This is a genomic window from Peribacillus simplex (assembly GCF_001542915.1).
GTDB classification, from domain to species: Bacteria; Bacillota; Bacilli; order Bacillales; family DSM-1321; genus Peribacillus; species Peribacillus simplex_B.
Genome location: NZ_LNNH01000011.1, coordinates 1 through 56,674 on the forward strand (window position 1 = coordinate 1; position 56,674 = coordinate 56,674).

General features: G+C 43.0%; 70 protein-coding genes, 1 rRNA gene and 2 other annotated features (1 of these 73 cut by a window edge). All 71 genes read left to right on the forward strand.

What is annotated here, in order from left to right:
• The first annotated feature begins 116 nt into the window (after window positions 1–116).
• Window positions 117–232: ribosomal RNA gene (gene rrf / locus AS888_RS04810) — 5S ribosomal RNA — on the forward strand.
• A gap of 303 nt (window positions 233–535) precedes the next feature.
• On the forward strand, window positions 536–997 hold the full coding sequence (locus AS888_RS04815) for a CtsR family transcriptional regulator (RefSeq protein WP_061141076.1): 462 nt from the start codon (window positions 536–538) through the stop codon (window positions 995–997).
• A gap of 21 nt (window positions 998–1,018) precedes the next feature.
• On the forward strand, window positions 1,019–1,570 hold the full coding sequence (locus AS888_RS04820; RefSeq protein WP_061141077.1) for a UvrB/UvrC motif-containing protein: 552 nt from the start codon (window positions 1,019–1,021) through the stop codon (window positions 1,568–1,570).
• Window positions 1,567–2,643: a protein arginine kinase gene (locus AS888_RS04825; RefSeq protein WP_061141078.1), complete on the forward strand. Its 1,077-nt coding sequence runs from the start codon at window positions 1,567–1,569 to the stop codon at window positions 2,641–2,643. Before AS888_RS04820 ends, AS888_RS04825 begins: the two co-directional genes overlap by 4 nt.
• Before the next feature lie 128 nt (window positions 2,644–2,771).
• Window positions 2,772–5,213, forward strand: coding sequence for an ATP-dependent protease ATP-binding subunit ClpC (gene clpC / locus AS888_RS04830; protein WP_061141079.1), 2,442 nt, complete (start codon window positions 2,772–2,774; stop codon window positions 5,211–5,213).
• Window positions 5,214–5,409: 196 nt separating this feature from the next.
• On the forward strand, window positions 5,410–6,798 hold the full coding sequence (radA, locus tag AS888_RS04835; RefSeq protein ID WP_061141080.1) for a DNA repair protein RadA: 1,389 nt from the start codon (window positions 5,410–5,412) through the stop codon (window positions 6,796–6,798).
• A gap of 2 nt (window positions 6,799–6,800) precedes the next feature.
• Window positions 6,801–7,874 (forward strand): DNA integrity scanning diadenylate cyclase DisA, encoded by a 1,074-nt coding sequence (disA, locus tag AS888_RS04840; RefSeq protein WP_061141081.1) that lies wholly within the window; start codon window positions 6,801–6,803, stop codon window positions 7,872–7,874.
• Between the two features lie 220 nt (window positions 7,875–8,094).
• On the forward strand, window positions 8,095–9,189 hold the full coding sequence (locus AS888_RS04845) for a PIN/TRAM domain-containing protein (protein ID WP_061141082.1): 1,095 nt from the start codon (window positions 8,095–8,097) through the stop codon (window positions 9,187–9,189).
• 20 nt (window positions 9,190–9,209) lie between these two features.
• Window positions 9,210–9,893 carry a 2-C-methyl-D-erythritol 4-phosphate cytidylyltransferase gene (gene ispD / locus AS888_RS04850; protein WP_061141083.1) on the forward strand — a complete coding sequence of 228 codons (684 nt, stop codon included), beginning with the start codon at window positions 9,210–9,212 and terminating at the stop codon, window positions 9,891–9,893.
• Window positions 9,894–9,907: 14 nt separating this feature from the next.
• A complete protein-coding gene (gene ispF / locus AS888_RS04855; RefSeq protein ID WP_061141084.1) occupies window positions 9,908–10,387 on the forward strand; it encodes a 2-C-methyl-D-erythritol 2,4-cyclodiphosphate synthase in 480 nt (159 codons plus the stop codon).
• A 90-nt stretch (window positions 10,388–10,477) separates the two neighbouring features.
• Window positions 10,478–11,935 (forward strand): glutamate--tRNA ligase, encoded by a 1,458-nt coding sequence (gltX, locus tag AS888_RS04860; RefSeq protein ID WP_061141085.1) that lies wholly within the window; start codon window positions 10,478–10,480, stop codon window positions 11,933–11,935.
• Window positions 11,936–11,977: 42 nt separating this feature from the next.
• Window positions 11,978–12,226 (forward strand) — a binding site (T-box leader).
• A gap of 82 nt (window positions 12,227–12,308) precedes the next feature.
• A complete protein-coding gene (gene cysE, locus AS888_RS04865) occupies window positions 12,309–12,959 on the forward strand; it encodes a serine O-acetyltransferase (protein ID WP_061141086.1) in 651 nt (216 codons plus the stop codon).
• 1 nt (window position 12,960) lies between these two features.
• The gene (gene cysS / locus AS888_RS04870) at window positions 12,961–14,358 is read left to right on the forward strand and encodes a cysteine--tRNA ligase (protein ID WP_061141087.1); all 1,398 of its coding nucleotides are present in this window, start codon (window positions 12,961–12,963) and stop codon (window positions 14,356–14,358) included.
• 3 nt (window positions 14,359–14,361) lie between these two features.
• On the forward strand, window positions 14,362–14,784 hold the full coding sequence (locus AS888_RS04875; RefSeq protein ID WP_061141088.1) for a Mini-ribonuclease 3: 423 nt from the start codon (window positions 14,362–14,364) through the stop codon (window positions 14,782–14,784).
• Window positions 14,781–15,524, forward strand: a complete 744-nt coding sequence (gene rlmB / locus AS888_RS04880) for a 23S rRNA (guanosine(2251)-2'-O)-methyltransferase RlmB (protein WP_061141089.1) — start codon at window positions 14,781–14,783, stop codon at window positions 15,522–15,524. The genes AS888_RS04875 and rlmB overlap by 4 nt, the downstream gene beginning before the upstream one ends.
• A 4-nt stretch (window positions 15,525–15,528) precedes the next feature.
• Window positions 15,529–16,038, forward strand: coding sequence for an NYN domain-containing protein (locus AS888_RS04885; RefSeq protein ID WP_061141090.1), 510 nt, complete (start codon window positions 15,529–15,531; stop codon window positions 16,036–16,038).
• An 85-nt stretch (window positions 16,039–16,123) separates the two neighbouring features.
• Complete coding sequence (gene sigH / locus AS888_RS04890) at window positions 16,124–16,756, forward strand: RNA polymerase sporulation sigma factor SigH (RefSeq protein WP_100531088.1); 633 nt, start codon at window positions 16,124–16,126, stop codon at window positions 16,754–16,756.
• Between the two features lie 203 nt (window positions 16,757–16,959).
• A complete protein-coding gene (rpmG, locus tag AS888_RS04895; protein ID WP_057915203.1) occupies window positions 16,960–17,109 on the forward strand; it encodes a 50S ribosomal protein L33 in 150 nt (49 codons plus the stop codon).
• A gap of 52 nt (window positions 17,110–17,161) precedes the next feature.
• Complete coding sequence (secE, locus tag AS888_RS04900; protein WP_061141092.1) at window positions 17,162–17,344, forward strand: preprotein translocase subunit SecE; 183 nt, start codon at window positions 17,162–17,164, stop codon at window positions 17,342–17,344.
• Between the two features lie 251 nt (window positions 17,345–17,595).
• The gene (nusG, locus tag AS888_RS04905) at window positions 17,596–18,129 is read left to right on the forward strand and encodes a transcription termination/antitermination protein NusG (RefSeq protein ID WP_061141093.1); all 534 of its coding nucleotides are present in this window, start codon (window positions 17,596–17,598) and stop codon (window positions 18,127–18,129) included.
• Between the two features lie 174 nt (window positions 18,130–18,303).
• Window positions 18,304–18,729, forward strand: a complete 426-nt coding sequence (rplK, locus tag AS888_RS04910) for a 50S ribosomal protein L11 (protein WP_061141094.1) — start codon at window positions 18,304–18,306, stop codon at window positions 18,727–18,729.
• A gap of 104 nt (window positions 18,730–18,833) precedes the next feature.
• Window positions 18,834–19,529: a 50S ribosomal protein L1 gene (gene rplA / locus AS888_RS04915; protein WP_061141095.1), complete on the forward strand. Its 696-nt coding sequence runs from the start codon at window positions 18,834–18,836 to the stop codon at window positions 19,527–19,529.
• A 46-nt stretch (window positions 19,530–19,575) separates the two neighbouring features.
• Window positions 19,576–19,727 (forward strand) — a sequence feature (ribosomal protein L10 leader region).
• 39 nt (window positions 19,728–19,766) lie between these two features.
• A complete protein-coding gene (rplJ, locus tag AS888_RS04920) occupies window positions 19,767–20,267 on the forward strand; it encodes a 50S ribosomal protein L10 (RefSeq protein WP_061141096.1) in 501 nt (166 codons plus the stop codon).
• A gap of 62 nt (window positions 20,268–20,329) precedes the next feature.
• A complete protein-coding gene (gene rplL / locus AS888_RS04925) occupies window positions 20,330–20,689 on the forward strand; it encodes a 50S ribosomal protein L7/L12 (RefSeq protein ID WP_061141097.1) in 360 nt (119 codons plus the stop codon).
• 192 nt (window positions 20,690–20,881) lie between these two features.
• Entirely contained in the window at window positions 20,882–21,487 is a 606-nt protein-coding gene (locus AS888_RS04930; RefSeq protein ID WP_061141123.1) for a class I SAM-dependent methyltransferase, read from the forward strand.
• A 238-nt stretch (window positions 21,488–21,725) separates the two neighbouring features.
• Window positions 21,726–25,295, forward strand: coding sequence for a DNA-directed RNA polymerase subunit beta (rpoB, locus tag AS888_RS04935; protein WP_061141098.1), 3,570 nt, complete (start codon window positions 21,726–21,728; stop codon window positions 25,293–25,295).
• A gap of 181 nt (window positions 25,296–25,476) precedes the next feature.
• Window positions 25,477–29,076 carry a DNA-directed RNA polymerase subunit beta' gene (rpoC, locus tag AS888_RS04940; RefSeq protein ID WP_061141099.1) on the forward strand — a complete coding sequence of 1,200 codons (3,600 nt, stop codon included), beginning with the start codon at window positions 25,477–25,479 and terminating at the stop codon, window positions 29,074–29,076.
• A gap of 294 nt (window positions 29,077–29,370) precedes the next feature.
• Window positions 29,371–29,619, forward strand: coding sequence for a 50S ribosomal protein L7ae-like protein (locus AS888_RS04945; protein WP_061141100.1), 249 nt, complete (start codon window positions 29,371–29,373; stop codon window positions 29,617–29,619).
• Window positions 29,620–29,723: 104 nt separating this feature from the next.
• Window positions 29,724–30,146, forward strand: a complete 423-nt coding sequence (gene rpsL, locus AS888_RS04950) for a 30S ribosomal protein S12 (protein WP_034305038.1) — start codon at window positions 29,724–29,726, stop codon at window positions 30,144–30,146.
• A gap of 41 nt (window positions 30,147–30,187) precedes the next feature.
• The gene (gene rpsG / locus AS888_RS04955; protein WP_048677878.1) at window positions 30,188–30,658 is read left to right on the forward strand and encodes a 30S ribosomal protein S7; all 471 of its coding nucleotides are present in this window, start codon (window positions 30,188–30,190) and stop codon (window positions 30,656–30,658) included.
• Between the two features lie 44 nt (window positions 30,659–30,702).
• A complete protein-coding gene (gene fusA / locus AS888_RS04960; RefSeq protein ID WP_061141101.1) occupies window positions 30,703–32,781 on the forward strand; it encodes an elongation factor G in 2,079 nt (692 codons plus the stop codon).
• A gap of 121 nt (window positions 32,782–32,902) precedes the next feature.
• Window positions 32,903–34,090 carry an elongation factor Tu gene (tuf, locus tag AS888_RS04965; RefSeq protein ID WP_061141102.1) on the forward strand — a complete coding sequence of 396 codons (1,188 nt, stop codon included), beginning with the start codon at window positions 32,903–32,905 and terminating at the stop codon, window positions 34,088–34,090.
• Window positions 34,091–34,503: 413 nt separating this feature from the next.
• Window positions 34,504–34,812, forward strand: coding sequence for a 30S ribosomal protein S10 (gene rpsJ, locus AS888_RS04970; RefSeq protein ID WP_019244375.1), 309 nt, complete (start codon window positions 34,504–34,506; stop codon window positions 34,810–34,812).
• A gap of 40 nt (window positions 34,813–34,852) precedes the next feature.
• A complete protein-coding gene (gene rplC / locus AS888_RS04975) occupies window positions 34,853–35,482 on the forward strand; it encodes a 50S ribosomal protein L3 (RefSeq protein ID WP_061141103.1) in 630 nt (209 codons plus the stop codon).
• 25 nt (window positions 35,483–35,507) lie between these two features.
• Entirely contained in the window at window positions 35,508–36,131 is a 624-nt protein-coding gene (gene rplD, locus AS888_RS04980) for a 50S ribosomal protein L4 (RefSeq protein ID WP_061141104.1), read from the forward strand.
• The gene (gene rplW, locus AS888_RS04985) at window positions 36,131–36,415 is read left to right on the forward strand and encodes a 50S ribosomal protein L23 (protein ID WP_057915217.1); all 285 of its coding nucleotides are present in this window, start codon (window positions 36,131–36,133) and stop codon (window positions 36,413–36,415) included. Before rplD ends, rplW begins: the two co-directional genes overlap by 1 nt.
• Window positions 36,416–36,441: 26 nt before the next feature.
• On the forward strand, window positions 36,442–37,272 hold the full coding sequence (gene rplB, locus AS888_RS04990; protein WP_057915218.1) for a 50S ribosomal protein L2: 831 nt from the start codon (window positions 36,442–36,444) through the stop codon (window positions 37,270–37,272).
• 60 nt (window positions 37,273–37,332) lie between these two features.
• Window positions 37,333–37,611, forward strand: a complete 279-nt coding sequence (rpsS, locus tag AS888_RS04995) for a 30S ribosomal protein S19 (RefSeq protein WP_034305018.1) — start codon at window positions 37,333–37,335, stop codon at window positions 37,609–37,611.
• Window positions 37,612–37,628: 17 nt separating this feature from the next.
• Entirely contained in the window at window positions 37,629–37,970 is a 342-nt protein-coding gene (gene rplV, locus AS888_RS05000) for a 50S ribosomal protein L22 (RefSeq protein WP_034305017.1), read from the forward strand.
• A 3-nt stretch (window positions 37,971–37,973) separates the two neighbouring features.
• A complete protein-coding gene (rpsC, locus tag AS888_RS05005) occupies window positions 37,974–38,630 on the forward strand; it encodes a 30S ribosomal protein S3 (protein ID WP_034305014.1) in 657 nt (218 codons plus the stop codon).
• A 1-nt stretch (window position 38,631) separates the two neighbouring features.
• Window positions 38,632–39,066: a 50S ribosomal protein L16 gene (gene rplP, locus AS888_RS05010; protein ID WP_053349061.1), complete on the forward strand. Its 435-nt coding sequence runs from the start codon at window positions 38,632–38,634 to the stop codon at window positions 39,064–39,066.
• Window positions 39,056–39,259 (forward strand): 50S ribosomal protein L29, encoded by a 204-nt coding sequence (gene rpmC / locus AS888_RS05015; RefSeq protein ID WP_034305010.1) that lies wholly within the window; start codon window positions 39,056–39,058, stop codon window positions 39,257–39,259. The genes rplP and rpmC overlap by 11 nt, the downstream gene beginning before the upstream one ends.
• A gap of 18 nt (window positions 39,260–39,277) precedes the next feature.
• Complete coding sequence (rpsQ, locus tag AS888_RS05020; RefSeq protein WP_034305007.1) at window positions 39,278–39,541, forward strand: 30S ribosomal protein S17; 264 nt, start codon at window positions 39,278–39,280, stop codon at window positions 39,539–39,541.
• A 41-nt stretch (window positions 39,542–39,582) separates the two neighbouring features.
• Window positions 39,583–39,951, forward strand: a complete 369-nt coding sequence (gene rplN, locus AS888_RS05025; protein ID WP_034305005.1) for a 50S ribosomal protein L14 — start codon at window positions 39,583–39,585, stop codon at window positions 39,949–39,951.
• A gap of 43 nt (window positions 39,952–39,994) precedes the next feature.
• The gene (rplX, locus tag AS888_RS05030) at window positions 39,995–40,306 is read left to right on the forward strand and encodes a 50S ribosomal protein L24 (protein ID WP_061141105.1); all 312 of its coding nucleotides are present in this window, start codon (window positions 39,995–39,997) and stop codon (window positions 40,304–40,306) included.
• A gap of 29 nt (window positions 40,307–40,335) precedes the next feature.
• Entirely contained in the window at window positions 40,336–40,875 is a 540-nt protein-coding gene (gene rplE / locus AS888_RS05035; RefSeq protein ID WP_053349058.1) for a 50S ribosomal protein L5, read from the forward strand.
• 30 nt (window positions 40,876–40,905) lie between these two features.
• Window positions 40,906–41,091, forward strand: coding sequence for a type Z 30S ribosomal protein S14 (locus AS888_RS05040; RefSeq protein ID WP_034304998.1), 186 nt, complete (start codon window positions 40,906–40,908; stop codon window positions 41,089–41,091).
• 30 nt (window positions 41,092–41,121) lie between these two features.
• Window positions 41,122–41,520, forward strand: a complete 399-nt coding sequence (rpsH, locus tag AS888_RS05045) for a 30S ribosomal protein S8 (RefSeq protein ID WP_061141106.1) — start codon at window positions 41,122–41,124, stop codon at window positions 41,518–41,520.
• A 30-nt stretch (window positions 41,521–41,550) separates the two neighbouring features.
• Window positions 41,551–42,087, forward strand: a complete 537-nt coding sequence (gene rplF, locus AS888_RS05050) for a 50S ribosomal protein L6 (RefSeq protein ID WP_061141107.1) — start codon at window positions 41,551–41,553, stop codon at window positions 42,085–42,087.
• Window positions 42,088–42,119: 32 nt separating this feature from the next.
• Window positions 42,120–42,482 (forward strand): 50S ribosomal protein L18, encoded by a 363-nt coding sequence (gene rplR / locus AS888_RS05055; RefSeq protein ID WP_053349055.1) that lies wholly within the window; start codon window positions 42,120–42,122, stop codon window positions 42,480–42,482.
• 22 nt (window positions 42,483–42,504) lie between these two features.
• On the forward strand, window positions 42,505–43,005 hold the full coding sequence (gene rpsE, locus AS888_RS05060; RefSeq protein ID WP_034304987.1) for a 30S ribosomal protein S5: 501 nt from the start codon (window positions 42,505–42,507) through the stop codon (window positions 43,003–43,005).
• A 16-nt stretch (window positions 43,006–43,021) separates the two neighbouring features.
• The gene (gene rpmD, locus AS888_RS05065) at window positions 43,022–43,204 is read left to right on the forward strand and encodes a 50S ribosomal protein L30 (protein WP_057915223.1); all 183 of its coding nucleotides are present in this window, start codon (window positions 43,022–43,024) and stop codon (window positions 43,202–43,204) included.
• 32 nt (window positions 43,205–43,236) lie between these two features.
• Window positions 43,237–43,677, forward strand: coding sequence for a 50S ribosomal protein L15 (gene rplO, locus AS888_RS05070; protein WP_061141108.1), 441 nt, complete (start codon window positions 43,237–43,239; stop codon window positions 43,675–43,677).
• Window positions 43,677–44,972 carry a preprotein translocase subunit SecY gene (gene secY, locus AS888_RS05075; protein WP_061141109.1) on the forward strand — a complete coding sequence of 432 codons (1,296 nt, stop codon included), beginning with the start codon at window positions 43,677–43,679 and terminating at the stop codon, window positions 44,970–44,972. Before rplO ends, secY begins: the two co-directional genes overlap by 1 nt.
• 60 nt (window positions 44,973–45,032) lie before the next feature.
• Window positions 45,033–45,686 (forward strand): adenylate kinase, encoded by a 654-nt coding sequence (locus AS888_RS05080; RefSeq protein ID WP_061141110.1) that lies wholly within the window; start codon window positions 45,033–45,035, stop codon window positions 45,684–45,686.
• A 564-nt stretch (window positions 45,687–46,250) separates the two neighbouring features.
• On the forward strand, window positions 46,251–46,469 hold the full coding sequence (gene infA / locus AS888_RS05085; protein WP_028390440.1) for a translation initiation factor IF-1: 219 nt from the start codon (window positions 46,251–46,253) through the stop codon (window positions 46,467–46,469).
• A gap of 41 nt (window positions 46,470–46,510) precedes the next feature.
• The gene (rpmJ, locus tag AS888_RS05090) at window positions 46,511–46,624 is read left to right on the forward strand and encodes a 50S ribosomal protein L36 (protein ID WP_003156543.1); all 114 of its coding nucleotides are present in this window, start codon (window positions 46,511–46,513) and stop codon (window positions 46,622–46,624) included.
• A 22-nt stretch (window positions 46,625–46,646) separates the two neighbouring features.
• Window positions 46,647–47,012, forward strand: coding sequence for a 30S ribosomal protein S13 (gene rpsM / locus AS888_RS05095; protein ID WP_057915228.1), 366 nt, complete (start codon window positions 46,647–46,649; stop codon window positions 47,010–47,012).
• Window positions 47,013–47,034: 22 nt separating this feature from the next.
• The gene (gene rpsK, locus AS888_RS05100; protein ID WP_028390438.1) at window positions 47,035–47,424 is read left to right on the forward strand and encodes a 30S ribosomal protein S11; all 390 of its coding nucleotides are present in this window, start codon (window positions 47,035–47,037) and stop codon (window positions 47,422–47,424) included.
• Window positions 47,425–47,601: 177 nt separating this feature from the next.
• Window positions 47,602–48,546 (forward strand): DNA-directed RNA polymerase subunit alpha, encoded by a 945-nt coding sequence (locus tag AS888_RS05105; protein WP_053349049.1) that lies wholly within the window; start codon window positions 47,602–47,604, stop codon window positions 48,544–48,546.
• A gap of 82 nt (window positions 48,547–48,628) precedes the next feature.
• Window positions 48,629–48,991, forward strand: a complete 363-nt coding sequence (rplQ, locus tag AS888_RS05110) for a 50S ribosomal protein L17 (RefSeq protein WP_057915229.1) — start codon at window positions 48,629–48,631, stop codon at window positions 48,989–48,991.
• A gap of 376 nt (window positions 48,992–49,367) precedes the next feature.
• The gene (locus tag AS888_RS05115; protein ID WP_061141111.1) at window positions 49,368–50,207 is read left to right on the forward strand and encodes an energy-coupling factor ABC transporter ATP-binding protein; all 840 of its coding nucleotides are present in this window, start codon (window positions 49,368–49,370) and stop codon (window positions 50,205–50,207) included.
• Entirely contained in the window at window positions 50,183–51,049 is an 867-nt protein-coding gene (locus AS888_RS05120) for an energy-coupling factor ABC transporter ATP-binding protein (RefSeq protein ID WP_061141112.1), read from the forward strand. Before AS888_RS05115 ends, AS888_RS05120 begins: the two co-directional genes overlap by 25 nt.
• A complete protein-coding gene (locus AS888_RS05125) occupies window positions 51,049–51,846 on the forward strand; it encodes an energy-coupling factor transporter transmembrane component T family protein (protein WP_061141113.1) in 798 nt (265 codons plus the stop codon). Before AS888_RS05120 ends, AS888_RS05125 begins: the two co-directional genes overlap by 1 nt.
• A gap of 14 nt (window positions 51,847–51,860) precedes the next feature.
• Entirely contained in the window at window positions 51,861–52,601 is a 741-nt protein-coding gene (gene truA / locus AS888_RS05130; RefSeq protein WP_061141114.1) for a tRNA pseudouridine(38-40) synthase TruA, read from the forward strand.
• A 267-nt stretch (window positions 52,602–52,868) separates the two neighbouring features.
• Window positions 52,869–53,306 carry a 50S ribosomal protein L13 gene (gene rplM, locus AS888_RS05135; RefSeq protein ID WP_034304960.1) on the forward strand — a complete coding sequence of 146 codons (438 nt, stop codon included), beginning with the start codon at window positions 52,869–52,871 and terminating at the stop codon, window positions 53,304–53,306.
• 20 nt (window positions 53,307–53,326) lie between these two features.
• The gene (gene rpsI / locus AS888_RS05140; protein ID WP_057915234.1) at window positions 53,327–53,719 is read left to right on the forward strand and encodes a 30S ribosomal protein S9; all 393 of its coding nucleotides are present in this window, start codon (window positions 53,327–53,329) and stop codon (window positions 53,717–53,719) included.
• Window positions 53,720–54,105: 386 nt separating this feature from the next.
• Window positions 54,106–54,636: an ECF transporter S component gene (locus tag AS888_RS05145; RefSeq protein ID WP_061141115.1), complete on the forward strand. Its 531-nt coding sequence runs from the start codon at window positions 54,106–54,108 to the stop codon at window positions 54,634–54,636.
• Between the two features lie 480 nt (window positions 54,637–55,116).
• Window positions 55,117–55,239: a hypothetical protein gene (locus tag AS888_RS26675; protein WP_260320121.1), complete on the forward strand. Its 123-nt coding sequence runs from the start codon at window positions 55,117–55,119 to the stop codon at window positions 55,237–55,239.
• A 251-nt stretch (window positions 55,240–55,490) separates the two neighbouring features.
• Window positions 55,491–55,916 (forward strand): DUF2521 family protein, encoded by a 426-nt coding sequence (locus AS888_RS05150; RefSeq protein WP_061141116.1) that lies wholly within the window; start codon window positions 55,491–55,493, stop codon window positions 55,914–55,916.
• A 64-nt stretch (window positions 55,917–55,980) separates the two neighbouring features.
• Window positions 55,981–56,674 carry the 5' portion of an N-acetylmuramoyl-L-alanine amidase CwlD gene (gene cwlD, locus AS888_RS05155; RefSeq protein WP_061141117.1) on the forward strand. Its footprint extends 23 nt past the window's final position, so only the first 694 of its 717 coding nucleotides appear in the window; the start codon lies at window positions 55,981–55,983; its stop codon lies beyond the right edge, outside the window.

The window sequence follows — 56,674 nt, forward strand, 5'->3', positions numbered from 1 at the left end:
AAGCGTGGCGACATGTGGAGCTGACTGATACTAATAGATCGAGGACTTAACCAACGCTTTAAAAAATGAAAGGCCTTCTTATTATCTAGTTTTGAAGGAACAACGTTCCTGATATGTTTGGTGGCGATAGCGAAGAGGTCACACCCGTTCCCATTCCGAACACGGCAGTTAAGCTCTTCAGCGCCGATGGTAGTTGGGGGTCTCCCCCTGTGAGAGTAGGACGCCGCCAAGCCATTAGAAAAAAGATCAGCCACCTCGGCTGGTCTTTTTTCGTTTTGATTTGAATATTTCGGGTAGATATTTCCCATTTCTAGCAGATGAAACGATAAAAGAGATGAAAATTTGAGGTTTTTGATTTGAAGGATTAGGGTAAGCATGTAAGATATTTAATTTTTCGTGTCCAACGGAGTATGCAATTACATATAATTTGGAGAAAATGGATAGTAGAGAAAGAAAGTGCGTTTAAGTTGCAAAATGCATTTTTCGTTGTATAATAATAGTCAAATATAGTCAAAGTCAGATTGGAGGAGGCTGAGTGAGAAACATATCTGATGTTATCGAAACTTATTTAAAGCAAGTACTGGAAATAAGTCAAAAAGATATCTTGGAAATTAAAAGAAGTGAAATAGCGGATAAATTTCAGTGTGTTCCTTCTCAAATCAATTACGTAATCAATACCAGGTTCACGATCGAAAGAGGTTATGTTGTAGAGAGTAAGCGTGGAGGCGGCGGTTATATCCGGATCATGAAAGTGGAGTCACAAGATTACGTGCAGCTTATCAACCAATTATTATCACTTATAGGTCCCAGGGTCACTCAATCCATGGCCGAAGGAGTAATAGCCCGGCTGATGAATGAGGAAGTCATTAATGAAAGGGAAGCAAAGATCATGATGAGCGTGATTGATAGATCGGTGATTTATATCGACCTTCCTGACCGTGATGAACTTCGGGCAAGAATTATAACGGCGATGCTTACGACTTTAAAATATAAATGAAAATGGCAGAGGTGATGAAGGATGATTTGCCAAGAATGTCATCAAAGGCCTGCTACCCTACACTTCACCAAAATCATCAATGGAAAAAAGACTGAAATCATGATTTGCGAGAAATGTGCTCAGGAAAAAGGTGAGATGGTCGTGGATGCAGGAGGCCATGGTTTTTCAATAAATAATTTATTAGCAGGATTGTTGAATATCGAGTCGAATATTCAACAGACAAAGGCAAATGCATTTTCTAAAACGGAAGAGAGGCGTTGCCCGCATTGTCATCGATCCTATAAGGAATTTGTCCATATCGGAAAGTTCGGCTGTGCTGAATGTTACCAAACATTCAATGAACAGTTAAACCCCATTTTAAAGAGGGTGCACAGCGGCAATACAGCCCACATAGGAAAAATCCCAAAACGGGTTGGTGGCACCATATATCTGCGAAAGCAAATTCTCGATCTGAAAGACGTATTAAAGGGTCACATCGACCAAGAGGAGTTCGAAAAGGCGGCAGAGGTCAGGGATAAAATTCGCTCCCTTGAAAAAAGGTATGAAGCACAAGAGGGAGGCGAGGAAATATGAGCTTGGAAAAGTTTGTAGAAAATGCCTTGAGCTCCTGGATGAGTGCAGAAGGACCTGAAATCGATATTGTATTGAGTTCAAGGATTCGATTGGCCCGAAATTTCAAAGACTTTACCTTCCCAACCTCCTTTTCTAATGAAGAAGCTAAAAAAATCATTGAATTGGTGAAAAAAAGAATTGAAGAGGAAGTCACTCCTGAGATTGGCAAGTTGGAGCTTCTGGAAATTGACCAGCTGCAGCCACTGGAAAAGCGTGTACTGGTCGAAAAACATCTAATCAGTCCCAATTTAGTTGAAGGATCAGCCAAAAGTGCTTGTCTTCTTTCGGAAAATGAAGAAATAAGCATCATGATAAACGAAGAGGATCATCTTCGCATCCAGTGCTTAAAGTCGGGCTTGCAGCTGAAGGAAACATTAAAGATTGCAAATCTTCTTGACGATTGGATTGAAGAATCCATAGACTATGCATATGATGAAGAAAGGGGATACCTAACGAGTTGCCCAACCAATGTGGGTACAGGGTTAAGGGCTTCGGTCATGATGCATTTGCCGGGCCTTGTGCTAACGCAGCAAATGAATCATATCATACCGGCGATCAACCAACTGGGATTGGTGGTCCGGGGGATATATGGGGAGGGCAGCCAGGCATTAGGGAATATCTTTCAAATTTCCAACCAAATTACCCTTGGGAAGTCCGAAAGGGATATCGTTGAAGATCTAACCAGTGTCGTCCAACAAATCATTGCCCAGGAACGGTCTGCAAGGGATGCATTAGCGAGGACGTCTCACATACAATTAGAAGATCGGGTCTTTCGCTCCTATGGGATATTATCCAATGCTCGCATCATAGAAACGAAGGAAGCTGCTACCTGTATCTCGGATGTTAGGCTAGGTATAGATTTAGGGTATATAAAAAATATTTCCAAAAGCATACTAAATGAGTTGATGATTTTGACACAGCCAGGATTTTTACAAAAGTACGCGGGTGGATCTTTAAAATCCCACGAAAGGGATATCCGTAGGGCAGCACTCATTCGAGAACGCTTGAATTTCACGGAAACTTCCTCCTCTTGAGGTCCTTGACCTAGAGTGAGTACCTATATTCCTGTAATGGATGCGGGGGAAGCAGCAGCCCCTGCCATTACTTAGAGGATTGTCAGCAATTTAATTCAAAACGAAAAATTCTTAAGGAGGAATTCCCTATGATGTTTGGTCGTTTTACTGAAAGAGCCCAGAAAGTATTAGCATTGGCGCAAGAAGAGGCAATCCGCTTAGGACATAATAATATCGGCACGGAACATATTTTGCTTGGCTTGGTACGAGAAGGCGATGGCATTGCCGCCAAAGCGTTATATGCGCTCGGTCTGGGGCCGGAAAAAATTCAAAAAGAAGTGGAAAATTTGATAGGCCGCGGACAGGATGCGGCGCAAACGATCCATTACACTCCAAGAGCCAAGAAGGTCATTGAGCTTTCCATGGATGAAGCTAGAAAGTTAGGTCATTCATACGTGGGGACAGAGCATGTACTGCTTGGTCTGATAAGAGAAGGCGAAGGTGTGGCAGCCCGAGTATTGAATAATCTCGGAGTGAGCCTGAATAAAGCCCGTCAACAAGTTCTCCAGCTTTTGGGCAGCAACGAATCCGGCGGTCATCAAGGTTCAGCGGCTTCCAATGCAAGCACGCCGACACTGGATGGCCTCGCTCGCGACTTAACGGCGATTGCACGGGAAGGAAGCCTGGATCCGGTGATTGGCCGAAGCAAGGAAATTCAGCGTGTCATAGAAGTATTGAGCCGTCGTACAAAAAACAACCCTGTCTTGATCGGTGAACCAGGGGTGGGTAAAACGGCCATCGCCGAAGGTCTTGCCCAACAGATCATCAATAATGAAGTACCGGAAATCCTGCGTGATAAACGCGTTATGACACTCGATATGGGTACCGTTGTCGCTGGTACGAAATACCGCGGTGAATTCGAAGATAGATTGAAGAAAGTAATGGATGAAATCCGCCAGGCTGGCAATATCATTTTATTCATCGATGAATTGCATACACTGATTGGTGCCGGCGGGGCAGAGGGTGCCATCGATGCTTCCAATATCCTTAAACCATCCTTGGCCCGCGGTGAATTGCAATGTATCGGGGCGACAACTTTGGATGAATACCGTAAGTATATCGAAAAGGATGCAGCGCTTGAACGCCGCTTCCAGCCGATCCAAGTTGATGAACCGACGATGGAAGAATCGATTCAGATCCTCAAGGGGCTGCGTGACCGTTATGAAGCCCATCACCGCGTATCGATTACTGATGAAGCGATCGATGCAGCAGTCAAGTTATCAGACCGTTACATTTCGGATCGGTTTTTACCGGATAAAGCGATTGACTTGATTGATGAAGCCGGATCCAAGGTTCGGCTGCGCTCATACACAACGCCGCCAAACTTAAAGGAACTTGAAGTGAAGCTGGATGATGTCCGGAAGGAAAAGGATGCTTCCGTTCAGAGCCAGGAATTCGAAAAAGCTGCTTCGCTTCGCGATACGGAACAACGCTTAAGAGAACAATTGGAAGAAACGAAAAAGACTTGGAAAGAAAAACAAGGGCAAGAGAACAGTGAAGTGACCGTGGATGATATTGCCCACGTCGTATCCAGCTGGACCGGTGTTCCTGTTACGAGACTGGCCCAAACGGAGTCCGATAAACTGCTTAACATGGAATCGATCCTCCACGATCGCGTGATTGGTCAAGAAGAGGCCGTCATTGCCGTTTCTAAAGCAGTACGTCGTGCAAGAGCAGGCTTGAAGGATCCTAAACGCCCAATTGGTTCGTTCATCTTCCTTGGGCCTACAGGGGTCGGTAAAACCGAACTTGCCCGTGCTTTAGCTGAATCCATCTTTGGGGATGAAGATGCCATGATCCGCATTGATATGTCCGAATATATGGAGAAACATTCGACTTCGCGCCTGGTTGGATCGCCTCCAGGATATGTTGGATACGAAGAGGGCGGACAATTAACCGAAAAAGTGCGAAGGAAACCATACTCCGTGGTTCTGCTTGATGAAATAGAAAAGGCACATCCCGATGTCTTCAATATCCTTCTGCAAGTACTGGAGGACGGGAGGCTGACAGATTCGAAGGGACGCACTGTCGATTTCAGGAATACGATTCTGATCATGACATCGAATGTAGGGGCGTCTGCACTAAAAACCGATAAGTATGTCGGGTTCAACATCCAGGATACTGGCCAGGATTACAAAAATATGAAGGGCAAAGTGATAGAGGAGCTTAAACGAGCATTCCGTCCTGAATTCCTGAATCGTATCGATGAAACCATCGTTTTCCACTCACTGGAGAAGGATCATTTAAAACAAATCGTGACCTTAATGTCCAATCAACTGACGAACCGCTTGAAAGAGCAGGAAATCTTCTTGGAGCTGACGGATGCGGCCAGGGAAAAAATTGCGACGGAAGGCTTCGATCCAGAATATGGGGCACGGCCAATCCGCAGGGCGCTTCAAAAGCATGTAGAGGATTACCTTTCCGAAGAGCTGCTTAAAGGGAACGTGAAAAAAGGGCAAACGGTCGTGATGGACGTTGTGAATAATGAATTTGCCATCAGGCAAGGCGAGCCTGTCAACGTAAGTGAATAACCATATTCCTAACTTCGAGGTACACGCAGATATTTTTGCCGTGTACCTCTGTTTTTTATCCATAGGTAGAAATGAGCATAGAAGAACAGGGCACATAGGGTGTTTTTTTAAAAAACTTAACGTTAAGAAGGATTAAATAAAACAAAGATATAATATCCTTACTATAGGCATTTTTCAAAAAGGAAGAGGAGTTATTATGGCAGTGAAGAAGAAAACCAAATTCATGTGTCAGTCTTGCGGATATGAATCTGCGAAATGGATGGGGAAATGCCCAGGCTGCGGTGAGTGGAACAAGATGATCGAGGAAACTGAAATCGTGAAACCGGCGAGGAAAGGCGCCTTCACCCATTCGGAGGTTAGAACCTCTGGGGAACGTGAAAAGGCTGCGCCAATAACGACCATTCAGTCTGAAAAAGAACCGCGGATCAAGACGGATTTAATGGAACTGAATCGTGCCCTTGGCGGCGGGATCGTCCAGGGGTCGCTTGTTTTAATTGGAGGTGATCCGGGTATCGGGAAATCGACACTCCTTCTGCAGGTATCTTCCCAATTGGCACATAAGCAGAAAAAAGTGCTGTATATATCTGGTGAAGAATCAGTCAAGCAGACCAAATTGAGGGCCGACCGGCTGGGGAGCATGTCGGAAAACCTGTACGTTTATGCGGAAACGGATATGGACTATATCCAACAGGCGATTTCAGAGGTGAAACCGGATTTGGTGATAATTGATTCCATCCAAACGGTGTACCATTCGGAGGTTACATCTGCGCCGGGAAGTGTATCGCAAGTGCGCGAATGCACAGCTTCACTGATGCGCATCGCTAAAACGAATGGAGTGGCTATTTTCATCGTCGGGCACGTAACGAAGGAAGGGGCGATTGCAGGCCCGCGTCTGCTTGAGCATATGGTGGACACCGTATTATATTTCGAAGGCGAAAGGCACCATACATATCGAATTATCCGGGCGGTCAAAAACCGTTTTGGTTCGACGAATGAGATGGGGATCTTTGAAATGAAAGAACATGGTTTGGAGGAAGTGGCCAATCCATCGGAAATATTCCTTGAAGAACGGTCCCAAGGAGCGTCAGGTTCCACCGTCGTTGCCTCGATGGAAGGAACCAGGCCGGTGCTGGTAGAAATTCAGGCGTTGATTTCACCTACGAGCTTTGGAAATCCAAGGAGAATGGCGACAGGAATCGACCATAATCGTGTTTCGCTTCTCATGGCAGTCCTGGAAAAAAGGGTGGGCTTGCTGCTGCAAAACCAGGATGCGTACTTAAAGGTGGCTGGCGGCGTTAAGCTCGATGAGCCGGCAATCGACCTGGCTGTCGCGATCAGCATCGCTTCGAGCTTCCGTGATAAACCAACGAACCCAACCGATTGCATCATTGGGGAAGTGGGGCTCACAGGGGAAGTGAGAAGGGTTTCGCGAATAGAGCAAAGAGTGCAGGAAGCGGCAAAGCTTGGATTTAACCGGGTGATAATTCCCGCTAATAATATCGGGGGATGGACCGCGCCGAAAGGTATCAAGATCGTCGGGGTTTCATCGGTTTCGGAGGCTCTTCAACATTCGTTAGGGGGTTAAGTATGACAGATAAAAAAGGGTATGAAAAAACAAAGCTGGAGATTCTGCAAATCGTGGCTCCAGGCACCCCGCTCCGGGAGGGCATTGAAAATGTACTGAGAGCAAACACGGGCGGCTTGATCGTCGTGGGATATAACGAGAAGGTGCGAATGATCGTGGATGGCGGCTTCCAAATCAACTGTTCCTGTACGCCGAGCACATTGTATGAGCTGGCGAAAATGGACGGGGCCATCATTTTGAATGAGAAAGCCGATACGATCATCTTTGCCAATGCCCAATTGGTGCCGGATAATAGTACACCCTCGACTGAAACGGGGATGCGGCACCGGACGGCGGAACGCGTCGCAAGGGAAACCAAGTCGTTGGTCATTGCGATCTCCCAACGGCGCAATGTCATCACGTTATATCAGGGGAATTTCCGGTATGCCCTCAAAGATATAGGAGTCATACTGGCCAAGGCCAATCTAGCCATTCAAACCTTGGAAAAATACAAGGTGGTCCTCCAGCAGAGCATCTCGGTATTGGGAGCGCTCGAATTTGAGGAAATCGTGACCTATGCCGATCTTTTGCAGGTATTTCACCGCTATGTAATGGTTCTCAGGATCAAGGCGGAGCTGCTTACCTACCTGAATGAGCTTGGTACCGAAGGAAGGCTGATCCGTCTGCAAATGAATGAAATCCTGGCAGATATAGAAACGGAGGGAAAATGGCTCATCAAGGATTATACCTCCAGAAATGACGAAAAACCTGAAGAAATCATTTATCGGCTTCAAGAACTGGCCATGCAGGAAAAACTGGATGAAAGCATCCTCCTTAAGGTTTTGGGCTATCATGGATATATACACCTTGATGAAGCCGTGCATCCCCGCGGTTATCGCATCCTCCATAAAATCCCGCGGCTGCCGGTATTGATCATCGAAAATTTAGTGAATCAGTTCGAAAGCTTTAGCGAAGTCAACAAAGCTTCGGTTGAAGACCTTGATGATGTTGAAGGCATTGGGGAAGTCCGTGCCAATAAAATTAAAGAGGGTCTTCGCATTTTAAAAAACCAGCTGGTCACAAATAGAAGGATGTAAAGCTTAACTTCAAAAAATTCCTATATTAGCTTGAAATTGATTGGCGCTTATTTTTGACACCCAAAACCCAGGGTGCTAGGCTAATATTACGAAAAAGAGAAGAGTCATATTTGTAAATCCACTAAATCCTTAAGTGAATTTCACGTATATAATGAAAACGAATTTTCGAAGGTTTCATTTTATTTTATTGGTCAATAATGAGTAGAGGGAGGTGAAAGGGATGTTAAAACGCATTATACAAGCATGCTTCTTAATAGTCGGCGGAACTCTTGGTATGATACTCATTCCTGAATTATTAGTTGTTTTACATGCAGATGATATTGCTTTATTAAACAATCCTTATGTAAGTGTACTGTTGGGTGCCATTATCTTTTATCTTATTACTTTTTGGGCAGTAGATCATGTGATCTATTTTATGAAGTGGCTGGAGGAACAGCTCGTTAAGATACCGATTACGGACATCATTTTTGGCAGTGTCGGTCTTTTGGTCGGACTGCTCGCGGCGTTTTTGGTTGGCTACGCGTTCAGTGCCATCGGTGTTCCCATTTTAAATACGGTCGTTCCGATCATCCTTACGCTTTTGTTCGGATATCTCGGGTTCCAGGTCGGCTTTAAAAAACGCGATGAGCTATTGAATTTATTCACGAAAAGTAATAAGAAAAAGAATGCCGATGGTGAGGCAGGTGAGGATGAGGAAGGGTATAGCAAGCGGCTGAAGATTCTCGATACAAGCGTCATCATCGACGGCAGGATTGCGGATATCTGTCAAACGGGCTTTCTGGAGGGCACGATCGTCATCCCTCAATTCGTTTTGAATGAACTGCAGCATATTGCAGATTCATCGGATGCCTTGAAAAGGAATCGCGGCAGACGAGGCTTGGATATCCTGAACAGGATTCAGAAAGACCTTCCGATTAAGGTGGAAATGTACGAAGGTGACTTTGAAGACATTCAGGAAGTGGACAGCAAACTTGTGAAGCTTGCCAAAATATCAGGCGGAATGGTCGTTACAAACGATTTCAATTTAAATAAAGTATGCGAGTTTCAAAATGTGGCAGTCCTTAATATCAATGACCTGGCCAATGCGGTTAAACCTGTTGTACTTCCTGGCGAAGAGATGAATGTACAAGTCATTAAGGATGGTAAAGAGCAGAACCAAGGCATTGCCTATTTAGATGATGGTACGATGATCGTGGTCGAGGGCGGACGTGACCATATCGGAAAACGCATTGATGTCCTTGTCACAAGTGTGCTGCAAACATCTGCAGGCCGAATGATATTCGCTAAACCGAAACTATTAGAAAAAGCATTATAAGAAGAGTAGGAGAAACCGTTATGTTTTATGATGTAGTGATACCTGCAGCTGGACAAGGGAAACGAATGAAGGCTGGCAAGAATAAATTGTTTATTGAACTATCGGGCATCCCGATTATTGTCTATACGCTCCGTGTCTTTGAAGATGATCCCAACTGCCGAAAAATCATCCTTTCGATAAACCCGGCTGAAAAGGATCATTTCAACCAGTTGATGGCCGCTTACGGGATTAAGAAGGTCAAGGAACTCGTCAAAGGCGGCGGGGAGCGCCAGCAAAGCGTTTATAATGGGCTGCAACATGCAGGAGAAGAAATCGTCCTTGTGCATGACGGGGCCCGTCCTTTTATCAATCAAGGGCAGATCAGTGATTTATGTGAGGCGGCTTCCCTTCATGGCGGAGCAGTCATTGCTGTCCCCGTTAAGGATACGATTAAAAGGGCGACGGATAATAAGGTATTGGAAACGGTGGAACGATCAAGCTTGTGGGCGGTACAAACTCCACAAGCTTTTCGTGCATCCATCTTGAAGCGGGCGCATGAACAGGCGGAGGCAGAAGCCTTTTTAGGGACGGACGATGCAAGTTTGCTAGAACGGATCGATGAACAGGTAGTTATTATTGAGGGCAATTATGATAATATTAAAATTACGACTCAGGAAGATCTTTATTTTGCAGATGCGATTTTACATAAACAAAAAAGAAAATGATTGGGGATATTGATATGTTTCGAATTGGACAAGGATATGACGTTCATCAACTTGTTGAGGGAAGGCCACTAATTATCGGCGGCATTACGATCCCGTATGAGAAGGGGCTGTTAGGACATTCCGATGCGGATGTTCTTTTGCATACAGTTGCCGATGCCTGCCTAGGGGCAATTGGAGCAGGGGATATCGGTAAGCATTTCCCGGATACCGATCCGGAATTTAAAGATGCCGATTCGGCAAAGTTGCTGCGCCATGTTTGGGCAATCGTAAAGAAAGAAGGATATGAACTGGGCAATGCCGACTGTACAATCATCGCCCAAAGTCCAAAAATGGCACCGCATATTGAGGATATAAGGGTCAGGATAGCGGAGCTTCTCGATACCACGACAGATAGAATCAATGTAAAGGCGACCACTACGGAGAAACTTGGTTTTACGGGCAGAAGCGAAGGGATAGCGGCACAGGCTGTCGTCTTATTGGTTAAATCAAACTAAATTCGTTTTTAGAGTGGATGCCTTTATCCAATCGTCCATAAATGATAAAATGAACAATAGAAAAGAACGACTGGGAGGTCTATTTATATCATGAGCAGCGATATTCGAGTTCGCTATGCACCGAGTCCGACTGGACATTTACATATAGGGAATGCACGGACGGCATTATTCAATTATCTATACGCACGAAACAAGGGCGGGAAATTCATCATCCGCATTGAAGATACCGACCAAAAAAGAAATATTGAAGGCGGCGAGGAAAGCCAGCTTAAATATTTAAAGTGGCTTGGCATCGAATGGGATGAAGGCGTTGATGTCGGCGGCGAATATGGTCCGTATCGTCAGTCTGAAAGGAATGACCTTTATCAGGAGTTGTATCAGGAGCTTTTGGATAAGGGCTTGGCTTATAAATGCTATTGCACGGAAGAGGAGCTTGAAGCAGAACGCGAAGGTCAGGTCGAGCGCAATGAAACACCGAAGTATTCAGGAAAGTGCAAGCACTTAACCGAGGAGGAGCAAGCGGAATTAGTTGCTGAAGGAAGAAAGCCTAGCATCCGTTTTGCCGTTCCTGCAGGGGAAGTCCTTACTTTCAAGGATATGGTCAAGGATGACGTTTCGTTTGAAACGGATGGTTTTGGTGATTTTGTCATCGTCAAAAAGGATGGCGTTCCGACTTATAACTTTGCGGTAGCTGTCGATGATCACTTGATGAAGATATCCCATGTACTTCGCGGGGATGATCATATTTCCAACACGCCGAAGCAAATGATGATCTATGAAGCATTCGGCTGGGAGCCGCCGGTATTCGGCCATATGACACTGATCGTGAATGAAAGCAGGAAGAAGCTAAGTAAACGGGATGAATCGATCATTCAATTCATTGAGCAATATGAAGAACTTGGTTACCTGCCTGAGGCCTTATTCAATTTCATTACATTACTTGGCTGGTCTCCGGTCGGGGAAGAAGAAATCTTCACGAAGGAAGAATTCATTAATATTTTCGATGCAGATCGATTGTCCAAATCACCGGCACTTTTCGATAAGCAAAAGCTTACGTGGATGAATAATCAGTATGTGAAGCAACTGGATGCTGATTCGGCAGTGGAATTGTCATTGCCCCACTTGATTGAAGCCGGAAAGGTTTCCGAATCAATGACAGCAGATGAGAAAGAGTGGGTACATGGCCTTGTGTCCCTTTATCAAGAGCAGATGAGCTTCGGGGCGGAAATCGTTGAGCTATCCCAACTGTTTTTCAAGGATGAGGTCGAGTTCGAAGCGGAAGCGAAGGAAGTGCTGGCAGAGGAACAAGTACCGGAGGTCATGAAGGCTTTCCTTCAGGAAATCGAGGGTCTGGAAGAGTTTAGTGCCGATGAAATCAAGAAGTCGATTAAAGCGGTCCAAAAAAGCACCGGCCATAAAGGGAAAAAGCTATTCATGCCAATTCGGGCTGCCGTTACCGGTCAAACACATGGTCCTGATTTGCCTAAGGCGATATCGTTATTGGGTAAGGAAAAAATTAAACAACGGCTACAGAGTATTTTATATTAACAATTAGTCAAAAATGTAATATAGTATTTAATAATCTTACAAAAGAACGCGTAGATGGGGAGAAGTAAGGAAACGATGCTTTTTAGAGAGAACCATAACCTGCTGAAAGTGGTTTAAGCCTCTCGTTTTCCGAAATGCACCCTTGAGTCCTTTGCTGAACTAACTTATAGTAGGCACAGGCGGAATGTCCTCCGTTACAAGGATTAAAGTTGGGGATGGAAAGACAGGGTTATGATGAACCTGCTTCGTACATGCCAAACAGAGTGGAACCGCGCTTGAAGCGTCTCTGTCTATTTCGACAGAGACGCTTTTTTATATGCATAAAAAGCTAATGGGAGATGCAGGAGAAGTACGGAACATAGGGGGGATCATTTTGTTCAAGATGTTTAAAGAGGATATCGAAGTGGTTTTTGATCAAGACCCTGCTGCGCGCAGCTATTTGGAGGTCATCTTGACTTATGCGGGTTTACATGCAATCTGGAGTCATAGGATGGCACACGCCCTGTTTAAGAAGAAGTTTTTTTTCCTGGCGAGAAGCATATCCCAAGTCAGCCGCTTTTTTACCGGGATCGAAATCCATCCAGGGGCCACCATCGGCCGACGCTTCTTCATCGACCACGGAATGGGAATCGTCATCGGCGAGACGTGCGAGATTGGTGATAATGTATCTGTCTTTCAAGGCGTAACCCTTGGCGGGACAGGAAAGGAAAAGGGGAAACGTCATCCGACGATAAAGGATAATGTGCTGATTGCAACAGGAGCAAAGGTTCTGGGTTCGATCACTATCGGGGAGAACTCCAAAATCGGTGCGGGATCGGTCGTTTTAAAGGAAGTTCCGCCTAATTCAACCGTGGTTGGCATTCCAGGCAAAGTGGTCATTCAAGATGGCATCAAAATCAAAAAAGACTTAAATCATTGTGATCTTCCGGATCCGATCGCCGACCGCTTCAAGGAAATGGAAAGTGAAATCAGGTTCCTGAAAGCGAAAATGGCCGAACAGAAGCAGGAAGAAAGGAGTTTATAATATGACGATTAAAATTTATAACACGGCTACCAGAAAAAAAGAGACCTTCGTCCCGATGGAAGAGGGTAAGGTGAAAATGTATGTATGCGGTCCAACTGTCTATAATTACATCCATATTGGCAATGCCAGACCGGCAATCGTGTTTGATACGGTTCGCAGGTATTTGGATTACCGTGGATATGATGTTCATTTCGTTTCCAATTTCACGGATGTCGACGATAAACTGATCCGCGCGGCAAAAGAGTTGGGGGAAGATGTCCCGACCATATCCAAGCGCTTCATCGAGGCATATTTCGAAGATGTATCTGCACTGGGTTGCAAAAAGGCGGATGCCCACCCTACCGTAATCGAGAACATGGATGCTATCATTGATTTCATCTCGACACTGATTGAAAAAGGATTCGCTTATGAATCCGAGGGGGACGTGTATTTCCGGACTCGTAAGTTTGACGGCTATGGCAAGCTTTCGCACCAGTCGATCGATGAGCTGCGAGTGGGGGCCCGTATTGAAATCGGCGAGAAAAAACAAGATGCCCTTGATTTCGCCTTGTGGAAGGCGGCCAAGGATGGTGAAATTTCTTGGGAAAGCCCTTGGGGAAGCGGACGTCCTGGCTGGCATATCGAATGCTCCGCAATGGTCAAAAAGTATTTGGGCGACACAATCGACATTCATGCTGGAGGTCAAGACCTTGCCTTCCCGCATCATGAAAATGAGATTGCCCAATCTGAAGCACTGACAGGCAAGACCTTTGCGAATTATTGGATGCATAATGGGTATATAAATATTGATAATGAAAAAATGTCTAAATCGTTAGGGAATTTCGTTCTTGTTCATGACATCATCAAGAATCATGATCCACAAGTGTTACGGTTCTTCATGTTATCGGTCCATTATCGCCATCCCATCAATTATAGTGAAGAGGTGCTTGAAAATGTCAAGGCAGCCCTCGATCGTCTGAGGACATCTTATCAAAACTTAAAGCACCGTCTTCAGGCAAGCGACGGATTGACCGAAAACAATGAGGCCTGGATCGCGAAGGTTAATGAATTACAAGACCAGTTCATTGCTGAAATGGACGATGACTTCAATACAGCCAATGCGATTTCCATCCTTTTTGAACTATCCAAACAGGCAAATTATTACTTGATGGAGAAAAATACACATAAGGAAGTCATTGATGCTTTCCTTGAAAAATTCAGTACCCTATTTTCTGTCCTGGGTCTGTCCCTGGAAGAGGAGGGGCTGTTGGATGAAGAAATCGAAGGCTTGATCCAGCAAAGAATACAAGCGCGTAAGGACCGTGACTTCGGGCTATCTGATGAAATTCGTGACCGCTTGAAAAGCATGAATATCATATTAGAGGATACCCCTCAAGGTACAAGATGGAAAAGAGGGTAAGGAATGCTTCATTACGATAGTAAGATAGATGCAAAAATGCTGAACAGTCTTGCTTTAGCTTATATAGGTGATGCCGTATACGAAACGTATATCCGGCATCACCTCATTCAAAACGGAGCGGTCAAGCCCAATCTGCTGCACAAGAAAGCTACGTCTTTTGTAGCGGCTAAAGCTCAAAATAAAATCATCCATTTTTTCTTGGAGTCGGATTGGTTATCGGAAGAGGAATCAGCTGTCGTTCGGCGGGGCCGAAATGCGAAATCCGGTTCTGTCCCGAAGAATACGGATGTGCAAACGTATCGCTACAGTACAGCCTTTGAGGCACTGATGGGCTATTTATATTTATCGGGCCGAATTGAAAGAATGGAAGAACTCATAAAAAAAGCTATTGAATACATTGAAGAAGAAAAGGGGCGGAACCCATGAGTGAAGAATATATCATCGGCAGGAACCCCGTTTTGGAAGCTCTTCGCTCCGAACGGGATATTAATAAAATTTGGATAGCGGAGGGGTCGCAAAAAGGCTCGATGCAGCCGCTAATTGGTTTGGCGAAGGAAAAGAAGGTATTCATGCAGATCGTCCCGAAGAAAAAAATTGACCAAATGGTTGAAGGCATCCATCAAGGAGTTGTCGCACAAGTTGCGGCATATGAATATGTGGAATTGGATGACTTATTCGCAAAAGCGGCAGAACGGGAAGAAGCACCTTTTTTCATGATTCTTGATGAAGTAGAAGATCCCCATAATTTAGGTTCGATCATGAGAACGGCTGATGCAGTCGGGGCCCATGGAATCATTATTCCGAAAAGAAGAGCGGTGGGCTTAACGGCAACCGTGGCGAAGGCTTCGACGGGTGCGATTGAGTATATCCCGGTGGCACGCGTCACCAATTTGGCGAGAGCGGTGGAAGAGTTGAAAGAGCGCGGTGTATGGATTGTCGGTACTGACGCGAAAGGCAGCGATGACTACCGTAACATGGATGGAAAGATGCCGATCGGCCTCGTCATCGGAAGTGAAGGAAAAGGGATGGCCCGGTTAATGAAAGAAAAATGCGATTTCCTCATCCGTTTGCCTATGGCTGGCCAAGTAACGTCGTTAAATGCATCAGTCGCAGCCGGATTACTGATGTATGAGGTCTATCGCAAAAGAAATCCTTTAGGACAATAATGGGATGGATATTCTGTTGGTGGACGGTTATAACATTATAGGGGCCTGGCCGGAACTGAGAGAATTAAAAGAACGGGACCTTGCTGCCGCAAGAGATAGATTGATTGAAATGATGGCGGAATATCAGGCATTTACCGGATCGCGGGTAATTGTCGTATTCGACGCCCAATATGTTCAGGGAATCGCCCGTATTTTCAAAAATCATAAAGTTGACGTAATTTTTACAAAAGAAAATGAAACCGCGGATGAGAGAATAGAAAAGATGGCCATTGAGCTGAATAATGTCAAAACGCAGATTCAAGTGGCCACCTCCGACTTCACCGAGCAGTGGGTGATCTTTGGCCAAGGGGCTCTAAGGAAATCAGCGCGTGAACTGCTTATTGAAATGGAAGAAATCCAAGGGGAAATCAAGAAAGATGTCAGAAAAACGACAACGATAAAACCGTCTGGCAAAATTCCTTTGAGTGAAGAAGTGGCAGAAATTTTTGAAAAATGGCGCCGCGGGAAAATTTGAACCATTGACGGGTAAATTTTACCTGCTGTATAATATTTCTATCTGAGTCAGGTCAGGGGGATATAATGTGGGTCTCAAATTCGGAATGAAGCTGAACGAAAAGTATCTGCAGTTTGATGATGATGAATTGATAGGGTTGGTTCACACTGGTGACAGTGAAGCGCTGGATTATTTGATCCAAAAGTATCGTAATTTCGTAAGAGCAAAGGCAAGGACTTATTTCTTGATTGGTGCAGATAAGGAAGACATCGTGCAAGAAGGTATGATCGGCCTGTATAAAGCCGTCCGTGATTTCAAGGGCGATAAGTTATCTTCCTTCAAAGCATTTGCAGAACTATGCATTACGAGGCAAATCATTACCGCTATTAAAACGGCAACACGTCAAAAACATATTCCGCTCAATTCCTATGTTTCCCTGGACAAGCCCATTTATGATGAGGAATCGGACCGAACTCTTATGGATATTATATCGGGTACGAAAGTTCTGGACCCGGAAGAACTGATCATCAACAAAGAAGAGTTTGACGATATCGAATTGAAAATGGCCGAGCTCCTGAGTGATCTTGAGAGAAAAGTATTGGCTCTTTACCTGGATGGACAAACCTACCAGGAAATTTCTGAAGAGTTGAACAGGCATGTTAAGTCAATCGACAACGCCCTTCAGCGGGTGAAAAGAAAGCTCGAGCGCTATTTGGAAGTAAGGGAAATCAGTTTATAATCCCTCCGCTTTTTCCGCTTAATTTCATCTGTCCCTTCTCCACTTGGAAATTTAATTTTCACTAAATTATTTAAATGGATGTCAGGAAACCGAAGTCGCGCCCGAACGGTATCCGTACTGGGTGAATCCCGCTTTGATATTGACAATAAAAGACAGCCGTGATAAGGTTTTAGGGATATAGTAGATAGGAAAGGTGTATCTAAATGCCCAAAAAAATCGTTCTTGCCTGCACGGATTGCGGTTCAAGAAATTACAGTTATGAAAGCAAACAATCGACAAGCGGCGAACGCCTGGAAATCAAGAAGTTTTGCAGTACATGCAATGCACATACAATTCATAAAGAAACGAAATAAATGTTTTATAAATAGATTGACAGAAGCTGTCTAATGCTTGGAGGATACATTCATGAAACGTTTTACCGAATTTTTCAGCGGTGTCGTTCGCGAAATGCAAAAAGTAAGCTGGCCAAAACGCAAGGAGCTTACCAAATATACAATCGTGGTAGTAACGACTGTAATATTTATGGCTTTATTCTTTACAGTGGTCGATTTGGGCATTTCCGAATTAATTCGCTTAGTTATTGAATAAGAGATTCGAAAATAAGGTATAATAGTGATAGAATAATATGTGTCAGCAGAAAAGCCCGGAAACGGGTTTTTTAATTTGTCTTTTTTAATAAGTTCAAAATCGCGCACTGCTGCACCATGAATCACCACAAAATATTCTAGTTAAGTCGGGATGACGCCGGAACTGGGTTTTTGGCTAAAACGTTCAAAGATAAAGCTCAATAAAGAAAAATGATCGATTGCAGGGAGGGAAGGACGTTAAAGTCCTAACACATGGAAAAGAATTGGTATGTAGTTCACACCTATTCAGGTTATGAAAACAAGGTTAAAGCTAACTTGGAAAAACGTGTTGAAACGATGGGGATGGAAGATAAGATCTTCCGGGTTGTAGTTCCTGAAGAAGAAGAAACAGAAATTAAAGATGGTAAAAAGAAAGTAACCAAAAAGAAAGTATTTCCAGGATATGTACTGGTGGAAATCATCATGACGGATGACTCCTGGTATGTAGTCCGGAATACGCCTGGTGTAACAGGTTTCGTAGGTTCGTCTGGAGCCGGTTCCAAACCGACTGCGTTACTTCCGGAAGAAATTGAAGTCGTTCTTAAGCGAATGGGCGTTGATGAAAGCAAATTCGAAGTTGATTTTGAACTCGGAGACACCGTTCAAGTTAAAGAAGGGCCATTTGCAACCTTTGCAGGACCGATAGAAGAACTTGATAAAGATAAAGGAAAAGTAAGGGTGCTAGTCAATATGTTCGGTCGTGATACACCGGTAGAACTTGATTTTAACCAAGTGGAAAAATTATAAACGGAAAAAAACTTGAAATTGCCATTTGAAAGTGGTAAAATTTCAAAGGTCAGTATGTTTCAATTTTTAGGCCTCAACGATACAAGCATTCTTTATTAATATATAAAGAATTCAAGATGAGTGGGAGGGTATACCCCTATTACCACATCACGGACTTATAAGGAGGTGTGTCTCGTGGCTAAAAAAGTAATTAAAATGGTTAAATTGCAAATTCCTGCTGGTAAAGCGAATCCGGCACCGCCAGTCGGTCCTGCATTAGGTCAAGCTGGTGTAAACATCATGGGATTCTGTAAGGAGTTCAACGCTCGTACAGCAGATCAAGCTGGTCTAATTATTCCTGTTGAAATCACGGTATTTGAAGACCGTTCATTTACATTCATTACAAAAACTCCACCGGCTGCAGTATTGCTTAAGAAAGTAGCAGGTATCGAGTCTGGTTCTGGTGAACCTAACCGTAATAAAGTTGCTACAGTCAAGCGTGATCAAGTGCGCGAGATTGCTGAAACTAAAATGCCTGACCTAAACGCTGCAAACGTTGAAGCTGCAATGCGTATGGTTGAAGGTACTGCTCGCAGCATGGGTATTGTCATCGAAGACTAATCCATGTAATTGCTATTTGTTTCTACGGGGTTGCGATTGATACTCGCAACCTTTATTCGTGGGAGGTCATTCCGTTAAAACCACAATTTAGGAGGATTTATATCATGGCAAAAAAAGGTAAAAAGTATCTTGAAGCAGCTAAGCTTGTAGAAGTATCTAAGGCTTATGCTGTAACTGAAGCAATTGAAGTGGCTAAAAAAGCTAACTTCGCAAAATTCGATGCGACTGTTGAAGTTGCTTTCCGTTTAGGCGTAGACCCTAAGAAAGCTGACCAACAAATTCGTGGAGCGGTTGTTCTACCGAATGGTACTGGTAAAACTCAACGCGTATTAGTATTCGCTAAAGGCGAAAAAGCAAAAGAAGCGGAAGCTGCTGGTGCTGACTACGTTGGCGAATCTGACTTCATCAACAAAATCCAACAAGGATGGTTCGAATTCGATGTAATCGTAGCGACTCCAGACATGATGGGTGAAGTTGGTAAACTTGGACGTGTTTTAGGACCAAAAGGTTTAATGCCTAACCCTAAAACTGGTACAGTAACATTTGACGTTACGAAAGCAGTAAATGAAATCAAAGCTGGTAAAGTTGAATACCGCGTGGATAAAGCTGGTAACATCCATGCTCCAATCGGTAAAGTATCTTTCGAAGATGCTAAGCTAGTGGAAAACTTCACTACTATCTATGATACATTGCTTAAAGTTAAACCTGCGGCTGCTAAAGGAACTTACATGAAAAACGTTTCTGTAACGACTACAATGGGCCCTGGCGTGAAAGTGGATCCTTCAACTTTCAATAAATAATTGACATACCAAAACTATTATGGTTATAATAAGTTTTGTTGTTAATAAATGAATATCATTTGTACCGTAGACAGTAGGTGCTCCTATAAGAGCTTAATTCCCTGCCGAGGTAATTCGATAATAATAGTCGTTGACTATGACCTTTGAAATTACTGCCTTCATGTCTGCAATAGAGATGAAGGCTTTTTCTTTGAAACGGTATAAATGTTTTCAAGCAAATCTACAGGAGGTGTAAGGATGAACGCAATTATTGAACAAAAGCAAAAGATCGTTGCTGAGATTTCTGAGAAACTGACTGCAAGCCAATCAACAGTAGTTGTTGACTACCGTGGATTGACTGTTGCTCAAGTAACAGAACTTCGTAAGCAACTTCGTGAAGCTGGCGTTGAGTTTAAAGTTTACAAAAACTCTTTAACTCGCCGTGCTGCTGAAAGTGCTGAACTTAGCGCTTTGAACGAATCATTAACAGGACCAAACGCAATTGCATTCTCGACTGAAGATGTTATTGCGCCAGCAAAAATCCTTAACGATTTTGCGAAAAAACATGAAGCGTTAGAAATCAAAGCTGGAGTTATCGAAGGAAACGTTGCAACTGCTGAAGAAATCAAAGCTCTTGCAGAACTACCTTCTCGCGAAGGCCTACTTTCAATGCTACTCAGCGTGCTACAAGCACCTATGCGCGGACTTGCTCTTGCTACAAAAGCAGTTGCAGAACAAAAAGAAGAACAAGGCGCGTAAGCTAATCGCTTAACCTGCCTATTGAAACAAAAAAAACCAACCATTTCGAGGAGGAAATAACAATGACTAAAGATCAAATCATTGAAGCAGTTAAAAACATGACTGTTTTAGAATTAAACGACCTTGTAAAAGCAATCGAAGAAGAATTTGGCGTAACTGCTGCTGCACCTGTAGCTGTAGCTGCTGCTGGCGGCGCTGTTGCTGAAGAAAAAACTGAGTTCGATGTAATCCTTACATCTGCTGGAGATCAAAAAATCAAAGTCATCAAAGCTGTTCGTGAAGTAACTGGCCTTGGACTTAAAGAAGCAAAAGAACTTGTTGACAACACTCCAAAAGCAATCAAAGAAGCTGCTTCTAAAGAAGAAGCTGAAGAAATCAAAGCTAAACTTGAAGAAGTTGGAGCTGGCGTTGAAGTTAAGTAATCTTGCATAAACAAAAAGCTCGCTATCACTGGCGGGCTTTTTTCTCTTCATTTTTAAGAAATGACGGAAATCTGCCGTTGAATGTTTGGTTGATGGGCCTTGGCCGTCGAACTTCCGGCATGCAAGCATCCCTTCTTCAAATATCTTCTCTCATAAATCTTCAATATTCCTTTCTGATAGGGGGAGATGACTCTGACAGAGCATTACTACTCACAAAAACCGGATGTCGTAAGCGATCCGAAATTTTGGGATTTTACATTAAAGGGACGTACCTTTCGCTTCAAAAGTGATAATGGTGTATTTTCAAAGAAGGAAGTCGATTTCGGATCGCGCCTTTTAGTTGAGAGCTTCACCCTTAATGAAGCTGTGGATGGAAATATTCTCGATGTAGGCTGCGGATACGGGCCAATCGGAATATCAATCGCGGCGTCTTATCCCGAGAGAACGATAGAAATGATTGATATCAATAGCAGGGCTGTTGATTTGTCAAAAGAAAATGCCGCTTCTAATGGGATTGCAAATGTGAAGATTTTTGAAAGCGACCGTTTTGACAAAGTAGGCTCCAATCAATTCGCTGCAATTCTTACGAATCCTCCCATTCGCGCAGGTAAAAGTGTAGTCCACGAAATCTTAGAAGAAGGCTATCGCAGTTTGGCAGTTGGTGGAGAATTATGGGTGGTCATACAAAAAAAACAAGGCGCGCCATCCGCCATGGATAAAATGGAGCAATTATTTGGGAATGTTGAAGTGCCGTTGAAGAAGAAAGGTTACTATATACTATTATCCAAAAAGGTTTGACTCTAAATTTTCGCTATGTTAGTATTATAAAATGCATATATATAATTCCGTAACTATGCAATTTTTATACCATTGGTGTATAACCAATGGATAATATGGGAAAAATATATAAATAATAGTTCGTTTTATGAGAAATAGTGGTTTTTAAAATAAAAACCATTTTCTTTTTGTCTATGGAAAGGATTTCTTTTCCGAGGCAAATGGATCCTTATAACGCTTGATTTAAGGGGTGAATCAGTTGACAGGTCAACTTGTTCAGTATGGACGACACCGCCAACGTAGAAGTTATGCAAGAATCAGTGAGGTTTTGGATCTTCCGAATCTTATTGAAATTCAAACAGCTTCTTATCAATGGTTTCTAGATGTAGGTTTAAAGGAAATGTTCCAGGATATTTCTCCTATTGAAGATTTTACAGGTAATTTATCGTTAGAATTCATCGATTACAGCTTAGCTGAGCCGAAGTATTCTGTGGAAGAAACAAAAGAACGCGATGTTACGTATTCTGCACCACTTCGTGTGAAAGTGCGCCTTGTTAACAAAGAAACAGGGGAAGTTAAAGACCAAGATGTATTTATGGGTGACTTCCCGTTGATGACGGAAACAGGTACATTTGTCATCAATGGTGCCGAACGGGTCATTGTATCCCAATTAGTGCGCTCACCTAGCGTATATTACAACGGTAAAATGGATAAAAACGGTAAGTTAGGATTCTCTGCGACCGTTATTCCGAACCGTGGCGCCTGGCTTGAATATGAAACAGACGCCAAGGATGTTGTGTATGTTCGAATCGATCGCACGAGGAAATTACCTATTACAGTATTGATGCGTGCCCTTGGATTTGGAACTGATCAGGAAATTATTGACTTGATCGGAGACAACGAATACCTTCGCAACACTCTTGAGAAGGACAATACCGAGAGTGTCGAAAAAGCATTGCTGGAAATCTATGAGCGTCTACGCCCAGGTGAACCACCTACTGTCGAAAACGCGAAAAGTCTTTTAGTTTCACGCTTTTTTGATCCAAAACGTTATGATTTAGCTAACGTAGGTCGTTATAAAATAAACAAAAAACTGCATATCAAGAACCGTCTGTTCGGACAACGCATTGCAGAGACTTTGATCGATCCTGAAACGGGGGAAATCATCGTCGAAAAAGGTACAATGCTAGACCGCCGTACACTTGATAGGATCCTGCCTCATATTGAAGCTGGAATCGGATTCAAAACATTCCATCCTTCTGGTGGCGTGGTGGAAGAAGAGACCCTTCTTCAGCCTATCAAAGTTTTTGCGCCAAATGATGCTGAAGGTGAAAAAGTAATCAATATCATCGGTAATGCGTATGTGACGGATAAGGTCAAAAACATTACGCCGGCAGATATTATTTCTTCCATCAGCTATTTCTTTAACTTACTGCATGGTGTGGGAATCACGGATGATATTGACCACTTGGGTAACCGTCGTCTGCGGTCTGTTGGTGAATTGCTGCAAAACCAATTCAGAATTGGTTTATCGCGTATGGAGCGTGTCGTTCGTGAACGGATGTCCATTCAAGATACGAATACGATCACACCGCAGCAACTAATCAACATTCGTCCTGTTATTGCATCCATCAAAGAGTTTTTCGGAAGCTCACAGCTTTCTCAGTTCATGGATCAAACGAACCCGTTGGCCGAATTGACACATAAACGTCGTCTTTCTGCATTGGGACCTGGTGGTTTGACACGTGAGCGTGCTGGTTTTGAAGTGCGTGACGTTCATTATTCCCACTATGGCCGTATGTGTCCGATTGAAACGCCTGAGGGACCGAATATCGGGTTGATTAACTCGCTTTCCAGTTTTGCAAAGGTAAACCCGTATGGTTTCATCGAAACACCATATCGTCGTGTGGATCCGGAAACTGGAAGAATTACGAGTCAAATCGACTACTTAACAGCCGATGAAGAAGATAACTATGTAGTTGCCCAAGCGAATGTTCGTCTTTCAGATGACGGATCCTTCCTTGATAATGATGTTGTTGCACGTTTCCGCGGTGAAAATACCGTTGTTCCGCGTGACCGCGTAGATTACATGGATGTATCTCCTAAACAGGTCGTTTCTGCTGCGACAGCATGTATTCCTTTCTTGGAAAACGATGACTCCAACCGTGCCCTTATGGGAGCGAACATGCAACGTCAAGCAGTTCCATTGCTACAACCGGAAGCACCTCGAGTTGGAACGGGTATGGAATATGTTTCGGCTAAAGATTCCGGTGCAGCTGTCATTTGTAAACACCCTGGTATCGTAGAGCACGTTGAATCACGTGAAGTATGGGTCCGACGGGTTAGTGAAGTTGACGGACAGCAAGTAAAAGGCAACTTGGATAAGTATCGTCTATTAAAATTCATTCGTTCCAATCAAGGAACGTGCTATAATCAACGCCCGATCGTAAGTGTAGGCGACAATGTCGTAAAAGGTGAAATCCTTGCTGATGGCCCTTCAATGGAAAAAGGCGAATTAGCCCTTGGACGTAACGTATTGGTAGCCTTCATGACATGGGATGGCTACAACTATGAAGATGCCATCATCATGAGTGAACGTCTGGTCAAGGATGATGTGTACACTTCTATCCATATTGAAGAATATGAATCTGAATCTCGCGACACAAAATTAGGGCCTGAAGAAATCACTCGTGATATCCCTAACGTCGGGGAAGATGCACTTCGTAACCTTGACGAACGCGGAATCATCCGTGTCGGTGCCGAAGTGAAAGACGGAGATCTTCTAGTTGGTAAAGTCACGCCTAAAGGTGTAACGGAATTGACTGCCGAGGAACGTCTATTACATGCAATTTTCGGTGAAAAAGCACGTGAAGTCAGGGATACATCGCTTCGCGTACCTCACGGCGGCGGAGGTATCGTCCTTGATGTTAAAGTGTTTAACAGAGAAGATGGCGATGAACTGCCTCCAGGTGTAAACCAATTGGCTCGTGTATATATCGTACAAAAACGTAAAATCCATGAAGGCGATAAAATGGCTGGACGACATGGTAACAAAGGGGTAATTTCCAGGATCCTTCCTGAGGAAGATATGCCATATTTACCAGACGGCACACCAGTCGACATCATGTTGAATCCACTTGGTGTACCTTCACGTATGAACATCGGTCAGGTGCTGGAGCTCCACTTGGGTATGGCTGCACGCGCTCTTGGCATTCATGTAGCATCACCTGTTTTCGATGGTGCCACCGAGGAAGATGTTTGGGGTACGATTGAAGAAGCCGGGATGTCCCGTGATGCAAAGACCGTTTTATATGACGGCCGTTCAGGTGAAGCATTCGATAACCGTGTATCAGTCGGTGTCATGTATATGATCAAACTGGCGCATATGGTCGATGATAAGCTTCATGCACGTTCAACTGGACCTTACTCACTGGTTACGCAGCAGCCGCTTGGTGGTAAGGCGCAATTCGGTGGACAGCGTTTCGGTGAGATGGAAGTATGGGCACTTGAAGCATACGGTGCTGCTTATACATTACAAGAAATCCTAACCGTTAAATCGGATGATGTCGTGGGCCGTGTTAAAACATACGAAGCGATTGTCAAAGGTGAAAATGTCCCTGAGCCTGGCGTTCCTGAATCATTCAAAGTATTGATCAAGGAGCTTCAAAGTTTAGGATTGGATGTTAAAATTCTTAATGCCGAAGACCGCGAGATTGAAATGCGTGATTTGGAAGATGAAGAAGAAGCCAACCAAGCAGATAAATTAAGCCTTGATGCCGATACAAAAGATATGGTTGCCTCCGAAGTAGGGGCACCTGTCAAAGAATAATTAAATATAAACATATCTAGTTATATATGATCCGCTCTGACTGGCAGCAAGAAGTTTCTTTGAAGACCTTGCTGCCATGTTAGAGCCTTATTGATTCAATCAACCATCATCCGGTGTAGATTGCCTGATAAATTCCGGTGATCAAGGGTTAAACCTGGAGATTAAAAGGGAGGTAGGCCCCTTGTTAGACGTTAATAATTTTGAGTATATGAAAATCGGTCTTGCTTCACCAGACAAGATTCGTTCTTGGTCCCATGGAGAAGTGAAGAAGCCAGAAACAATCAACTACCGTACGTTAAAGCCTGAAAAAGACGGTTTATTCTGTGAGAGAATCTTCGGACCTCAAAAGGACTGGGAATGCCATTGCGGAAAATATAAACGTGTTCGTTATAAAGGTGTAGTCTGTGACCGTTGTGGCGTCGAAGTCACTCGTGCCAAAGTGCGTCGCGAACGTATGGGTCATATTGAACTGGCAGCGCCAGTTTCACATATATGGTATTTCAAAGGAATCCCTAGCCGTATGGGACTTGTACTTGATATGTCCCCACGTGCTCTGGAAGAAGTCATTTACTTTGCATCTTACGTAGTAACTGAAACGGGCGATACAACTTTAGAAAAGAAACAGCTTCTTTCCGAAAAGGAATATCGTACATACCGTGAAAAATACGGTAAGAAGTTCCAAGCTGCAATGGGTGCGGAAGCTATTAAAAAACTTTTACAAGATATAGATACGGAAAAGGAAGTAGAGTCGTTGAAAGAGGAGCTTAAAACAGCTCAAGGACAACGCAGGACCCGTGCTATCAAACGCTTGGAAGTGCTGGAAGCATTCCGTAACTCCGGTAATGAACCTTCATGGATGATCCTTGACGTGCTGCCGGTCATTCCACCGGAACTTCGCCCAATGGTACAACTTGACGGCGGACGCTTCGCTACGTCTGATTTAAATGATTTATACCGTCGTGTCATCAACCGTAATAACCGGTTAAAACGACTGCTAGACCTTGGTGCGCCAAGCATTATCGTTCAAAACGAAAAGCGTATGCTTCAAGAAGCTGTCGATGCTCTTATCGATAATGGCCGTCGTGGCCGTCCGGTAACAGGACCTGGTAACCGCCCATTAAAATCCTTATCTCATATGTTAAAAGGTAAACAAGGCCGCTTCCGTCAAAACCTTCTTGGGAAACGTGTTGACTACTCTGGACGTTCGGTTATCGTAGTAGGACCAAACTTAAAGATGTACCAATGCGGTCTTCCGAAGGAAATGGCGATCGAGTTATTCAAACCATTCGTCATGAAGGAATTGGTTCAAAGAGGTTTGGCGCATAACATTAAATCCGCCAAGCGTAAAATTGAACGTTTATCTCCTGAAATTTGGGATGTGCTTGAAGAAGTGATCAGGGAGCATCCAGTACTATTGAACCGTGCACCGACACTTCATAGGCTTGGTATCCAAGCATTTGAGCCAACCTTGGTCGAAGGGCGCGCAATTCGTTTGCACCCGCTCGTATGTACAGCCTACAATGCTGACTTTGACGGTGACCAAATGGCGGTTCACGTTCCGCTTTCATCTGAAGCCCAAGCTGAGGCACGCATGCTCATGCTGGCTGCACAGAACATCTTGAACCCTAAAGATGGTAAACCAGTCGTTACACCTTCCCAAGATATGGTTTTAGGTAACTATTACTTAACGTTGGAAAGAGAAGGCGCAATCGGCGAGGGTATGATCTTTAAAGATACAAGTGAAGCGTTGCTTGCGTACCAAAACGGATATGTTCACCTGCATTCCCGTTGTGCCGTCCATGCATCGTCACTAAATAATGAAACTTTCACTGAAGAGCAAAACGGCCAGTTGTTAATTACGACTGTCGGTAAATTGATTTTCAATGAAATCTTACCAAAATCATTCCCGTATATTAACGAACCGACTCGATATAACCTGGAAACGAAAACTCCAGAAAAGTATTTCGTGGAAAAAGGCGCTAATATCCCTGAATTGATCGAGGCTCAGCCTGCTATTGATCCATTCAAGAAAAAAATTCTTGGAAATATCATCGCAGAAGTCTTTAAACGCTTTAAAATTACCGAAACATCCAAAATGCTTGACAGGATGAAGGATCTTGGATTCAAATATTCGACAAAAGCCGGTATTACTGTTGGTGTGGCTGATATCGTCGTATTGAAAGAAAAACAAGAAATCATCACCGAAGCTCAAACTAAAGTGGATAACGTCTTAAAACAATTCAGACGTGGTTTGATCACTGAGGATGAGCGTTATGATCGCGTCATCTCGATCTGGAGTGCTGCAAAGGATACGATTCAGTCTAAACTTATGGACTCATTGGATCGCCGCAACCCGATCTTCATGATGAGTGACTCCGGTGCCCGTGGTAACGCCTCTAACTTCACGCAGCTTGCGGGTATGCGCGGATTGATGGCCAACCCGGCTGGACGGATCATTGAGTTACCGATCAAATCAAGTTTCCGTGAAGGTTTAACAGTGTTGGAGTATTTCATCTCTACACATGGTGCGCGTAAAGGTCTTGCCGATACAGCACTTAAAACGGCCGACTCCGGTTACCTTACTCGTCGACTTGTTGACGTTGCCCAAGATGTCATCATCCGTGATGACGATTGTGGAACGGACCGCGGCTTGAAAATTTCAGCCTTGAGAGAAGGTACTGAAATAATCGAGCATCTTGAAGAGCGCCTGGTGGGCCGTTATGCAAGAAAAGCGATCAGACATCCAGAAACAAGTGAAGTGATCGTACCTGAAAATGGTCTTATCACTGAAGATCTTGCTCATTATATTGAATCTCTAGGTATAGAAACAGCGTGGATCCGTTCTGCCTTTACATGTAACACCAGCCATGGTGTATGTAAGAAATGTTACGGACGCAACTTGGCTACCGGCCAAGAGGTTGAAGTGGGCGAAGCTGTCGGTATCATCGCAGCGCAATCAATCGGGGAACCTGGTACACAGTTAACGATGCGTACATTCCATACCGGAGGGGTTGCCGGAGACGATATCACACAAGGTCTTCCGCGTATCCAAGAGATTTTCGAAGCAAGGAACCCTAAAGGTCAAGCTGTCATTTCCGAAATTGAAGGTACGGTTGTTTCAATTAACGAAATCAGGGATAAACAACAGGAAATCGTTGTTCAAGGAGCAGTGGAGTCTCGCACATATACTGCACCGTACACAGCTCGCCTAAGAGTTACTGTCGACACTCCTGTCCGTCGCGGTGAAGAGCTGACAGAGGGATCGATCGACCCGAAAGAATTGCTGAAAGTTACCGATGTACTTACCGTTCAGGAATACCTGCTGCATGAAGTGCAGAAAGTATACCGGATGCAGGGGGTTGAAATCGGTGATAAACATATCGAAGTAATGGTTAGACAAATGATGCGTAAAGTCCGTGTGCTTGATGCGGGTGAAACGGAAGTGCTTCCAGGAACATTATTGGATGTTAACCAGTTCACTACAGCAAATACCGATGCATTATTGACTAACAAATTACCGGCAACAGGACGCCCTGTATTATTGGGTATCACTAAAGCATCTCTCGAAACGGATTCGTTCTTGTCCGCCGCATCGTTCCAAGAAACTACAAGAGTCTTGACAGATGCAGCAATCAAAGGAAAACGTGATGAGTTGCTCGGCCTTAAAGAAAATGTTATCATCGGTAAACTTGTCCCAGCGGGTACAGGAATGCTTCGCTACAGAAAAGCAAACCCTGTCGTTGTTGGTGATGAAAACACCGAGACAGTATCTGTTGACTAAGTAATAACGGACCAGCTCAATGACGATACCTGAATATGGTGCTCCCATCCAGCGGAGCCGATGATCAGGAAATCATTGCGCTGGTCTCCCTTAATTACCCATCATGCCCGAGAGCCTGATGAGGATTCAGACTTAATATTTCGCTAAAGCAATTTGCAACTCTTTATAGAAATATGTATGGAAAACCTTTTGCTTTTAATTAATTTTTTGAAAGAAGTTGACAGTATCCGACTTATAATGATACTATAGCAAAGGTGCTCCTATGTTACCCTGTAACTTTGGAGGATATGGACCATGTCTTATGAAAAAGTAATACAGGCAAAGTCAGTGATTATAGGAACGAAACAAGCAGTTAGAGCTCTTAAAAACAATTTAATTCAAGAGGTTATCATCGCTGATGATGCAGATATATACTTGACTGGGCGCGTCATTGAGACCGCTAAGAAATTGGATGTTCCTATCACATATGTTGATTCGATGAGAATGCTTGGCAAAGCATGTGGTATCGATGTCGGAGCAGCAACTGTTGCCATTAAAAAGTAAAAATGTTTTTGCAATATTATTTGCAAAGACTTTGTTTTTACCCATTTATGAACCACCTGGATGTGTGGTACTAGAAATGAAAACGTGAAGGGAGGAAAAATGTAATGCCTACTATTAATCAATTAGTGCGTAAAGGACGCGAGTCTAAAGAGGTTAACTCAAAATCTCCAGCACTTAACAAAGGCTACAACAGCTTTAAAAAAGCACAAACTAACGTATCATCTCCGCAAAAACGTGGTGTTTGCACTCGTGTGGGTACTATGACACCGAAGAAACCGAACTCCGCGTTACGTAAATATGCGCGTGTACGTTTAACAAACGGTATCGAGGTAACAGCTTATATCCCAGGTATCGGTCACAACCTACAAGAACACAGCGTGGTTCTTATCCGTGGCGGTCGTGTAAAGGATTTACCAGGGGTACGTTACCATATCGTACGTGGTGCTCTTGATACTGCTGGAGTTAACAATCGTATGCAAGGCCGTTCTAAATACGGTACTAAGCGTCCGAAAGCAGCTAAAAAATAATCTCAAACAAAAATTGAACTTTCTTGAAAGGAGGAAATATAATGCCTCGTAAAGGACCTGTAACGAAAAGAGACGTATTACCAGATCCAATTTATAATTCAAAACTTGTGACTCGCTTAATCAACAAATTAATGGTTGATGGACAAAGAGGTAAATCACAAAAAATTCTTTACTCTGCATTTGATTTAATCAAAGAACGTACTGGCAATGAGCCAATCGAAGTTTTCGATCAAGCACTTAAAAACATCATGCCTGTATTAGAAGTAAAAGCACGCCGTGTGGGTGGAGCTAACTACCAAGTACCAGTTGAGGTGCGCCCAGACCGCAAATCGACTTTAGGACTTCGTTGGTTGGTAAACTACTCTCGCCTTCGTGGAGAAAAAACGATGGAAGAGCGTTTAGCTTACGAAATCATGGATGCTGCCAACAACACTGGAGCAGCTGTTAAGAAACGTGAAGATACACACAAAATGGCTGAAGCTAATAAAGCATTCGCTCATTATCGCTGGTAAGATCAATCACTATAAAATCCTTATAGAAGGAAGGAGAAAGACAAATGGCAAGAGAGTTCTCCTTAGCAAACACTCGTAATATCGGTATCATGGCTCACATCGATGCTGGTAAAACGACAACAACAGAACGTGTTCTTTATTACACTGGTAAAATCCATAAAATTGGTGAAACACACGAAGGTGCATCACAAATGGACTGGATGGAACAGGAACAAGAACGCGGAATCACGATCACATCCGCTGCAACAACTGCACAGTGGAAAGGTCACCGTGTAAACATCATCGATACGCCAGGACACGTAGACTTCACAGTTGAAGTTGAACGTTCATTGCGTGTACTTGATGGAGCTGTAGCCGTACTTGATGCCCAATCAGGTGTTGAGCCTCAAACTGAAACAGTTTGGCGCCAAGCTACAACTTATGGTGTACCACGTGTCGTATTCGTAAATAAAATGGACAAAATCGGTGCGGATTTCCTTTATTCAGTAGGAACAATCCACGATCGTCTTCAAGCAAATGCTCACCCGGTTCAGTTACCTATCGGTGCTGAAGATCAATTCTCTGCAATCATCGACCTTATCGAAATGAAAACTCATTTTTATGGTAATGACCTAGGAACTGATATCACTGTTGGTGAAATTCCTGAAGAACATCGTGAATTGGCTGAAGAGTACCGTGAAAAGCTAATCGAAGCAGTAGCAGAAGTTAACGAAGACTTAATGGAGAAATACCTTGGTGGCGAAGAAATCAGCATTGCTGAATTGAAAGCAGCCATCCGTACAGCTACCGTTAATGTTGAGTTCTTCCCGGTTATCTGTGGATCGGCTTTCAAAAACAAAGGTGTTCAATTAATGCTTGATAACGTTATCGACTTCCTTCCATCTCCATTGGATGTACCGGCTATCAAAGGTACTCTACCGGATTCAGAAGATGAAGTGGAACGTCATTCAGATGATTCTGAGCCGTTCTCTGCTCTAGCGTTTAAAGTAATGACTGACCCTTACGTTGGTAAACTTACATTCTTCCGCGTGTACTCAGGTACATTGGAATCAGGATCTTATGTAATCAACTCAACTAAAGGAAAACGTGAGCGTATTGGACGTATCCTTCAAATGCACGCAAACAGCCGTGAAGAAATATCTACTGTTTACGCAGGGGATATCGCTGCAGCTGTTGGTTTGAAAGATACGACGACTGGTGATACTCTATGTGATGACAAGAACCAAGTTATTCTTGAGTCCATGGTGTTCCCAGAGCCAGTTATCTCGCTTTCAGTTGAACCGAAATCAAAAGCAGACCAAGACAAAATGTCTCAAGCTTTACAAAAGCTACAAGATGAAGATCCAACATTCCGTGCACATACTGACCAAGAAACTGGTCAAACGATCATCGCCGGTATGGGTGAGCTTCACTTGGACATCCTTGTTGACCGTATGCGCCGTGAATTCAAAGTGGAAGCAAACGTTGGTGCTCCTCAAGTAGCCTACCGTGAAACTTTCCGTGGTTCAGCTAAAGTCGAAGGTAAATTCGTTCGTCAATCTGGTGGACGTGGACAATTCGGACACGTATGGATCGAATTTGGTCCAAACGAAGAAGGTAAAGGCTTCGAATTTGAAAATGCTATCGTCGGTGGTGTAGTACCACGTGAATACATTCCTGCTGTACAAGCTGGATTGGTCGATTCACTTGATCGTGGTGTACTTGCTGGGTATCCGCTAGTCGACATCAAAGCAAAATTATTCGACGGATCTTACCATGACGTTGACTCCAACGAAATGGCATTTAAAATTGCTGCTTCAATGGCTCTTAAAAATGCTGCTTCTAAATGTAAACCGGTTATCCTTGAACCAGTCATGAAGGTTGAAGTTGTCATTCCTGAAGATTATCTAGGCGACATCATGGGAGATATCACATCTCGCCGTGGACGCGTAGAAGGTATGGAAGCTCGCGGTAACACGCAAATGGTTAAAGCGATGGTTCCACTATCTGAAATGTTCGGTTATGCTACATCTTTACGTTCTAACACACAAGGACGCGGAACATTCTCTATGCACTTCGATCACTATGAAGAAGTACCTAAGAGCATTTCTGAAGAAATCATCAAAAAAAATAAAGGTGAATAATTGATTTTCATCTCTTATTAAAGTATAACTATCTTATGTAAGCTGTGATGGAAGATTTAGTCTTCTTTCACAGCCCTTATATACTTAATCTTTTATTTATAATACTAAGGAGGAATTCCTAATGGGAAAAGCTAAATTTGATCGTTCAAAACCGCACGTTAACGTTGGAACAATTGGTCACGTTGACCATGGTAAAACAACTCTAACTGCTGCAATCACAACTGTACTTGCTAAATCTGGTGGCGCAGAAGCTCGCGCTTATGACCAAATCGATGGTGCTCCAGAAGAAAGAGAACGTGGTATCACAATCTCTACAGCACACGTTGAGTACGAAACAGCTACTCGTCACTATGCACACGTTGACTGCCCAGGACATGCTGACTATGTTAAAAACATGATCACTGGTGCTGCTCAAATGGACGGCGGAATCCTAGTAGTATCTGCTGCTGATGGCCCGATGCCACAAACTCGTGAGCACATCCTTCTTTCACGTCAAGTAGGTGTACCATACCTAGTAGTATTCATGAACAAATGCGACATGGTTGATGACGAAGAACTTCTTGAATTAGTAGAAATGGAAATCCGTGATCTTCTTTCTGAATACGAATTCCCTGGTGATGACATTCCAGTTATCAAAGGTTCTGCCCTTAAAGCTCTTCAAGGAGACGCTGCTTGGGAAGAAAAAATCCATGAATTAATGACAGCTGTTGACGAGTATATCCCAGAACCAACGCGTGACACTGAAAAACCATTCATGATGCCAGTTGAGGATGTATTCTCAATCACTGGACGCGGAACTGTTGCTACAGGACGTGTTGAGCGTGGACAAGTTAAAGTCGGTGACGTTGTTGACATCATCGGTTTCAACGAAGAATCAAAACCAACAACTGTAACTGGTGTTGAAATGTTCCGTAAACTTCTTGACTATGCTGAAGCTGGTGACAACATCGGTGCACTACTTCGTGGTGTATCCCGTGAAGATATCCAACGTGGACAAGTACTTGCTAAACCAGGTACAATCACTCCGCACACAAAGTTCAAAGCTGAAGTTTATGTTCTTTCTAAAGAAGAAGGTGGACGTCACACTCCATTCTTCACAAACTACCGTCCTCAGTTCTACTTCCGTACAACTGACGTAACTGGTATTTGTAACCTTCCTGAAGGCGTAGAAATGGTTATGCCTGGGGACAACATCGAAATGACTGTTGAACTTATCGCTCCAATCGCTATCGAAGAAGGTACTAAATTCTCTATCCGTGAGGGTGGACGTACTGTAGGCGCTGGCGTAGTTGCTACAATCCAAGAATAATTGATTCACTAAAACAATATGGGAAGGGACGCCTTCCGAAAAGAGCAGATGGGACGCCATCTGCTTTTTTTTGTGTTTACGATTATACTTCCCTCCATTATAGAGATAATGATACGTAGCTTTCAGTATCATGTTGAGCTTTGGCCATATGAAGAAAATGGATTTTAAAGACCTTATAGAATGTACTTGTAAATACTTGAGATAGTATGTATAATAATAAAAGTGTGTTGCACAAGAAAAGTCTAAGTAATACTTGCTTTCTACTTGTGCTTTATGTATAATAGACAATGTTGGTCTTTGACTGCGATGATATGGAAGGTTGCTGACACACCCGGCCGCTTTGCCATGGCGAGTGTGTGGGAAATTTCCATTGAGAAGGTCTATTTTAAAATAGGCGAAAAGGAGGGAAAATTATGGCAAAACAAAAGATTCGTATCCGTTTAAAAGCATATGATCACAGAATCCTTGATCAATCTGCTGAGAAAATTGTTGAAACTGCAAAACGTTCTGGTGCGGCTGTATCTGGTCCGATTCCATTACCTACTGAAAGATCGGTTTACACGATCCTACGTGCGGTTCATAAATACAAAGATTCTCGTGAACAATTCGAAATGCGTACGCATAAACGTCTAATCGACATCGTTAACCCAACTCCACAAACAGTTGATTCATTGATGCGTTTAGATTTACCGTCAGGCGTTGACATCGAAATCAAATTATAATTCATATAAATATGAACAATTACTCTAGGAGGTGTGACTTATGACCAAAGGAATCTTAGGAAGAAAAATCGGTATGACTCAAGTTTTTGCTGAAAACGGTGAACTTATCCCGGTAACAGTTATCGAAGCTCCTAACAACGTGGTTCTTCAAAAGAAAACTGTTGAAACTGATGGCTATGAAGCAGTTCAAGTTGGTTTTGAAAACAAACGTGAAAAGCTTTCTAACAAACCTGAAAAGGGACATGTTGAAAAAGCAAATACTACTCCTAAGCGCTTCATTCGCGAATTCCGCGGAACGGATCTTACTGAATATGAGATCGGTCAAGAAGTCAATGTAAGTATTTTCGCTGAAGGCGATTTAGTAGATGTATCAGGAATCTCAAAAGGTAAAGGTTTCCAAGGCTCTATCAAGCGTCATGGACAATCTCGCGGACCAATGTCTCACGGTTCACGTTACCACCGTCGCCCAGGTTCAATGGGTCCTGTAGCTCCAAACCGCGTATTCAAAGGTAAATTATTACCAGGACGTATGGGTGGGGAACAAATTACTGTTCAAAACTTAGCTATCGTTAAGGTTGATGTTGAACGTAACCTACTATTGATCAAAGGTAATGTACCAGGTGCTAGAAAAGCGTTGATCAAAGTTAAAACTGCTGTTAAAGCAAAGTAATTTCTAAGAAAGGAGGAGCAATAGAATGCCAAAAGTTACATTGTTCAACCAAACAGGTTCACAAGTTGGCGACATCGAGCTGAATGAATCCATCTTTGGTATCGAACCTAATAATCATGTATTATTTGAAGCAATCATCATGCAACGAGCTTCCTTACGTCAAGGAACTCACAAAGTTAAAAACCGTTCTGAAGTTGCAGGCGGTGGACGCAAACCTTGGAAACAAAAAGGAACTGGACGTGCGCGTCAAGGTTCTATCCGTTCTCCACAATGGCGTGGCGGTGGCGTTGTTTTTGGACCAACTCCAAGATCTTACGCTTACAAATTGCCTAAAAAGGTTCGTCGTTTAGCTATTAAATCTGCATTGTCTGCAAAGGCATTGGAAGAAAACATTTTGGTACTTGAAAGCTTGTCTTTCGAAGCTCCAAAAACAAAAGAATTTGTAGCTGTACTTAAAAACCTTTCCGTTGATACTAAAACGTTGATCGTTACTGACGGTTTAGATGAGAAAGTTGCTCTTTCTGCACGTAACATCCCTGGTGTTACTGTAGTGGAAGCTGTTGGTCTTAATGTTCTTGATGTTGTATCACACAACAAATTGATCTTGACTAAATCAGCTGTCGAAAAAGTAGAGGAGGTGCTTGCATAATGGATGCACGCGATATCATTAAGCGCCCCGTAATCACTGAACGCTCTTCAGACGTAATGGCTGAAAAAAAATATACATTTGAAGTTGATGTTAGAGCTAACAAAACTCAAGTTAAAGATGCTGTTCAAGAAATCTTCGGCGTTAAAGTTGAGAAAGTTAACATCATGAACTACAAAGGTAAATTCAAACGCATGGGCAAACACGCAGGCTATACTAACAAGCGCCGTAAAGCTATTGTTAAATTAACTGCTGACAGCAAAGAAATCGAGCTATTCGAGGCTTAATTCATTAGAGAAGGAGGGAAATACAAATGGCGATTAAGAAGTATAAACCTACCTCTAACGGTCGACGTAATATGACAACTTCCGATTTTGCTGAGATCACTACAGACAAACCGGAAAAATCATTACTTGCTCCTTTACACAGCAAAGGCGGCCGTAATAACCAAGGTAAGTTAACAGTTCGTCATCAAGGTGGCGGCCACAAGCGTCAATACCGTATCATCGATTTCAAACGGAATAAAGATGGTATACCAGGACGCGTTGCTACTATTGAGTACGATCCAAATCGTTCTGCAAACATTGCATTAATTAATTACGTTGATGGAGAAAAACGTTATATCCTAGCTCCGAAAAACCTAGAAGTAGGTTTGGAAATCATGTCAGGTCCAGAAGCTGACATTAAAGTGGGTAACGCTCTTCCTCTTATTAACATCCCAGTTGGTACAGTAATCCATAACATCGAGCTTAAACCAGGTAAGGGTGGACAATTAGTCCGTTCAGCAGGTACATCTGCACAAGTGCTTGGTAAAGAAGGCCGTTATGTACTTGTACGTTTAAACTCAGGTGAGGTTCGTATGATTCTTGCTACTTGCCGTGCTTCAATCGGTCAAGTTGGTAACGAACAACATGAACTTATCAACATTGGTAAAGCTGGACGTAACCGTTGGTTAGGTAAACGACCAACAGTTCGTGGATCAGTAATGAACCCGAATGATCACCCGCACGGTGGTGGTGAAGGTAAAGCGCCAATCGGACGTAAATCACCAATGTCTCCATGGGGCAAACCGACTCTTGGATTCAAAACACGTAAAAAGAAAAACAAATCCGATAAATTTATCGTACGTCGTCGTAAAAAATAACGGGATTGAGCTACGGTTCATAAATCGAACCGTAGAACAGTCACGAAGGGAGGTACTCGCATGGGTCGTAGCTTAAAAAAAGGGCCTTTTGTTGATGATCATTTATTGGTAAAAGTTGAAAAGTTAAATGAAGCTGACAAGAAACAGGTAGTTAAAACTTGGTCTCGTCGCTCAACAATCTTCCCGCAATTCATCGGACATACAATCGCTGTTTATGACGGTCGTAAGCATGTGCCGGTTTATGTAACAGAAGATATGGTAGGACACAAACTAGGCGAATTCGCGCCTACACGCACTTATAAAGGTCACGCAAGTGATGACAAGAAAACAAGACGTTAATGAGAGGAGGGCATCTCATGCAAGCTAAAGCTGTCGCTAAAACAGTTCGTATTGCTCCTCGTAAAGTGCGTTTAGTCGCAGATTTAATTCGAGGAAAACAAGTAGGTGAAGCAGTTGCGATTCTTCGCTTAACACCAAAATCTGCTTCTCCAGTCGTAGAAAAAATTCTGAAATCTGCTATCGCAAATGCAGAACATAACTACGAAATGGATATTAATAACCTAGTCGTTTCAGAGGCATACGTTAACGAAGGACCAACATTAAAACGTTTCCGTCCTCGCGCTCAAGGTCGTGCGAGTGCAATCAACAAACGTACTAGTCATATTACAATCGTTGTATCAGAAAAGAAGGAGGGGTAATCTGTGGGTCAAAAGGTAAATCCAATCGGTATGCGTATCGGGATAATCCGTGACTGGGAATCCAAATGGTACGCTGATAAAGACTACGCAGTTCTTTTGCATGAAGACATCAAAGTTCGTGAATATATCGCGAAACGCTTAAACGATGCTTCAGTGTCCAAAGTTGAAATCGAACGTGCAGCAAACCGTATCAACGTATCTGTCCACACTGCTAAACCAGGAATGGTTATCGGTAAAGGCGGTACTGAGGTCGAAGCACTTCGTAAAGCTTTGAACCAGTTGACTGGCAAAAGAGTTCATATCAATATCATCGAAATTAAAAGAGCAGATCTTGACGCAAAATTGGTTGCTGAAAACATCGCTCGTCAATTAGAAAACCGTGTTTCATTCCGTCGTGCTCAGAAGCAAGCTATCCAACGCACAATGCGTTCTGGCGCTAAAGGAATCAAAACTCAAGTTTCTGGTCGTCTTGGCGGTGCTGATATTGCTCGTGCTGAACATTACAGCGAAGGAACAGTTCCACTTCACACACTTCGTGCTGACATAGACTATGCTCATGCTGAAGCAGATACTACTTACGGTAAGCTAGGCGTGAAAGTTTGGATCTACCGTGGAGAAGTTCTTCCTACTAAGAAGAAATCTGAGGAAGGAGGAAAATAATATGTTATTGCCAAAACGCGTAAAATACCGTCGTGAACACCGCGGTAAGATGAGAGGGATGGCTAAGGGCGGCACTGAAGTTCACTTCGGAGAATTTGGACTTCAAGCTCAAGAAGCTTCCTGGATCACTAACCGCCAAATCGAAGCAGCTCGTATTGCGATGACTCGTTATATGAAACGTGGAGGAAAAGTTTGGATCAAGATCTTCCCAAGCAAACCTTACACAGCTAAGCCGCTAGAAGTACGGATGGGTTCCGGTAAAGGTGCTCCTGAAGGTTGGGTAGCAGTTGTTAAACCGGGCAAAGTATTGTTTGAAATCTCTGGTGTATCTGAAGAGGTGGCAAGAGAAGCATTGCGCCTTGCAGCACACAAACTTCCAATCAAATGTAAGTTTGTAAAAAGAGAGGAAATTGGTGGTGAAACAAATGAAAGCTAATGAAATCAAAGATCTAACCACTGCTGAAATTGAACAAAAACTAAAATCTCTTAAAGAAGAACTATTTAATCTTCGTTTCCAGTTAGCTACTGGACAACTTGAAAATACAGCTCGCATCCGTGAAGTTCGCAAATCGATTGCTCGTATGAAAACAGTTGTTCGTCAAAGAGAGATCGGTGTCACTAATCGATAATGAATGGAGGTTTGCAGAATGAGCGAACGCAACCAACGCAAAATCTACACTGGCCGCGTAGTATCCGATAAAATGGATAAAACAGTTACAGTTGTTGTAGAAACCTATAAAAAGCATTCTTTATACGGTAAACGCGTGAAATACTCTAAAAAGTTAAAAGCTCATGACGAGCTAAACGAAGCTAAAGCAGGCGACGTAGTACGTATCATGGAAACTCGTCCACTTTCAGCTACGAAACGCTTCCGTCTTGTAGAAGTAGTAGAAAAAGCAGTAATCATTTAATATAGTTCGGATTAAGCTAATTCCGAAGGGAGGTACCGTACATGATTCAACAAGAATCTCGTTTAAAAGTCGCTGACAATTCAGGTGCTCGTGAAGTGCTAACAATTAAAGTCCTAGGTGGTTCTGGCCGTAAAACTGCAAACATCGGTGATATCATCGTTTGTACAGTTAAACAGGCAACACCAGGAGGCGTTGTTAAAAAAGGTGAAGTCGTTAAGGCTGTTGTTGTCCGTACAAAACGTGGTATGCGTCGTCCTGACGGTTCTTACATTCGTTTTGATGAAAACGCATGTGTAATTATCCGTGACGATAAGAGCCCACGTGGAACTCGTATTTTTGGACCTGTTGCTCGTGAATTACGTGACAATAGCTTCATGAAGATCGTTTCTCTTGCTCCAGAAGTTCTATAATATGTAAAATTTGTATAAAGCCTTTCAAGGAGGTGCCAAGCTAATGCATGTTAAAAAAGGTGACAAAGTCGTAGTCATCTCTGGTAAGGACAAAGGCAAACAAGGAACAATTCTTGCAGCATATCCGAAACAAAATCGTGTGCTTGTTGAAGGAATTAACATCGTGAAAAAGCATTCCAAGCCATCTCAACTTAATCCACAAGGTGGAATTATCAGCAGAGAAGCTGCTATTCACGTATCCAATGTTATGCCACTTGATCCAAAATCAGGTAAACCGACTCGTGTTGGATATAAGATCGAAAATGGTAAAAAAGTACGCGTAGCTAAAATATCAGGTGAATCTTTAGATAAATAAGTCATAAATGAAGGGAGGTACACTAAGCAATGAGCCGCCTTAAAGAAAAATTCAAAAGTGAAATTACACCATCGTTGATGGGTAAATTCAACTATCAATCAGTAATGCAAGTACCAAACATTGAGAAAATCGTTATTAACATGGGTGTGGGTGACGCAGTATCTAACTCTAAAGCTTTAGATACAGCTGTTGAAGAGCTTACATTGATCACTGGTCAAAAACCTGTTGTAACAAAAGCAAAAAAATCAATCGCAGGCTTCCGTTTGCGTGAAGGTATGCCTATCGGAGCGAAAGTTACATTACGTGGAGAGCGTATGTATCAATTCCTTGATAAGCTAGTATCTGTATCTTTACCACGTGTACGTGATTTCCGCGGCGTTTCAAAGAAATCCTTTGACGGACGTGGGAACTATACATTAGGTGTTAAAGAACAACTTATCTTCCCTGAGATTGATTACGATAAAGTGAGCAAAGTTCGTGGTATGGATATCGTTATCGTAACGACTGCCAACACTGACGAAGAAGCTCGTGAACTACTTACTCAAGTTGGAATGCCGTTCCAAAAGTAAAGTAATCTCTAAATAAAGGGAGGCGAAATCGTGGCTAAAAAGTCTATGATCGTAAAGCAAAAACGCGAACAGAAGTTTAAAGTACAAGAATATACACGTTGCGAACGTTGCGGACGTCCACATTCAGTATTACGTAAATTTAAACTTTGTCGTATTTGTTTCCGCGAACTTGCATATAAAGGACAAATTCCTGGCGTTAAAAAAGCTAGCTGGTAAAACCCGAGTTTGGGAAGGAGGTAAAATAAAATGGTCATGACAGATCCTATTGCAGATATGCTTACTCGCATCCGTAATGCGAATATGGTTCGTCACGAAAAACTAGAAGTTCCTGCTTCAAAGATCAAACAAGAAATTGCTGAGATCTTAAAGCGTGAAGGCTTCGTACGTGACTTTGAATTAATCGAAGACAACAAACAAGGTATCATCCGTATCTTCTTAAAATACGGTGCAAACAACGAACGTGTTATCACTGGTCTGAAACGTATCAGCAAACCTGGTTTGCGTGTATATGCAAAAACTGGAGAGGTTCCACGCGTTCTAAATGGTTTAGGTATCGCAATTGTTTCTACTTCTCACGGAGTTTTAACAGACAAGGAAGCTCGCTCTAAACAAGTTGGCGGAGAAGTTTTAGCATACGTTTGGTAATACATTTTCACAAGAATGGAGGTGCACAATATGTCTCGTATAGGTAAAAAACCTATTGAAATCCCTGCAGGCGTAACAGTTACTATTAACGGAAGTGATGTAACTGTTAAAGGACCTAAAGGTGAATTAACTAGATCATTCAGTCCTGACCTTACAATCGCTGTTGAGGAGAACGTGTTGACTGTAACACGTCCGTCTGACGAGAAGGCTCACCGTTCTTTACACGGTACTACTCGCGCATTAATCTCCAACATGGTTGAAGGTGTATCTACAGGTTTCGTAAAATCACTTGAACTTATCGGGGTCGGGTACCGTGCACAAAAGCAAGGTAACAAGCTTATCCTTAACGTAGGATACTCACACCCTGTAGAAATAGAGCCAGAAGCTGGCGTTGAAGTCGAAGTTCCTTCTAATACGAAAGTAATCATCAAAGGTGCAAGCAAAGAACGTGTAGGAGCTCTTGCAGCTAATATCCGTGATGTTCGCCCACCTGAGCCGTATAAAGGTAAAGGAATCCGTTACGAAGGCGAATTCGTTCGTCGTAAAGAAGGTAAAACTGGTAAGTAATGCCGCATAAGTAAACGAAAGGAGTGACGTAAATGATTACGAAGCTTGATAAAAATGCTACTCGTCAGAAAAGACATGCGCGTGTACGTGCTAAGCTTTCTGGAACAGAAGCTCGTCCTCGTTTAAATGTGTTTCGTTCAAACAAACACATTTACGCACAATTAATTGACGATGCAAAAGGCGTAACATTAGCAAGTGCTTCAACTCTTGATAAAGAGATCGGTATCGAAGCTAGTAGCAATGCTGAAGCAGCTCAAAAAGTTGGCGAACTTATTGCGAAACGTGCTGTTGAAAAAGGTTTCAAAGCTGTGGTATTTGACCGCGGTGGTTACCTCTTCCATGGTCGTGTTAAAGCATTGGCTGACGCTGCTCGTGAAAACGGCTTAGAATTTTAATGGATAAGGAGGGACATAACAGATGCGTAGCATTGATCCTAATAAATTAGAACTTGAAGAACGCGTAGTTACAGTAAATCGTGTAGCTAAAGTTGTTAAAGGCGGACGTCGTTTCCGTTTCACTGCACTAGTTGTTGTTGGTGATAAAAATGGTCATGTTGGATTTGGTACTGGTAAAGCTCAAGAAGTTCCGGATGCAATCCGTAAAGCTATTGAGGATGCTAAGAAAAATCTAATTACTGTACCAATGGTTGGAACTACAATTCCTCACCTTGTGAACGGTCGCTATGGCGCAGGTCACATTCTATTGAAACCAGCTTCTGAAGGTACAGGAGTAATTGCTGGTGGTCCTGTTCGTGCGGTACTTGAATTAGGCGGAGTTAGCGATATCTTGTCTAAATCATTAGGTACTAATACACCTATTAATATGGTTCGCGCAACAATCGAAGGATTGAAGCAATTGAAACGTGCTGAAGACGTAGCTAAGTTACGTGGTAAATCAGTACAAGAACTGTTAGGATAAGGAGGGAAATCGAATTATGGCTAATAAATTAGAAATTACCCTCACTCGCAGCTTGATTGGTCGTCCTGAAGATCAACGTGTTACAGTTAACACTTTGGGTTTACGCAAAATGCATCAAACGGTTATTCATGAAGATAACCCTGCGATTCGCGGTATGATTACCAAAGTTGCTCATCTTGTTACTGTAAAAGAACAATAAAATAATTTTTATCTTAACAAGGAGGTGCCAACATGAAACTTCATGAGTTAAAAGCTGCAGAAGGTTCTCGTAAAGAACGTAAACGTAAAGGTCGCGGTATTGGATCTGGTAACGGTAAAACAGCAGGTAAAGGACACAAAGGACAAAACGCTCGCTCAGGCGGCGGTGTACGCCTTGGATTTGAAGGGGGTCAAACTCCTCTATTCAGACGTTTGCCTAAACGTGGATTTACCAACGTTAACCGTAAAGACTATGCTATCGTGAATCTTGATACGTTAAATCTTTTCGAAGACGGTACTGAAGTAACACCAGCTCTTTTACTTGAGTCTGGAGTTGTAAGTAAAGAAAAAGCAGGAATCAAAATTCTTGCCAAAGGAAACATTGAGAAAAAGCTTACTGTTAAAGCTCACAAATTCTCTTCTACTGCAAAAGAAGCTATCGAAGCTGCTGGCGGTAAAACAGAGGTGATCTAATGTTTCGCACGATCTCCAATTTTATGCGCGTGGGTGAAATAAGGAACAAGATTATTTTTACCCTTCTCATGTTAATCGTCTATCGCATCGGTACATTTATACCTGTACCGCATGTGAATGCCGATTTTCTTGCTCAACAGGACCAGCTGAGCGTCATCGGTCTTCTAAATACCTTTGGCGGCGGGGCGCTGCAAAACTTTTCAATCTTAGCGATGGGGATCATGCCTTATATCACGGCATCCATCATCGTTCAGCTATTACAGATGGACGTCGTTCCTAAGTTCGCTGAATGGTCTAAGCAAGGGGAAGCAGGGCGCCGTAAATTAGCTCAATTCACTCGTTATTTCACTATTATCCTAGGATTCATCCAAGCTTTGGGTATGTCTTACGGGTTCAATAATATGTCAAATGGCCAGTTGATTGAAAATCCTGGGATAGCAACATACTTGCTTATTGCAACTGTCTTGACGGCAGGAACAGCTTTTCTTTTGTGGTTAGGGGAGCTGATCACTGCTAAGGGTGTGGGTAATGGGATTTCCATCATAATCTTTGCTGGTATCGTTGCTAGCTTGCCAAATACGGCAAACCAGATTTACGCACAGCAATTCGAAAATGCCGGAGATCAATTATTCTTACGAATCATATCGATTGTCCTCATTGTATTAGCAGTATTAGCAATCGTGGTTGCTGTCATCTTCATTCAGCAGGCATTACGTAAAATACCTATTCAGTATGCAAAACGTGCTGCGGCAGGTCGTACACAAATGGGTGGCCAGTCTACTCATTTACCATTGAAAGTAAATGCTGCGGGGGTTATTCCGGTAATCTTTGCAATGGCATTTCTGATCACTCCAACTACAATCGCTTCTTTCTTTGGAAAGAACAGCGTGACTAGCTGGATTACAGAAAATCTGACATATACCCATCCTGTTGGAATGGTTATATATGTCGCTCTTATCATTGCTTTTGCGTATTTTTATGCATTCATTCAGGTCAATCCTGAACAAATGGCTGAGAATTTGAAAAAGCAAGGCGGCTATGTGCCGGGGATTCGCCCAGGTAAGAGTACTCAAGAATATTTAACACGTGTTTTATACCGTTTAACGTTTGTAGGCTCTATATTCTTAGCCATCATAGCCGTTCTGCCGGTATTCTTCATCAAGCTCGCTGACCTGCCTCAATCTGCACAGATTGGCGGCACAAGTTTGCTGATCGTCGTCGGGGTTGCCCTTGATACGATGAAGCAGCTTGAATCACAGCTTGTGAAGAGACACTATAAAGGCTTTATAAAGTAATGAGTTTTGGGAACGACTTGTTCCCTTTACCCATTATAGAGTTTGAGGGGGAAGAAAATTTTGAATCTAGTTTTAATGGGTCTGCCGGGTGCTGGTAAGGGCACTCAAGCTGAACAAATCGTAGAAAAATATAATATCCCTCATATCTCTACTGGAGATATGTTCCGAACAGCTATAAAAGATGGAACAGAATTAGGTCTGAAGGCGAAATCATTCATGGACAAAGGCGAATTGGTACCTGATGAAGTTACCATTGGCATTGTACGTGAGCGTTTAAGCAAGGAGGACTGCCTTAAGGGATTTTTGCTTGACGGATTTCCACGTACCGTGGCGCAAGCAGAGGCACTTGAGGGCATCCTTACTGATTTAGATCGCAAAATAAATTTTGTCATTAATATCGATGTGGATAAAAGCATCTTGATGGAAAGATTGACAGGCCGTCGTATTTGCAAGTCTTGTGGTGCGACATATCACCTTGTATTCAATCCTCCAGCAAAAGATGATGTATGCGACCGCTGCGGCGGAGAATTATATCAACGTGCCGACGATAATGAGGCAACGGTTCAAAATCGCTTAGATGTGAATTTGAAACAAACCAAGCCACTTCTTGATTTCTACGGAGAAAAAGGGTACTTGGTCAACATTAACGGACAGCAAGATATTAATAAGGTATTTGAAAACATTGATGTGTTACTTGGTGCTTTGCAAAATTAATCGTCTGGATTGATTTATGAAATTCATACCAATTTTACAACTTACTATCTAAACTTGGTGCATTCCTTTATTACAAAGGGTATAATGGATTTCGCGAGAGCATTCGCACATTTATTAATCAGGTTCTTGTACTTGGTATTCCCTGAATTGGGCGATTACTTTCTAAGTGATCTTCATGGACATATCCGGTCGGCAAAATTGATGAAGAAATGCAGTGACTCTATTGGGATTCCTAAAGAGTCGTGATATAGAGAGTTGAAAGAAGCTATGTCAGGCGTGCGCCTTTCAAACATCTCCCATGCTATTCAAACCTATGTCGAGACTAATTGCTTCTCTATTTCGAGAGTATGTCGGTCACGGAATCGGTCAAGACTTACATGAGGACGCATAAAACCCTCATTTCGGTCCAACTGATAAGGTCCTCAGTTAAAGCCTGGTTCTACAAAATGGTGAATACTTGATGCAGAATTTTAAGACTTATGAGGATAATTGGACTGTAGTAATGTTGACGGAAAGATGTGTACCTTTTATAGGTTCACGCATAGAGAAGGGAGAATCACTTTAATGGCGAAAGATGATGTAATTGAAGTAGAAGGCACAGTACAAGAGACTTTGCCAAATGCAATGTTTAAGGTAGAATTAGAAAATGGTCATACTGTTTTAGCTCATGTATCCGGTAAAATTCGTATGCACTTTATTCGCATTTTGCCTGGAGATAAAGTTACGGTTGAGCTTTCCCCGTATGATCTAACTCGCGGCAGAATCACATACCGGTTCAAATGATCCCGGTTACGCTCCGATCTGTATAAGGAGGTTAGATAGCAATGAAAGTCAGACCATCAGTCAAACCAATCTGCGAAAAGTGTAAAGTTATCCGCAGAAAAGGTAAAGTTATGGTTATTTGCGAAAACCCTAAACATAAACAAAAACAAGGCTAAATAGAAGGAGGTGCACTCAAGCATGGCACGTATTGCTGGAGTAGATATTCCCCGTGACAAACGTATTGTTATCTCATTAACATATATATATGGTATTGGAAAACAAACAGCGATGAAAGTTCTTGCAGAAGCAGGCGTTTCTGAAGAAACTCGCGTTCGTGACTTAACGGAAGACGAATTGAACAAAATTCGTGATATCATTGACAAGCTTAAAGTAGAAGGCGACCTTCGTCGTGAAATCTCCCTAAACATCAAACGTTTAATGGAAATCGGTTCTTACCGTGGTTTACGTCACCGTCGTGGTCTTCCTGTTCGCGGTCAAAACACAAAAAACAATGCTCGTACGCGTAAAGGACCTCGTCGTACAGTAGCTAACAAGAAAAAATAATTAGTAAAGGAGGTTACTTTTCATGGCACGTAAAACTAATACACGTAAACGTCGTGTGAAAAAGAATATAGAAACTGGTATTGCACATATTCGTTCAACTTTCAATAACACTATCGTTACGATCACTGACTCTCATGGTAATGCTATTTCATGGTCAAGTGCTGGAGCTCTAGGATTCCGTGGATCTCGTAAATCCACTCCATTCGCTGCACAGATGGCTGCTGAAACGGCTGCTAAAACATCAATTGAACATGGTATGAAAACTCTTGAAGTTACAGTTAAAGGACCTGGTGCTGGACGTGAGGCTGCTATTCGTGCGCTTCAAGCTGCTGGCCTAGAAGTAACTGCAATTAAAGATGTAACTCCAGTTCCACATAACGGATGCCGTCCACCAAAACGTCGCCGTGTTTAATTTTTCTGTATAGATTTTGTATTCCTGTCAATAATGGGATATAATACTGAGTTTGCGTTCTTACAGAGGATTAATTTTCAGTTGTTGCGCACAGCGGGAACGTATACATGGGGAATTTCGGCTTAAGTGACTTAGTTTACTTGCCGGGGTTTTGACGTTTTGAAGGAGGGTTTATTGATGATCGAAATAGAAAAACCAAAAATCGAAACGGTTGAAATCAACGACGATACCAAATTCGGTAAATTCGTCGTAGAGCCACTAGAGCGTGGGTATGGTACTACATTGGGTAACTCCTTACGTCGTATTCTTTTATCCTCACTCCCAGGTGCTGCTGTCACAGCTATACAAATTGATGGAGTGCTACATGAGTTCTCAACAATTGAAGGCGTCGTGGAAGATGTAACATCTATCATTCTTAATGTGAAGAAACTAGCTCTTAAGATTTACTCTGATGAAGAGAAGACGCTGGAAATTGACGTTCAAGGTGACGGGGTCATCACGGCTGCTGATATCACTCATGATAGTGATGTAGAAATTCTTAATCCGGATTTATATATTGCTACAATTGGTAAAAACGGTCATATGCGTATGCGTTTATCTGCACGTCGCGGCCGCGGCTACACTCCTGCTGTTCAAAACAAGAGAGAAGATCAGCCAATTGGTGTCATTCCAATCGATGCTCTTTACACTCCGGTTTCACGCGTATCTTTCCAAGTTGAAAATACACGTGTAGGACAGTTGTCTAACTTTGACAAGTTAACGTTCGATGTTTGGACTGATGGCAGTACTGGTCCGCAAGAAGCGGTAGCACTTGGAGCTAAGATTTTAACAGAGCATTTGAATATTTTTGTCGGTTTGACCGATGAAGCTCAAAATGCTGAAATCATGGTTGAAAAAGAAGAAGATCAAAAAGAAAAAGTTCTTGAGATGACGATCGAAGAATTAGACCTTTCTGTTCGTTCTTACAACTGCTTGAAGCGTGCTGGAATCAATACCGTTCAAGAGCTAGCTCATAAAACGGAAGAAGATATGATGAAAGTACGTAATCTAGGACGCAAATCACTTGAAGAAGTGAAAGCGAAGCTAGAGGAATTAGGCTTAGGTCTTCGTAAAGACGACTGATAACATGGCGGAATCATCCATTATGTTGTGAGCCTTGTTTTAGACACACAATATAGAACTTCAACAAAGGAGGGAATCTCTAATGGGTTACAGAAAGTTAGGACGCACTAGCGCACAACGTAAAGCATTACTTCGTGATTTAGCTACGGATCTTATTATCCATGAGCGCATTGAAACTACTGAAGCACGTGCAAAGGAATTACGTTCTGTAGTAGATAAAATGATCACTCTTGGTAAACGTGGTGACTTGCATGCACGCCGTCAAGCTGCAGCATTCATCCGTAACGAAATCGCTGACGCTGAGAAAGGCACAGATGCCCTTCAAAAATTATTCAGTGACGTTGCTCCACGTTATGAAGAACGTCAAGGTGGATACACTCGTATCATGAAAGTTGGTCCACGCCGCGGTGACGGTGCACCAGTCGTGGTTATTGAATTAGTTTAATAACAACGATGAAAAAGGGCGGGACAAATGAATATACTCACTTGTTCTATGCCCTTTTTCTTTATTTATAATAGAAATTCTGTTTTTTAGAAATTCGCATTGAGTGTTACGATGGCTGGCGGAACCTTTTATGAAGGGAGCCTTCACGTCTAGCTCAAGCATCCCTTCCCGCTTATGATAAGCGATTATAAGATACCCTGTTTTTCGTAACAGGCCCGCACTAAGCTGCTCTTAATTTACCGAAAATTCTTTCGGTGGAAGGGGTGCAGCGTTTTTTTATATTTTCAGAAGTATTGACTGTGTTTGTCAACGCTTGTTATCGTTGATTTTGCAGAGTTTAGTTTAGATGAGTGCAGTCGAGTATGAGGAGGGCCACATGAGGAAGAAGCTGGTTTCTTTAAGGAATATCATTTTTAAATATGAGGGTCAGTCTCGAAATGCCTTGGATGATGTTTCATTTGATATTCATCAGGGGGAGTGGCTTGCGATTGTCGGACATAATGGTTCCGGCAAGTCGACATTAGCGAAACTATTGAATGGTCTTCAGTTCGCTAACTCTGGTACGATTACAATCAATGATCAACTATTGACTGAAGAATCGGTATGGGATGTACGCCGGAAGATCGGCATGGTTTTTCAAAATCCAGATAATCAATTTGTAGGCACGACAGTTCAGGATGATGTGGCTTTTGGTTTAGAAAACGCTGGTGTTTCTCAGCAGGTTATGATGGAGCGTGTTCATGGTGCGTTAAATAAGGTTAAAATGAATGCCTTTCTTAATCAAGAGCCGCACCATCTATCCGGCGGTCAAAAGCAAAGGGTGGCCATAGCAGGTGTAATAGCCCTGCAGCCAGATATCATCATCTTAGATGAAGCAACCTCCATGCTTGACCCAAGAGGCCGTGAAGAAGTGCTTGAAACAGTCAGGGAATTAAAGCAGGAAAATGAAATTACCGTCATATCAATCACCCATGATCTTGAGGAAGCTGCCAAAGCTGATCGAATGATCGTCATGAACCAAGGCCGGTTATATCGTGAAGGAACACCTCAGGATATTTTTGAATTAGAGGAAGAATTGATTGCCCTTGGTCTCGATATTCCCTTTTCAGTGAAGCTGACGAAAGAGTTACAAAAGAATGGTGTCCGTGTGGTTGATGGGCATTTGACAGAGGAAGAGTTGGTGAAGGATTTATGCGAATTACACTCGATGATGTAGAATATCGCTATCAGGTGAATACTCCTTTTGAACATCTGGCCCTACATGATGTCAATATTTCTATGGAGCAGGGTACCTATACCGCAATCATCGGGCATACAGGTTCCGGTAAATCGACGCTCCTTCAGCATTTGAACGCCCTTTTAAAACCGACGAAGGGGCGGGTTATAATCGGGGACCGTACGATCGAGGCCGGAAAGAAAGAAAAGGCATTGCGTCCGATCAGACAAAAGGTTGGAATCGTTTTTCAGTTCCCGGAACATCAGCTTTTCGATGAAACGGTGGAAAAGGATATATGCTTCGGGCCAATGAATTTTGGCGTGTCCGAAAACGACGCGAAACAACTGGCAAGGAAGGCCATTGGGCAGGTTGGTTTGAGTGAGGAAATCCTTGATAAGTCACCCTTTGACTTATCTGGTGGCCAGATGCGCCGTGTGGCCATAGCGGGTGTACTTGCAATGGAGCCAGAGGTATTGGTGCTGGATGAACCAACGGCGGGATTAGACCCGCGAGGACGCAAAGAAATCATGGACATGTTTTATGAGCTTCATAAGCGTGAGGGCATCTCGACCATTCTCGTCACACATAGCATGGAGGATGCCGCCAAGTATGCCGATGACATCATCATCATGCACCAAGGCACAGTATTCAAAAAGGGCACTCCACAGGAGATCTTCTCCGATCCGGAGCAACTGCTCGACCTTGGCCTTGATGTGCCGGATACCGTCCGTTTTCAGCTGAAGCTTCAGAAAGAACTCGGAGTCCGGTTTGATCATCCTTGTCTTAATATTGGCGATTTGGCGATTGAAATAGATAAAGCGATGAAACGGGGGAACCGCTGATGCTTGATAAAATGATCATCGGGCGTTATGTCCCTGCCAATTCCCTGTTGCACAAGATGGATCCCCGGGCTAAATTGCTCCTCGTCTTCCTGTTTGTCTGTGTCGTGTTTTTGGCTAATAATTTCTTTTCCTATGGCCTGCTTGCAGTATTCACCATCCTGTTGATCAGCATTTCGAAGATCCCGCTCCGCTATCTGTATAATGGGTTGAAGCCCATCTTCTTCTTGATCGTATTCACATTCCTGCTTCATATCCTGTTTACGAAAGAAGGAGAATTGCTGTTTGAATACGGATGGTTTGAAATCTATGAAGGCGGTCTGATTCAAGGTTTGTTCATATCGATAAGATTTACTTTACTGATCCTTGTTACGTCATTATTAACGCTGACGACAACACCGATATCAATCACCGATGGGATGGAGGAGCTGTTGGGGCCTTTGAAAAAGTGGAAAATGCCGGTTCATGAGCTGGCATTGATGATGTCCATTGCCCTTCGCTTCATCCCAACGCTGATGGAGGAGACGGAAAAAATCATGAAGGCCCAAACGGCAAGGGGCGTCGATTTTTCTTCAGGTCCAATCAAGGAAAGGGTTAAATCGATCGTACCGCTGCTTGTTCCTTTATTTGTGAGTTCGTTCAAGAGGGCTGAGGAATTGGCAACCGCCATGGAATCCAGGGGATACCGCGGCGGGGAAGGGCGCACGAAATACCGCCAATTGAGTTGGAAGACAAGTGATAGCCTTTTGATGGTCTCGCTAGGACTTCTTACGGTTATGTTGGTTTTATTACGTTCATAATAAGGAAGAGAACAATGCCAAAATATAAATGCGTGCTTGCGTATGACGGCACGGAATTCGCCGGCTATCAGGTACAGCCTGAGAAGCGCACGATTCAAAGTGAATTCGAGGCCGTCTTAGCGCAAATGCACAAAGGTACAATGATAAAAGTGACTGCTTCGGGCAGGACAGATTCAGGGGTCCATGCAAAGGGGCAGGTCATTCATTTTGATTCACCCCTTACGTTCCCTACTGAAAATTGGGTAAAAGCGTTCAGCGCCCTGCTCCCGAACGACATTGTCGTGCTCAAAGTCGATATCGTTCCCGACGATTTTCATGCGAGGTTCCATACGACGGGGAAAGAATACCGTTACATCATAGACCGCTCCAAACTGCGGGATCCGTTTAAGCGGAACTACGCCTATCATTTTCCTTATTCCTTGGATGAGCTGAAGATGAAGGAAGCAGCTTCCCATCTAATCGGGACACATGACTTCACGAGTTTTTGTTCGGCAAAGACGGAAGTGGTCGATAAAGTCCGGACCATAGATGAAATCGATTTTGAAGAGAACGGGTGCTACTTGGTTTTTCGCTTCGTCGGGGAAGGCTTTTTGTATAATATGGTGCGTATTTTGGTTGGGACGCTCCTGGATGTCGGCAGCGGCAAGATTGACCCTCAGGATATAATCGGGATATTGAACCAAAAAGACCGCAGCTTTGCAGGGAAAACGGCTCCAGCCCAAGGGTTGTATTTATGGAAAGTTTTTTACAAATAAAATATTTTTGATGTAATTCCAGTTTGTTTACAACTGGCAAATCCGAGAAACTCAGTAATGGCAGCGGCTTTGCGCCTTATTGTCCTTTTCATCGAGTTGCAGCGAATGTTTTATAGACAACTTATCCTAGTGTAACATCCCCTTGACAATGAATCTGGGAGAAGTTAATATAATATGGTATGTATTTTAATCCCACGATAAGCCCCGGAAGTTTATTGTGATTGAAAATAAATATAAAAAATTAAAAAGTTTTTTAGGAGGTTAACCATGCGTACGACATTTATGGCGAAAGCTAATGAAGTAGAACGTAAATGGTATGTGATTGACGCTGAAGGCAAAACTTTGGGTCGCCTTTCTACTGAAGTAGCATCCATCTTACGTGGTAAACATAAACCAACTTTTACACCGAACATTGACACTGGTGATCATGTAATTTTAATCAATGTTGAAAAAATCCACCTGACTGGTAAAAAATTGACTGACAAAATTTATTACCGTCACACTATGCATCCAGGCGGTCTTAAAACTAGAACTGCTCTTGAAATGCGTACAAACTACCCTGAGAGAATGCTTGAACTTGCTATCAAAGGTATGCTTCCAAAGAATTCTCTTGGACGTCAAATCTACAAAAAATTACACGTATACGCTGGAGCTGAGCACCCACACGCTGCTCAACAACCAGAAGTATACGAATTACGCGGATAATTACTAAGGAGGTTACTATCTTGGCACAAGTTCAATATTATGGTACTGGTCGCCGTAAGAGCTCAGTAGCTCGTGTACGTTTAGTACCAGGCGAAGGTCGCATCGTTATTAACGGTCGTGACATTAATGAATATATTCCTTTCGCAGCATTGCGTGAAGTTGTTAACCAACCACTAGTTGCAACTGAAACTACTGGAAATTACGACATTCTAGTAAATGTTAGCGGTGGAGGATACACTGGTCAAGCTGGAGCAATCCGTCACGGTATCGCTCGTGCATTGCTTCAAGTTGATCCAGAATACCGTCCGTCTCTTAAAACTGCTGGTTTACTAACTCGTGACCCACGTATGAAAGAGCGTAAAAAATACGGTCTTAAAGGCGCACGTCGTGCACCTCAGTTCTCAAAACGTTAATTCCATTACCGTTTCAAAAGACTCTCAGCCATTTTGGTTGGGGGTCTTTTTTTGCCCGGAAATGTGCGGTGCAGAAATATTAAAAAGTAGATAATCTTGCTGAAATGGAGTTAATTATCGCGAAAACAAAAGCGAAATCGACAATTGCTTCCTGCTCTGCGTAAATCCAAAATAATATACATCCCAAAACCAAATCTTAAAAAATGTGCCACTTATGATATTTAAATTTGCTGCTGCTGTCGCGGTTCAGATGGTGGCGATCTTCATAATCCATATGTTTACACCTGAGTTTATTTGTGTAAAACTGAATTATTTGTAAAATCCATATTTATTAACTTTCTGTTTAGGAGTATGATAATACTTAAAAAACAGAAAGAGGACTTCACATGAATTCAGCATACTCATCGGTAGAAACGACTAAAACAAGGACCTTGGTCATCAACGCACTTTTCATCGCATTGACGCTTGTAGCTACAATGTTCATCAATATTAAGCTCCCGATAATGGGTAACGGCGGCCTTATCCACCTTGGTAACGTTCCGCTGTTTATAGCGGCACTCGTTTACGGCAAAAAAACCGGGGCGATAGCAGGAGCCTTCGGGATGGCCCTCTTCGATCTTTTCTCCGGCTGGGCAGCGTGGGCGCCATTCACATTCATCATTGTCGGTACTATGGGGTTTCTAGCCGGCTTCATAGCCGAAAAAGTACCGGGCAAAAGAGTGGTCGTATACACTTTGGCCGTTGCCGTTGCACTCATCATTAAAATCGTCGGCTACTACTTCGTCGAAGTCATCCTCTATGGCAACTGGATTCAGCCTTTTGGCTCCATCCCAGGTAACGTGATGCAGGTCGTCCTGGCCGGTATCATCGTCGTGCCGCTTGCAGGCCGCATAAAGCAGAGAGCGAGACAGATATAAGAGGGGGAAACAAACACCTTTTTAAAATGAATGGAACAAAGGACAAGCTCGGGAAGCTCCCTGAGCTTGTCCTCTGATATAACAGATCATGATAAGAAGCGCAGTCATCTTGACTGCGCTTTTTTCTGTAGGTAAATCTAATTATATTGCCCGCAGTTTATGAGCTTCCCCTTATCCAGAGCTGGTCCGTCCTTCAAGCTTTGCGACTGAGCGTGAGTTCCTTACTCGTGAGTATAGCTGCTTTGCTCGCAAGCTTCAGCACATTACTCGCATATTTAGCGCTCGACTCGTTTTTTACGCTGTTTTCTAAACAACCCGGGAATAAATCGGCCAACTCATGCATCTGGGGTCTTCTGAACTTATATATAAGCGGAAGTCTCGATCTTTTCGTAAGAATTAAAATACAGCTCCAATTGCCCACAGTTTGAGATTGTTTGACTTTGATCGTTTTTCAAGGGGCGGTCCGGGAGAGAAGCTTAAATGGGATTGGGGGGGCATTCCGTTTCCATCACTTTATTAGATAGGGATGGATGCCGGTGCAAGCTGATTGGTTTGCTTCTCGAGGTGGTCCTTGGCGCCCTGGGCAGCTTCCTGTCCGAATGAAGCTTCCTTACAAAAGAGACTGAACAGTTTATCTTTAGTCCCGCATAAAGGCGGTAGGGAGCAACTTATGGACAAGATGCAATTAAGTCATTTGCCAATAAGTATTCATGAATGTCGATTCTCTGCGTTAGTAAATTATCCTCATTAATTTTTGCCAATGGAATCAATGAATGGTTCGATTAAGAACGCAAAAACTAAATTATGTCTTGGGAAATAATTTGGGATAAGGGGATAAGCCCCGGAGGTGAAATATGGCTGTAATATTGGGTTTACAGGAGATGCAGAGGGAAAGGCAATTGAAGTTCGAGCGCAGGTTACTAAGGGAGCTTTCAATCGAAGACATGAAGGGGCGGATCCAGCGCTACTTCGGCCAGGATTTTATGGAAGTTTTGGAGGAAGGCTACTTTGATGTTGCCATCGAAGCCTTTTTATTAGGGGCGAATTACAGCAAGTTTGGGTATTACGGTGAGTCGGAGGATGATGTAAGGGCAAGATGCTTTAAGGAAGAAAAGTTCTTGATCGATACCCTGTTCAACTTTATTTTGTATTGGCGGGAGGTTACAGCGAATAACGCCTTCGATGAGGGACTATTTTATTGCTGTGAGGGGTTTGTCGGCGAGTGGTGGCTGGATGGCTTCAAGACTGGTGAAAAACGTTATAAAATGAAATTGCACTAATTGTTCTAATTCCATGGTTTGTCCCATACCTTTTAATTATAGGGATCATGGAAGGGGAACGGTCATGCGTAGAAAGCTGAAATATACGGGTATCGCCATGGGTTTGTTTGTCCTTTTTTTAATTGTAACGTTTAAATTTGTTGAAGATGATTCATGGGACTCCTGGAACCTTCCCCTGGCAGGTAAGGTAATCGTCCTTGATGCCGGTCATGGAGGAATGGATGGCGGAGCGAATGTACAAGAGGTAATGGAAAAGGAAATTGCCCTTTCCGTTTCATTGAAAGTCCGCGACTATTTGCAGGAGCAGGGAGCCCTTGTCATCATGACCCGTGAGAAGGACGAGGATCTGGCTCAAAGAAATACGAAGGGAATCCGGCAGCGAAAACAGGAGGACCTGCGGAACAGAGTTGAAATGATCAATGATTCGGAAGCGGACTTATTTTTAAGCATCCATTTGAATTCTTTTCCATCAGCGTCATCGAAGGGTGCCCAAACCTTTTATACGAAGCGATATGAGGAAAATGAACAAGTGGCTAAATTCATTCAGACTGAAATCATAAGAAATCTTGAAAATACAAAGCGAGATGCAAAAACGATCAACCATGTTTATTTAATGAATTATGCGAAGAAGCCGGGAGCACTCGTGGAAATAGGCTTTCTTTCCAATGATGAGGAAAGGGGACGCCTTATTAGTGATAAGTATCAAGAAAAGATTGCCAGCTCGATTTATATGGGGATTTTACGTTATTTTACAGAGG

Coding starts and splice junctions, on each gene's coding strand:
- rpmC (WP_034305010.1), top strand. CDS start 39,056: ATGAAAGCTAATGAAATCAAAGATCTAACCACTGCTGAAATTGAACAA.
- AS888_RS04825 (WP_061141078.1), top strand. CDS start 1,567: ATGAGCTTGGAAAAGTTTGTAGAAAATGCCTTGAGCTCCTGGATGAGT.
- rpsG (WP_048677878.1), top strand. CDS start 30,188: ATGCCTCGTAAAGGACCTGTAACGAAAAGAGACGTATTACCAGATCCA.
- rplX (WP_061141105.1), top strand. CDS start 39,995: ATGCATGTTAAAAAAGGTGACAAAGTCGTAGTCATCTCTGGTAAGGAC.
- rpsQ (WP_034305007.1), top strand. CDS start 39,278: ATGAGCGAACGCAACCAACGCAAAATCTACACTGGCCGCGTAGTATCC.
- rplC (WP_061141103.1), top strand. CDS start 34,853: ATGACCAAAGGAATCTTAGGAAGAAAAATCGGTATGACTCAAGTTTTT.
- truA (WP_061141114.1), top strand. CDS start 51,861: ATGCCAAAATATAAATGCGTGCTTGCGTATGACGGCACGGAATTCGCC.
- sigH (WP_100531088.1), top strand. CDS start 16,124: ATGAAGCTGAACGAAAAGTATCTGCAGTTTGATGATGATGAATTGATA.
- AS888_RS05125 (WP_061141113.1), top strand. CDS start 51,049: ATGCTTGATAAAATGATCATCGGGCGTTATGTCCCTGCCAATTCCCTG.
- rpsK (WP_028390438.1), top strand. CDS start 47,035: ATGGCACGTAAAACTAATACACGTAAACGTCGTGTGAAAAAGAATATA.
- AS888_RS04885 (WP_061141090.1), top strand. CDS start 15,529: ATGGATATTCTGTTGGTGGACGGTTATAACATTATAGGGGCCTGGCCG.
- rplF (WP_061141107.1), top strand. CDS start 41,551: ATGTCTCGTATAGGTAAAAAACCTATTGAAATCCCTGCAGGCGTAACA.
- AS888_RS05120 (WP_061141112.1), top strand. CDS start 50,183: ATGCGAATTACACTCGATGATGTAGAATATCGCTATCAGGTGAATACT.
- ispD (WP_061141083.1), top strand. CDS start 9,210: ATGTTTTATGATGTAGTGATACCTGCAGCTGGACAAGGGAAACGAATG.
- rplM (WP_034304960.1), top strand. CDS start 52,869: ATGCGTACGACATTTATGGCGAAAGCTAATGAAGTAGAACGTAAATGG.
- rpsM (WP_057915228.1), top strand. CDS start 46,647: ATGGCACGTATTGCTGGAGTAGATATTCCCCGTGACAAACGTATTGTT.
- AS888_RS26675 (WP_260320121.1), top strand. CDS start 55,117: ATGGGATTGGGGGGGCATTCCGTTTCCATCACTTTATTAGATAGGGAT.
- clpC (WP_061141079.1), top strand. CDS start 2,772: ATGATGTTTGGTCGTTTTACTGAAAGAGCCCAGAAAGTATTAGCATTG.
- secY (WP_061141109.1), top strand. CDS start 43,677: ATGTTTCGCACGATCTCCAATTTTATGCGCGTGGGTGAAATAAGGAAC.
- rplD (WP_061141104.1), top strand. CDS start 35,508: ATGCCAAAAGTTACATTGTTCAACCAAACAGGTTCACAAGTTGGCGAC.
- tuf (WP_061141102.1), top strand. CDS start 32,903: ATGGGAAAAGCTAAATTTGATCGTTCAAAACCGCACGTTAACGTTGGA.
- rpmD (WP_057915223.1), top strand. CDS start 43,022: ATGGCTAATAAATTAGAAATTACCCTCACTCGCAGCTTGATTGGTCGT.
- nusG (WP_061141093.1), top strand. CDS start 17,596: ATGGAAAAGAATTGGTATGTAGTTCACACCTATTCAGGTTATGAAAAC.
- AS888_RS04845 (WP_061141082.1), top strand. CDS start 8,095: ATGTTAAAACGCATTATACAAGCATGCTTCTTAATAGTCGGCGGAACT.
- rplB (WP_057915218.1), top strand. CDS start 36,442: ATGGCGATTAAGAAGTATAAACCTACCTCTAACGGTCGACGTAATATG.
- rpsL (WP_034305038.1), top strand. CDS start 29,724: ATGCCTACTATTAATCAATTAGTGCGTAAAGGACGCGAGTCTAAAGAG.
- rpsE (WP_034304987.1), top strand. CDS start 42,505: ATGCGTAGCATTGATCCTAATAAATTAGAACTTGAAGAACGCGTAGTT.
- cysS (WP_061141087.1), top strand. CDS start 12,961: ATGACGATTAAAATTTATAACACGGCTACCAGAAAAAAAGAGACCTTC.
- rplR (WP_053349055.1), top strand. CDS start 42,120: ATGATTACGAAGCTTGATAAAAATGCTACTCGTCAGAAAAGACATGCG.
- AS888_RS05150 (WP_061141116.1), top strand. CDS start 55,491: ATGGCTGTAATATTGGGTTTACAGGAGATGCAGAGGGAAAGGCAATTG.
- rpmG (WP_057915203.1), top strand. CDS start 16,960: ATGCCCAAAAAAATCGTTCTTGCCTGCACGGATTGCGGTTCAAGAAAT.
- rplE (WP_053349058.1), top strand. CDS start 40,336: ATGAGCCGCCTTAAAGAAAAATTCAAAAGTGAAATTACACCATCGTTG.
- radA (WP_061141080.1), top strand. CDS start 5,410: ATGGCAGTGAAGAAGAAAACCAAATTCATGTGTCAGTCTTGCGGATAT.
- rplQ (WP_057915229.1), top strand. CDS start 48,629: ATGGGTTACAGAAAGTTAGGACGCACTAGCGCACAACGTAAAGCATTA.
- AS888_RS04820 (WP_061141077.1), top strand. CDS start 1,019: ATGATTTGCCAAGAATGTCATCAAAGGCCTGCTACCCTACACTTCACC.
- rplN (WP_034305005.1), top strand. CDS start 39,583: ATGATTCAACAAGAATCTCGTTTAAAAGTCGCTGACAATTCAGGTGCT.
- AS888_RS05145 (WP_061141115.1), top strand. CDS start 54,106: ATGAATTCAGCATACTCATCGGTAGAAACGACTAAAACAAGGACCTTG.
- AS888_RS04875 (WP_061141088.1), top strand. CDS start 14,362: ATGCTTCATTACGATAGTAAGATAGATGCAAAAATGCTGAACAGTCTT.
- rplJ (WP_061141096.1), top strand. CDS start 19,767: ATGAACGCAATTATTGAACAAAAGCAAAAGATCGTTGCTGAGATTTCT.
- fusA (WP_061141101.1), top strand. CDS start 30,703: ATGGCAAGAGAGTTCTCCTTAGCAAACACTCGTAATATCGGTATCATG.
- gltX (WP_061141085.1), top strand. CDS start 10,478: ATGAGCAGCGATATTCGAGTTCGCTATGCACCGAGTCCGACTGGACAT.
- rpmJ (WP_003156543.1), top strand. CDS start 46,511: ATGAAAGTCAGACCATCAGTCAAACCAATCTGCGAAAAGTGTAAAGTT.
- rplW (WP_057915217.1), top strand. CDS start 36,131: ATGGATGCACGCGATATCATTAAGCGCCCCGTAATCACTGAACGCTCT.
- rplV (WP_034305017.1), top strand. CDS start 37,629: ATGCAAGCTAAAGCTGTCGCTAAAACAGTTCGTATTGCTCCTCGTAAA.
- disA (WP_061141081.1), top strand. CDS start 6,801: ATGACAGATAAAAAAGGGTATGAAAAAACAAAGCTGGAGATTCTGCAA.
- rlmB (WP_061141089.1), top strand. CDS start 14,781: ATGAGTGAAGAATATATCATCGGCAGGAACCCCGTTTTGGAAGCTCTT.
- rpsH (WP_061141106.1), top strand. CDS start 41,122: ATGGTCATGACAGATCCTATTGCAGATATGCTTACTCGCATCCGTAAT.
- rplA (WP_061141095.1), top strand. CDS start 18,834: ATGGCAAAAAAAGGTAAAAAGTATCTTGAAGCAGCTAAGCTTGTAGAA.
- infA (WP_028390440.1), top strand. CDS start 46,251: ATGGCGAAAGATGATGTAATTGAAGTAGAAGGCACAGTACAAGAGACT.
- AS888_RS05105 (WP_053349049.1), top strand. CDS start 47,602: ATGATCGAAATAGAAAAACCAAAAATCGAAACGGTTGAAATCAACGAC.
- rplO (WP_061141108.1), top strand. CDS start 43,237: ATGAAACTTCATGAGTTAAAAGCTGCAGAAGGTTCTCGTAAAGAACGT.
- rpsJ (WP_019244375.1), top strand. CDS start 34,504: ATGGCAAAACAAAAGATTCGTATCCGTTTAAAAGCATATGATCACAGA.
- secE (WP_061141092.1), top strand. CDS start 17,162: ATGAAACGTTTTACCGAATTTTTCAGCGGTGTCGTTCGCGAAATGCAA.
- AS888_RS04945 (WP_061141100.1), top strand. CDS start 29,371: ATGTCTTATGAAAAAGTAATACAGGCAAAGTCAGTGATTATAGGAACG.
- AS888_RS05115 (WP_061141111.1), top strand. CDS start 49,368: ATGAGGAAGAAGCTGGTTTCTTTAAGGAATATCATTTTTAAATATGAG.
- rplL (WP_061141097.1), top strand. CDS start 20,330: ATGACTAAAGATCAAATCATTGAAGCAGTTAAAAACATGACTGTTTTA.
- rpsS (WP_034305018.1), top strand. CDS start 37,333: ATGGGTCGTAGCTTAAAAAAAGGGCCTTTTGTTGATGATCATTTATTG.
- ispF (WP_061141084.1), top strand. CDS start 9,908: ATGTTTCGAATTGGACAAGGATATGACGTTCATCAACTTGTTGAGGGA.
- rplP (WP_053349061.1), top strand. CDS start 38,632: ATGTTATTGCCAAAACGCGTAAAATACCGTCGTGAACACCGCGGTAAG.